The sequence below is a fragment of the Roseovarius maritimus genome (assembly GCF_043355895.2).
Classification (GTDB): Bacteria; Pseudomonadota; Alphaproteobacteria; order Rhodobacterales; family Rhodobacteraceae; genus Roseovarius; species Roseovarius maritimus.
The window spans coordinates 673,777-728,495 of record NZ_JBHFPF020000001.1; the positions used below are offsets into that span (position 1 = coordinate 673,777).

Here is a 54,719-nt window from a genome sequence, read left to right on the forward strand (position 1 = left end):
ACGGCGTGGCCCTGCCCGCCGACTGGATGCCGGGCAAGGATGTGATCATCCCGCCCTCGATCAGCGATGCGGATGCCAAGGGGTTGTTTCCGCAGGGATGGACCACCCACAAGCCGTATCTGCGCACCACCCAGCTTAAAAAAGAATAAGCACCAGCCTTTCTGCCACAGACAGGGTCGCCCTCCTTGGATGAGGGCGGCCCTTTTTCATGGGCGCTCCACTGGCCGTCCAATGCAAAAAGGCCCCGCATCTCTGCGGGGCCTTTCCACTGTCTCACACCCCGAGCTTACTCGGCGCCGGTATCCGACTCCGCAGCCTCGTCCGCCACCGGAGCGGCCAGAGCGGCGGCCGCTTCGGCCTCCTCGCGGCGCGCCTCGATCACCACGTTGTCGCGGCTTGCGGCGATCTTGCGCATCTCCTGGGTTGCGCCGCCGGTGCCCGCCGGGATCAGGCGGCCCACGATGACGTTCTCCTTGAGACCGACCAGCTTGTCCCGCTTGCCCTGTACCGAGGCTTCGGTCAGCACGCGCGTCGTCTCCTGGAACGACGCCGCCGAGATGAAGCTGCGGGTCTGCAGCGACGCCTTGGTGATGCCCAGAAGGATCGGCTCGCCCTGTGCGGGGCGCACGTTCTTGGCCAGTGCTTTCTCGTTGGCGGCGTCGAACTCGGCCTTGTCCACATGCTCGCCCTTCAGGAGGGTGGTCTGGCCACTATCCGTGATCTCCCACTTCTGCAGCATCTGGCGCACAATGACTTCGATGTGCTTGTCGTTGATCTTGACGCCCTGGAGGCGGTAGACGTCCTGCACCTCGTCGATCATGTAATCGGCCAGCGCCTCGACACCCAGAATGCTCAGGATGTCATGCGGCGCGGGGTTGCCGTCCATGATGTAGTCACCCTTCTGCACGAAGTCGCCTTCCTGCACCGGGATGTGCTTGCCCTTGGGGACCATGTATTCGACGGTCTCGAGCGTCTCATCCGCAGGCTCGATCGAGATACGGCGCTTGTTCTTGTAGTCCTTGCCGTAGCGCACATAGCCGTCGATTTCCGCAATGATGGCGTGATCCTTGGGGCGACGCGCCTCAAAGAGTTCGGCCACACGCGGCAGACCACCGGTGATGTCCTTGGTCTTGGCACCCTCGCGCGGGATACGCGCGACGACATCGCCCATCTTGACCTCATCGCCCTCTTCGACGCTGAGGATCGCATCCACCGACATCGCGTAGGTGACGGGGTTGCCCGCCTCGTTGCGCATCGGCTCGCCATCCTCGCCCACGATGAGGATCTCGGGCTTCAGCTCGTTGCCCTTGGGGGCTGCGCGCCAGTCCATCACGATCTTCTGGGTCATGCCGGTCGCATCGTCCGTTTCGTCGCGCACGGCGACGCCGGTCACGAGGTCGACGAATTTGGCCGTACCGGACTTCTCGGCGATGATCGGCAGGGTATAGGGGTCCCACTCGAACAGCTTGTCGCCGCGCGCGATGGTGTCGCCCGCCTTGACATGCAGCTTGGTGCCGTAGCCCAGCTTGTGGCTGGCCAGTTCGACATCGCCCTCACCGAGGACGAGCAGCTTCATGTTCCGGCCCATGACCAGCGTCTCGCCCGAGGAGTTCTCCAGCGTCTGCTCGCCGTCGAACGCGATCTTGCCCGACTGGCTGGCCTCAAGGAAGGATTGCTGGCCACCTTGCGCAACGCCGCCGATGTGGAAGGTCCGCATCGTCAGCTGCGTGCCGGGCTCCCCGATGGACTGCGCGGCGATGATGCCGACAGCCTCGCCCTGGTTCACCATCGTGCCGCGGGCAAGGTCGCGCCCATAGCACATGGCGCAGACGCCATCCTCGGCCTCGCAGGTCAGCGGGCTGCGGATGCGCGCGGTCTGCACCGCCGCCTCCTCGACCGCGTCTGCCGTCACCTCGTCGATCAGCTGGCCTTCCTTGACCAGAACCTCCTCGGTGCCGGGGCGCAGGATGTCCTCGGCAGCAACACGGCCCAAGAGGCGCTCGCCAATGGACGAGACGACCTCACCATCGTTGACGGCGGCCTCGGTGGTAATGGCGCGGTCAGTGCCGCAATCATGCTCGCGCACGATGCAGTCCTGCGCCACGTCCACCAGACGGCGTGTCAGGTAACCCGAGTTCGCAGTCTTCAGGGCGGTGTCGGACAGACCCTTGCGGGCGCCGTGGGTCGAGTTGAAGTATTCAAGAACGGTCAGACCTTCCTTGAAGTTCGAGATGATCGGCGTCTCGATGATGTCGCCATTCGGCTTGGCCATCAGGCCGCGCATGCCGCCCAGCTGCTTCATCTGCGTGACCGAGCCACGAGCGCCCGAATGGGCCATCATGTAGACCGAGTTCGGCTCCGCTTCGGCGCCATTCTCGTCGGTCTTGCCGGACGAGATGTTGTTCATCATCGCCTCGGTGACCTGATCGTTACACTTCGACCACGCGTCGACCACCTTGTTGTACTTCTCGCCCTGAGTGATCAGGCCGTCCATGTACTGCTGCTCGAAGCCTTTGACCTGATCGCGCGTCTCGCCGACGATGTCCCACTTGTTGTCAGGGATCACCATGTCGTCCTTGCCGAACGAGATGCCGGCACGGAACGCCTCGCGGAAGCCCATCGTCATGATCTGATCGCAGAAGATGACCGATTCCTTCTGGCCGCAATAGCGGTAGACGGTGTCGATGACCTGCTGCACTTCCTTCTTGCGCAGAAGGCGGTTGACCAGGCTGAAGGGCGCCTTGGCGTTCTTGGGCAGAAGCGAACCGAGACGCACGCGGCCCGGCGTCGTCTCGACCCGCTCGAATACTTCGTTGCCTTCGCTGTCGATCACCGGGATGCGCGCGGTGATGCGAGCGTGCAGATGCACCTCGCCGCTGTCAAGCGCATGCTGCACCTCGTCCATCGACGAGAACATCATGCCCTCACCCTTCATGCCCGCGCGTTCCAGCGTGGTGTAGTAAAGGCCCAGGATCATGTCCTGCGACGGAACGATGATCGGCGCGCCGTTGGCGGGCGACAGAACGTTGTTCGTCGACATCATCAGAACGCGCGCTTCCAGCTGGGCCTCAAGGCTCAAGGGCACGTGCACAGCCATCTGGTCACCGTCAAAGTCGGCGTTGAAGGCCGAGCAGACCAGCGGGTGCAGCTGGATCGCCTTGCCTTCGATCAGGATCGGCTCGAACGCCTGGATGCCCAGACGGTGCAAGGTGGGCGCGCGGTTCAGCATCACGGGATGCTCGCGGATCACCTCGTCGAGGATGTCCCAAACCTCGGGACGCTCTTTCTCGACCAGCTTCTTGGCCTGCTTGACGGTGCTGCTGAGACCCTTGGCCTCAAGCCGCGAGTAGATGAACGGCTTGAAAAGCTCGAGCGCCATCTTCTTTGGCAGACCGCACTGATGGAGCTTCAGCTCCGGTCCGGTCACGATGACCGAGCGGCCCGAGAAATCGACCCGTTTGCCCAGAAGGTTCTGGCGGAAGCGGCCCTGCTTGCCTTTCAGCATGTCCGAAAGCGATTTCAGCGGACGCTTGTTGGCGCCGGTGATGACGCGGCCACGGCGGCCGTTGTCGAAAAGCGCGTCAACGGATTCCTGCAACATCCGCTTCTCGTTACGCACGATGATATCGGGCGCGCGCAACTCGATCAGGCGCTTGAGGCGGTTGTTGCGGTTGATGACCCGGCGGTAGAGATCGTTGAGGTCGGACGTCGCGAAGCGGCCCCCATCCAGCGGCACCAGCGGGCGCAGCTCGGGCGGGATAACCGGAATGACCGTCATCACCATCCACTCGGGGCGGTTGCCGGATTCGAGGAAGCTCTCGACGACTTTCAGACGCTTGATGATCTTCTTGGGCTTCAACTCGCCGGTGGCCTCGGCAAGGTCCGCGCGCAGGTTCTCTGCCTCGGATTCGAGGTCGATCTGGGCCAGCATGTCGCGGATCGCCTCGGCGCCGATATTGGCGGTGAAGGCGTCGATGCCGTAAGCATCCTGCGCGTCCATGAATTCCTCTTCCGACAGCATCTGGCCGTAAGTGAGGTCCGTCAGGCCCGGCTCGATCACCACGTAATTTTCGAAATAGAGCACCCGCTCAAGATCGCGCAGCGTCATGTCCAGCATGAGACCGATGCGCGAGGGCAGCGATTTCAGGAACCAGATATGGGCGCAGGGCGCGGCCAGCTCGATATGGCCCATCCGCTCGCGGCGGACCTTCTGCAGGGTGACTTCAACACCGCATTTCTCGCAGACGACGCCGCGATATTTCATGCGCTTGTATTTGCCGCAGAGGCACTCGTAATCCTTGATCGGGCCAAAGATGCGCGCGCAGAACAGACCGTCCCGCTCGGGCTTGAACGTGCGGTAGTTGATGGTCTCGGGCTTCTTGATCTCGCCGTAGGACCAGCTGAGAATACGCTCGGGCGATGCCAGCGAGACTCTGATCTCGTCAAAGACTGCGGCGGGAGCGACAGGGTTGAACGGATTGTTTGTCAGTTCCTGGTTCATTTAGTTACCTCGAATATTGGGTAGGTCGGAAAGGGAACGGCCCCGATTTTCGCCAGAAAATCGGAGCACGAAAATTCGTGAGAATTTTCTATTCTTCCCCCTCCGAATCCAGGAGTTCCATGTTGAGGCCCAGACCCCGGACCTCCTTGACCAGCACGTTGAAGCTTTCTGGCACACCGGCCTCAAAGCTGTCCTCGCCCTTGACGATGCTCTCATAGACCTTTGTGCGGCCGGCCACGTCGTCCGACTTGACCGTCAGCATCTCCTGCAGGGTGTAGGCGGCGCCATAGGCTTCCAGTGCCCAGACCTCCATCTCACCAAAGCGCTGTCCACCGAACTGCGCCTTACCGCCAAGCGGCTGCTGCGTGACGAGGCTGTAGGGCCCGGTCGAGCGTGCGTGGATCTTGTCGTCGACAAGGTGATGCAGCTTCAGAAGGTACTTCATGCCGACCGTGACAGGGCGTGCAAACTGCTCGCCCGTGCGGCCATCAAAGAGAACCGACTGACCCGACGTGTCGAAACCTGCACGGCTCAACGCATCATTGACGTCATGCTCCTTGGCACCGTCGAAGACGGGCGTCGCGATCGGAACACCGTTCGTCACGTTGCCCGCAGCCTCGATCAGCTGCTGCTCGTCCATGCCTTCGATACCTTCGGCATAGACTTCGTCGCCATAGGCCAGCTGCATCGCATCCTTGACCGGGGTCAGGTCGCCGTCACGGCGATAGCCCTGAAGCGCCTCGTCGATCTTGATGCCGAAGCCGCGCGAGGCCCAGCCCATATGCGTCTCGAGGATCTGGCCCACGTTCATACGGGATGGAACGCCCAGCGGGTTGAGGCAGAAATCGACCGGCGTGCCATCCGCGAGGAACGGCATGTCCTCCATCGGGACCACCTTGGAAATCACACCCTTGTTGCCGTGACGACCGGCCATCTTGTCACCCGGCTGCAGCTTGCGCTTCACCGCGATGAACACCTTGACCATCTTCATCACGCCCGGGGGCAGATCGTCGCCGCGGCGGACCTTCTCGACCTTGTCCTCGAACCGCGCATCGAGGGCGCGCTTCTGCGCCTCGTATTGCGCGTTGAGCGCCTCCATGATCTGCGCGTCGGCCTCTTCCTTGAGCGCCAGCTGCCACCACTGACCCTTGGTCAGGGACGACAAGAGCTCCTCGGTGATCTCCGAGTTCGACTTGACGCCCTTGGGGCCTTTTACGGCGGTCTTGCCAAGGATCATGTCGTGCAGACGGGCATAGATGTTGCGATCGAGGATCGCCAGCTCGTCGTCACGGTCACGCGCCAGACGCTCGACCTCTTCGCGCTCGATCTGCAGCGCGCGCTCGTCCTTCTCCACGCCGTGGCGGTTGAAGACGCGCACTTCGACGACCGTGCCGAAATCACCCGGCTTGACGCGCAGGGACGTGTCGCGCACGTCGCTCGCCTTCTCGCCAAAGATCGCGCGCAGCAGCTTTTCTTCCGGTGTCATCGGGCTTTCGCCCTTGGGGGTGATCTTGCCCACCAGAATGTCGCCCGGCTCCACGTCGGCGCCGATATAGACGATGCCCGCCTCGTCGAGGTTGCGCAGCGCCTCCTCACCCACGTTGGGAATGTCGCGGGTGATCTCTTCCGGCCCCAGCTTGGTGTCACGCGCGGCGACTTCGAATTCCTCGATATGAATCGAGGTGAAGACGTCGTCGCGGCTGATGCGCTCAGAGATCAGGATCGAATCTTCGTAGTTGTAGCCGTTCCAGGGCATGAAGGCGACGATGACGTTCCGGCCGACGGCCAGCTCGCCCATATCGGTCGCGGGGCCATCCGCGATGACCTCATCCTTGCCGACAGTGTCACCCACCTTGACCAGCGGACGCTGGTTGATGCAGCTGTTCTGGTTCGAGCGCTGGAATTTGCGCAGGCGGTAGATATCGACGCCCGGGTCCCCGGGCTCCATGTCAGCCGTGGCACGCACAACGATACGCTGGGCATCGACCTGGTCGATGATGCCCGCACGTTTCGCCATGATGGCCGCACCCGAGTCGCGGGCAACGACGCCCTCGATACCGGTGCCGACCAGCGGCGCCTCTGCCTTGATCAGCGGCAGGGCCTGACGCATCATGTTCGAGCCCATGAGAGCACGGTTCGCGTCGTCATTCTCGAGGAACGGGATCAGCGATGCGGCGACCGAGACCAGCTGCTTGGGCGACACGTCGATAAGATCGACATGCTCGTTCGGGGCCAGCATGTAGTCGCCGGATTGGCGCGTGCTGACCAGATCGTTCACGAAGCGGCCATTCTCGTCGAGATTGGCGTTGGCCTGCGCGATGGTGTGGCGCTGCTCCTCGGTGGCGGACATGTAATGCACTTCGTCCGTGACCTGACTGTCCACGACCTTGCGGTAAGGCGTTTCGATGAAGCCATACTTGTTAACCCGCGCAAAGGTGGCGAGCGAGTTGATCAGACCAATGTTCGGGCCTTCCGGCGTCTCGATGGGGCACATCCGACCGTAGTGCGTCGGGTGCACGTCACGCACCTCAAAGCCTGCGCGCTCGCGGGTCAGGCCGCCCGGTCCAAGCGCCGAAAGGCGCCGCTTGTGCGTCACTTCGCTGAGCGGGTTGGTCTGGTCCATGAACTGCGACAGCTGGCTGGAGCCGAAGAATTCGCGCACTGCGGCAGCGGCTGGTTTCGCGTTGATCAGGTCCTGCGGCATGACGGTGTCGATCTCGACACTGCTCATACGCTCCTTGATCGCACGTTCCATCCGCAAAAGGCCGACGCGATACTGGTTCTCCATCAACTCGCCGACCGAGCGGACGCGGCGGTTGCCCAAGTGATCGATATCGTCGATATCGCCCTTGCCGTCGCGCAGCTCGACCAGTGCCTTGATGCAGGCGACGATGTCTTCGCGGCGCAGCGTACGCTGGGTGTCGTCCGCGTCGAGGTTTAGACGCATATTCATCTTGACGCGGCCCACGGCCGAGAGGTCATAGCGCTCGCTGTCAAAGAACAGCGTATCGAAAAGAGCCGATGCGGCCTCTTCGGTGGGGGGCTCGCCCGGACGCATGACGCGGTAGATGTCCATCAGCGCGGTTTCCCGGCTCATGTTCTTGTCCGCGGCCATCGTGTTGCGGATGTAGGGACCGACATTGATGTTGTCGATATCCAGCACCGGGATGTCCGTGATGCCTGCGTTGATCAGATCCTGCAGGGTGCCGCCCGTGATGTCGCCGTCCTTGTCGTATTCCAGCGTCAGCTCATCACCCGCCTCGACATAGATCGCGCCGGTTTCTTCGTTGATGATGTCCTTGGCCGCGAACTTGCCGACGATATGCTCGAAAGGCACCAGCAGGTCCTTGACGTTGCCCTCGTCGATCAGCTTTTTCACCGCGCGGGGCGTTACCTTCTTGCCGGCCTCGGCGATGACTTCGCCGGTCTTGGCGTCGACAAGATCATAGGTCGGACGGGTGCCGCGCACACGCTCGGGGAAAAACTTGGTGACCCAGCCCTTGTTTTTCTTCAGTTTGAACTGGATGGTGTCGTAATAGGCATCCATGATGCCTTCCTGGTCCAGACCCAGCGCATAAAGCAGGGTGGTCACAGGCAGCTTGCGGCGGCGGTCGATGCGCGCAAAGACGATGTCCTTGGCGTCGAACTCGAAGTCCAGCCATGAGCCGCGATAGGGAATGATGCGGCAGGCAAAGAGCAGCTTGCCCGAGCTGTGCGTCTTGCCCTTGTCGTGGTCAAAGAAAACGCCGGGGCTACGGTGCATCTGGGAAACGATCACGCGCTCGGTGCCGTTGACGACAAATGTGCCGTTGGGCGTCATCAGGGGCATGTCGCCCATGAACACGTCCTGCTCCTTGATATCCTTGACCGATTTCGCGCCGGTATCCTCGTCGATATCGAACACGATCAGGCGCAGCGTCACTTTCAGCGGAGCTGAATAGGTCATGTCGCGCTGCATGCACTCTTCGACGTCGTATTTCGGCTTTTCAAGATCGTAGCTGACGAACTCGATCACGCTGGTCTCGTTGAAATCCGAGATCGGGAAGACGGATTGAAAAACGCCCTTGATGCCTTCGCCGTCCATCGGCTGGGGCTGATCGCCCGAGCGCAGGAACAGATCATACGAGGATTTCTGAACCTCGATGAGGTTCGGCATTTCGAGGACTTCGCGGATTTTACCGAAGTATTTACGCAAACGCTTCTGGCCAAGGTAGGATTGAGCCATGTGTCTGGTCACCTTTCATTTCTCAACGATCGCGCGCGCTGTCGGGCCCCAGCCGCACGGCCATCAGAGAGAGCGGGGGTGCGATCCATTCATGGCCATCGTCCCAATGACGGCCTCCCGATCGCACGAACCTCGCCTGAGATAGGCCCCCTGCCCTGCGGCGCAACCAAAGGTGCCGGCTTCGTGAACCGCCGCCCTTGGCCATACTGGGGCCTGTCCAAGACAGGTTCGGCTGGACCCGGAAATTCCGGATCCAGCCACATGCAGGCGTTCCTTCAGGCGGCCTGCGCCCAAAGGACGCCGATCACTTCAGCTCGACTTCGGCGCCAGCTGCTTCCAGCTTGCCCTTGATGTCGTCTGCTTCGTCCTTGGAGACCTGCTCCTTGACGGCTTTGCCACCGGCTTCGACCAGTTCCTTGGCTTCTTTCAGGCCAAGACCGGTGATCGCGCGGACTTCCTTGATCACGTTGATCTTGGAGGCGCCAGCCGACTTCAGGATGACGTCGAACTCGGTCTGCTCTTCTGCAGCCGCGCCGGCGTCGCCGCCTGCGGGACCAGCCATCATCACTGCGCCGCCTGCTGCGGGCTCGATGCCATACTCGTCCTTCAGGATGGTTTTCAGTTCTTGTGCTTCGAGCAGCGTCAGACCAACGATCTCTTCTGCCAGTTTCTTCAGATCAGCCATTTTCTCATGCTTTCCGTTTTAGATGTGTTCCAACGACAGGGCGAATGCCCTTGCCGGACAGTCCAATTGCGTTCAGGCCGCTTCGGCCTTCTCTTCGATGGTCGAGAGGATGCTCGCGATGTTCGAAGCGGGCGCGCCAATCGCGCCGGCAATGTTCGATCCGGGTGCGCCGATGCAGCTTGCGATCTGAGCGATAAGCTCGTCGCGCGAGGGCATCTTCGACACGGCTTCGACGCCGGCACGGTCCAGAGCGTTCTCACCCATTGCCCCGCCGAGAATCTGATACTTCGGATTCCCTTTGGCGAAATCCTCGGACACCTTGGCCGCAGCCACGGGGTCTTCGGAATAGGTCAGAACGGTCATGCCCGTCAGGTAGCCTGCGATGGATTCGCAGGGCTTGCCGTCCAGGGCGATCTTGGCGAGCCTGTTCTTGGCAACGCGGACGGATGCGTCGGCCGCGCGTGCGCGCGCCCTCAGATCCTGCATTTCCGCAACTGTCAGACCGGTGTAGTGGGCAACCACTACGACGCCAGAGCTTTCGAAGATCTGGCCGAGCTCGTCGACCACTTTCTCTTTCTGGGCTCTATCCACAGTTTTACTCCAAATTTGGGGGGTGTCCCCCGGCTCAGTTCAGCCAGACAGAAGCGCCTGGCATTTGGTCCTGTAAACGGGGCATCGATAAAGCATCCGAGGCGTGCGCCTGGCTGATAATCTCAATTCCCGCCTCGGGCAGGATATTAAGGGCCAAAGGCCCACCCACCGTCTTGGACGAAATGCAAAACAGGCATGGAACGAATCCCGTGCCTGCCCTGCTTGGGTGCCTTTAGAGGGTTTGCGGCGGAATGCCAACCCCCCGAGGGCAGGATCGCGGGCCAACATGCAAATTTCTGCGCATCAGCTTCCGTCTCCAATGAAAAAGGAGCGGACCCAAGGCCCGCTCCCTTCCCATTTCATGTCAGCCTGAGATCACTCGGTCGCGGCGTCGGCCACGTCGATCGTCACGCCCGGCCCCATGGTCGAGGTCAGCGAGATGCGCTTCATGTACGATCCCTTGGCGCCGGCCGGTTTGGCCTTGGCCACGGCGTTGATGAAGGCGCGGACGTTCTCGACCAGCTTGGCTTGATCAAAGGACGCCTTGCCGACGCCTGCATGGACCACGCCGGCCTTCTCGGCCTTGAACTGCACCTGGCCGCCCTTGGCGTCCTTGACAGCTTGCGCGACATCCATCGTCACCGTCCCGATTTTCGGGTTCGGCATGAGGTTGCGGGGGCCAAGCACTTTGCCCAGACGGCCCACGACGGGCATCATGTCGGGCGTGGCGATGCAGCGATCAAAGTCGATCTTGCCGCCCTGAACGATCTCCATCAGATCTTCGGCACCGACGATATCTGCGCCTGCCTTCTCCGCCTCTTCGGCCTTGGGGCCGCGGGCAAAGACAGCGACGCGAACGTCCTTGCCGGTGCCGTTGGGCAGGCCGACGACGCCGCGGACCATCTGGTCGGCGTGGCGCGGGTCGACACCCAGGTTGACGGCGATCTCGATGGTCTCATCGAATTTCGCCTTGGCGTTGCCCTTGACCAGGGCGACGGCGTCTTCGACGCTGAGGTCCGACTTGCCGGCGAATGCCTCGCGGGCTGCGCGGGCGCGTTTTCCAAGCTTTGCCATCTTACTTCACCTCGATGCCCATGGACCGTGCGCTGCCCACGATGATCTTCATCGCGGCCTCGACGTCGTTTGCGTTCAGGTCCTTCCACTTGGCTTCCGCGATTTCGCGGACCTGCTTGACCGTGACGGAGCCAGCGGTGTCGCGGCCGGGCGTCTTGCCACCCGACGACAGCTTGGCCGCCTTCTTGAGATAGTAGGACGCCGGCGGCGTCTTGATGTCCATCTCGAAGGACTTGTCCTGGTAGTAGGTGATCACGGTCGGGCACGGGGCGCCCGGCTCCATGTCCTGCGTCTTGGCATTGAACGCCTTGCAGAATTCCATGATGTTGATGCCGCGCTGACCCAGTGCGGGGCCGACGGGCGGGCTGGGGTTGGCTTGCCCGGCTTTCACCTGCAGCTTCATCTTCCCGGCGAGTTTCTTGGCCATGAGGCCTCTCCTTCCATTTCCAACAGGTCCCGGGCGCGCCCGCGAACCACTCAGGTTGTGTGGTCCGGTCCGAGGGCCGCGGCCCCCTCGCCTTCCACATGAGGCCCGGATCGCACCGGGCCGCAGCACCTATGCAAGGCACTGCATCTCGCAAGTCCCTATTGCTTGGTAACTTGCGTGAATTCCAGCTCGACCGGGGTTTCCCGGCCAAAGATCGAGACCGACACCTTGAGGCGCTGGTGCTCTTCATCGACATTCTCGACCGATCCATCGAAGCCCTCGAACGGGCCGTCGTTGACCTTGACCTTCTCGCCGATGTCGAAATGGATCAGGGTGCGCGGGCTTTCCTCGCCTTCCTGAACGCGGCCAAGGATGGCCTGCACTTCGGCATCGCGCATCGGCATCGGGCGGCCCTGCGGGCCCAGAAAGCCGGTGACGCGGTTGATCGAGTTGATCATGTGATAGCCCTTATCGGACATCTCCATGCGCACCAGCACATAGCCGGGCATGAAGCGGCGCTCGGCGGTCACTTTCTTGCCGCGGCGCACCTCGATGACCTCTTCGGTCGGGACCAGCACCTCGTCGATATCGTCTTCAAGACCGTTCTCGACGATCGACGTTCTGATCTGCTCGGCGATCTTCTTTTCGAAATTCGACAGAACGCTCACCGAATACCACCGCTTTGCCATGCTGAGCCTGTCTCCGTCTCGTCCGGCGCGCGGGCCGGAATTACCTAAATGTCCAGGATGCCGCAAAGGCGCGTCACCGGACGTTTTCCAAACAAAATCGGCGCGGGGCTCGAATCGCCGCGCGCCACATTTCAGAATTGCCTCGCCGGATACCCTGCCTCGTCCATGGATTCAAGTGGCGGTTGCCAGTTTACCCGCACAGCGCCCGCCGTGGCGGCGCGCCGTTTAGCCGACCAGCGAGAAAATGCCCTGCAAACCGCTGCGAATACCCAGATCGACCAGCGCAAAGAAGACGGCGGTCAAAGCTGCCATGATGAAAACCATGACCGTGGTCAACAGCACCTCGCGGCGCGTCGGCCAGACGACCTTGCTGACTTCCGAGCGGACCTGCTGAACGAATTGAAGCGGATTGGTGCGTGCCATGCGCTGCCTTCTTTTGCTGAATGCGGCCCCGTGCAAATATGGGACGCTGCGCCGCCACATACGCGCCGGCGCGCATGAATTCAAGTGCGCAAACGGTAGCGAATGGAATGTGGGACGCTGCGCCTCAGAGGCTGGCCGCCTCGGCGCGCAGTTTATCGAACGGGTCCGGCGCATCGTCGCCGACCTCATCCGGCCGTAATGCCTCACGGCTGAAATCCGCCATGTAGAGGCCTGTCGTCCAGCCTTCCGGCAGCCGGTCCAGCACCTCGTCCACGCGCATGGCAAGGCGGTCCAAGCGGGCGCGCATCCGTTCGGCGCCCACCGGGTTGCGCACAAGGCGGCGATGGTAAAGCCAGATCAATGCGCTCGAAGTGGTGTCAGAGCCCAGCGCAAGAATGCCGGCAACGCACAGCACCGCTGCAACCAGAATGGCCGTCGGTACGGCCCAGGGCCACACCCACGTTGCGCCCAGCAAGAGCGCCGCCACGACGGCGCGGCGCGGCCATTTAGTCGAAAGAAATCCGAAGCGCGCCCCCAGACGCAGCCCTTGCCGCGGCGGCGTCAGATCTTCGACCGGAGCGAGACGCGGCGCTGTCTTGACGTCACCGTCCGGCTGCCGAGTCGTCCCATGCTTGGCGCGCGAGGCCTCCAACCGCGCCTCGGCTTGGCGTCGCTCGCGTGCAGCACGCCGCGAAAGGCGCCCCGCCGTGCCGGCCAACTCCTCTTGGCTGGCAATCGCCGGCAAGGCCGCGCGCGCCTGAAGCTGACGCTCTTCGGCCAATGTGTGTGCGATTACATCGTCGATTTCTTCGTCCGAAAGACTGGCGCCGCGCGATTGCAGCGGCTTCAGGCGCAGGCCCGGTCTCAATGCTTCGAACGGAATGCGTGATCCCGTCAGATCGTCAGAATACGCCATAGCAACATTACCCCACTTCGCGCCCCCACGCGAATCCGGCAAACCACGAACAACAACCGCGCGGAATCAGCCGAATGAGAACGGTATAGGGCGCGATTTGGGCAAAATTGTGGCAAGCGTGACGAAATCATGTCAAAGCGTACAACATGTGCTCGCCCCTCAGACGCGAGGGCCGACGGTGCCCGGAATTCGGCCAAGGCAACACAATAAGTCTGTATCTTGAGAAAATTGGCAGGGGCAGCAGGGTTCGAACCCGCGACCTACGGTTTTGGAGACCGTCGCTCTACCAGCTGAGCTATACCCCTAAGGCCGATCGACCGATTACGCGAGGCGGGCGCGGGAATCAAGACATCAATCGTCGATATCTTGCCGAAATCCGTCTGCGATCAGCTATCGGTTTCCGCCGTCGCCGCCACAGGCGCTGCGGTCGCAACCGCAGTTGCCTTGGCCCGTGCGGCTGTCTTCCGATCGGCAGCCGTGCCGCCGAACCAATCCTCCTGGTGCTTCTGGCGGACCAGCCAGTTCTGAATCAGCTTGGCCGCGTTGCGACTGAGATTGGTCATCTGAACCTCTTTCGACTGCGTCAGGCCCGATCCGAGCACTGTCTCACCCGAGAATGATTCGATCACTGTGATCTGCTCGGGCTTCTCGTTCAGCTTCTTGCCGGCGGCATCGTCCCAAACCGTGGCGTTGAGGATCAGGGCCGATTTGGGCGAGGCGACCACCGGGACGCCCGGCATGGCCAGCACATAGCCCTCGATCGAAACGCCGATATGATAGAGCTTGTCGCCACCATAGCGGCTGAACCGCTCATCCACGGCCTGTTTCATCGACGCGGTCCACTCCTCCTTCGAGGCGTCGCGCGAAAGCGGCCCTTTCGTGATGTTCGGCGCGACGACAACGTTATGGCCCAGCGCAAAATCGCCCAGGGGTACCGGCGCCTTGTCCAGATCGTTTGGGTTGGTGCAGGCGGCGACTGAAATCGTAAGGCAAAGCAGGGCAAAACAGCGAAGCATGGACGGCAATCCTCAGGTCGTGAAACAAAAAGCGGCCCGTTTGCGATAGCGCAGACCGCCTCACTGCGCAACGAATTGCGGCGATGCGCGATTGCCCGGGGCGCGGGGGCCGCTACATTATAGGCATGAGTGATACAGCATCCCCTGCCCCCGCCCTTCCCGTGCGTGTCCCGCTGGTGACCGAACCCATGGGGATTCTTGCCAGCCTTGGTGCCGCGCGGCGGAACGTTCTCAGCATCATTCCCGATCTCGCCACGCGCCAGCCGATGGTATCGGGCCGGACGGGCAAGCGATGGCACATGGTGATGGATCCCGGCGCGCTGCGCCGTGTCCTGCTGGAGAAGGTCGAGAACTACCCCAAGTCGCTGGTCACCAAGAACCTGCTGCGCCCCGCCATCGGCCAAAGCATGTTCATCGCAGAGGGCGCCGAATGGCGCTGGCAGCGGCGCGCCGCAGCGCCCGTCTTTTCGCATCGCAACGTGATGAACCTGGCTCCGATCATGACCGCCGCCGCCCAGCGCAGTGCCGAGCGGATCGCCAGCGCCGGGCCGCGTGCCGTGGACGTGGCCGAGGACATGGTGCGCACGACTTTTGACGTCATTGCCGATGTCACCTTCTCGGGCGACGGTAGTTTCGATGCCAATGGCGTGCACAACGCCATCGACGCCTATATCGCCGAGGCTGGCAAGATCTCTCTTTTCGATATCCTCGGCCTGCCCGATTGGGTGCCGCGTCCGGGGCGCGTCATGTCAGGCTCGGCCCTGCGCGACATGAAGCGCGTGGCGGACGATGCCGTCGAGGCGCGGCGCAAGCGCGGACCGCAAGGCGTGCCGGACCTTCTGGACCTGCTGCTGGAGGCCGAGGATCCCGAAACCAAGCGCAGCATGAATACGGCCGAGCTGCGTGACAACCTGCTGACCTTCATCGTCGCCGGGCACGAGACGACGGCGCTGACGCTGGCCTGGTCGCTCTATCTTTGCGCCTTTGACGCGCGCGTGCAGGACAAGGCGCGAGAAGAGGTGCGCCGCGTCTGCGGCGACGGGCCGGTAACCGGTGCACATGTAGCGGATCTGCCCTATGTCCGCATGGTCGCGGACGAGGCGCTGCGTCTTTACCCGCCTGCCGCGATGGTGTCGCGCAGCGCGCTGGCGGATGACACGCTCTGCGGGCGGCAGATCCGGCGGGGCGATACCGTTATCATCCCGATCTACGCACTGCACCGTCATCATCAGCTGTGGGACGCGCCCGACACCTTCCGCCCCGAGCGGTTCGAGGCCCGCAAGGAGATGGAGCGCTATGCCTACCTGCCTTTTGGTGACGGCCCGCGCATCTGCATCGGGGCGAGTTTCGCCCTGCAGGAGGCGGTGATCATCCTTGCCACGCTCTTGGGGCGGTTCCGCTTCTCCCCGGTCAAGGGACGTGATCCCGCGCCGGTGATGATCCTGACCTTGCGCCCCGAGGGGGGCGTCTGGCTGACCGCCGAGCCGGTCTAGCCCGGCGGCGGTTTTACGCCTGCGGGGGAGGCAGGGCGGGCGCTGCGCCATTGATATGGCCACCGTTCCGCTATCTGATCCGGAACGTCCACCACAAGAGGAGACTGCCATGACCCTTTCCATGATGACACGAAGCGCCCTTGCCGCGGCGATCGCGCTTGGCGCCGCCAGCACGGGCGCGCTGGCCCAGTCCAGCCCCGATGAGCTGCGAGAAGCGCTGGTTGGCAATACGTTCCAGGGCGATATGGGCGGCGGCGGCTATGCCAGCTATTTCGGCGAGGATGGCCGCTACGAAGATGCCACGGGCGGTGGCACATATGAGATCACCGATGAGGGCGTCTGCTATCCCGGCACGGATTTCGGCTGCTACATGGCCGAGGTGGATGGCAACCAGCTGGAGTGGTTTCAGGACGGCGAAAGCGCCGGAACCGGCGTGATCAAAAAGGGCAACACGCTGGAATGAGTCGCAGCCACACATGATACGGAAAAGTCCCACCTGAGAGACCCGGCGGGACTTTTTCTTGGGTGCCGCCTCAGTCGCAGATGGCCTTCAAATCCTGCCACTCATCCGCGCTGAGAATGGGCATGGTCACGCCCTGCGTCTCAGCATGGGTTTGCGCGCGGGCCGCACGCTCGACACTGACCGGGTGGGTTGCCAGATATTCCGGCAGGCCAGCCACGCCGTCGCCCTCCGCTTCCGCCAGTTTTTCAAAGAATCCAGCCATCCCGGCGCTACTGATGTCAGCGCCGCTCAGCATTTGCAGGGCAAAGGCATCCGCCTGCTTCTCGGCCTCGCGCGTATAGCTGGCTTGCAGCACGCGCTCGCCCAGAAAAACGGCGGCGGCGCCCCCGGTCACGTCGCCCATCACCATTGAAAGAAGACCAGCCGACCCGGCGGCGCGCAGGGCATGGCGCGTTGCATCGCGCGCCTCGACATGGCCAATCTCATGCGCCAGTACGGCGGCCACTGCATCGGGACCCTTCGCATCGTCCAGAAGGCCGCGCATGATCACGACATGGCCACCGGGTGCGGCAAAGGCATTGACCATCTCGTGATCCAGCACTGCCACGTCCAGCTCGTAAGACAGTTCGGCCCCGGTGCCCAGCCGGGCGATCATGCTGTCCAGCGCCACGCGCCCGGCAGGCACGTCGCAGGTCAGCGCGCCCAGCCGCGAGGCGCCCAGCGCCGTTTCGATCTGGCCGACCACGGCGCGGCCAAAGGCAATTTCTCGGTCGATCGGCAGAAGGGCTGCCAGCGTATCCGCCATGCGCGGCAGGATCACGAAGAGCATCAGCGCCACTGCGGCCACGGCGAGGCTACCCCGCCGAAGCAGGCGGCCCGTCGCACGGGGCCTGCGCTCCGTGCGCATCAGGCGGGGGCAGCGGGCGCGCAGCGCCGTGATCAGATTGGAATCGCGTAGCACCAGCCGCGCCGGCGACAGGGGCGCCGCATCGGCAGTGTTCTGGGGCTGGTAAAGCGTCAGCACAAGCTGCCCGCGCATGGTCTTGCCGCGCGCCGCCTGCCCCGGTGCACGGCGTAGCAGACTGAGGGGCCACTCCTCGCGCGTGGCGTCCGGTCCGCCAAGGATGATCAGCGCCCCGCCATCTTCGGCCAGCAGGACACGCACATCGCGCCGCGCCGCGCTGAGGCCGTCGTAATAGCGTGCGGGCACCGGCAGCATCAGAACGTCCCCCCAATATCCAGTGCATCGGCAAAGCCCTCGGCATCCGTGCCCGTATCGGCGCCGCGCTGACGGATATTGTCCAGCGCGCCCGGTCCCTCAAGCCGGCAGCGTGTGACCAGATGGCGTAAAACCGGTTGCGCCACGCAGGTCATCCAGAGCGCAGACGAGATTGCCATGGCAAGCAGATAGGCCAGAACCAGCGGCACCACCATCACCGCCAGCGGCAGCACATCCATCGCAAGGAGCGTCGCGGGCACCAGCCCCAGCACCCCGAACGCCAAGCCCGAGCCGAGCGAGACCAGCAGCGCGCCGCCGACGATCTGCCACAGGATCGCCCATGTTTCGGGCGCGGCCCCGAAGGCGATGGGCGCATCGCCAAGGGTCAGATTATCGGCCAGATAGGCAAAGCTGCTGACTCGGTAGGAAAGCATGCCGACCACGGTCCAGACCATGCCCAGCGCGCCCCAAAGACCGCCCATCACCCAGACCTCGGCCCAGAAAAAAGCACCCGACAGCGCGATCAGGCCGAGCCCGACGAAAAGATGCTTCATTGCCGGGTAAAGCTCTTGCCAGCGGCCCCCCTGATGGAATGCCGCGTCCCCGTACCAGCTGCGATCCGCCTTGTATTTCTCTAGGTAGAACGTCATCCGCGGCCACAAAAGGCCCAGCGAGGCGAGCGTCACCGCCCAATGCGCCATCGCCCGCCAGACATAGCCCCACGCGCCCGGCAGCACGCCAAAGCGCACGCCGCGCCAGCGGGTGCGCGCCATCTTGTAGCGGCGCGCGCGATACTGCGCGAAAAAGACCAGCGGCAGGACCGCCAGCGACGTGATGCCCAACGCACCGAATTGCAAAAAAGCCTGCGCAGGCGTCTCGGCCGCGCCAAACAGCGTCAAGCCGAAATAGAACAGGATCATCTGCACCACGCCCAGATAGAGCGCCAGCACGACGATCGCGGCCAGAAAGCCGAGGAATTTCTCCATCCCCGTGCCGGTATATTCGAACATGTCGCCATCGGCCCCGATCGCGGCCCAGACATGCCGCCGGATCCGTGTCTTGGCCCAGAACCGATAGACGCCCAGCGTCAGCGCGGTCAGCATCGCGGTGCGCACCGCCAGCCAGAAAAGCGGCGCTGCTGTGCCGAGATACTCGCCTTTCAGCGCCCCGCTCATATCTCCGCCTTTCCGCTGCCCGGCCTGCCGCCGGGCATTATCCCGAGCGCGGAACACCTGTCCAGTCCGCGCAGTCATCCGTTTGCCCATCCTGCGCAGCTTTGGCAAGGTCGACACATAGAGAGGCAGCCCTAGGGCTTGGACCTGCTGAAGATCGTGGCGCCCTCAGGAAATCACCTGATTTACTGCACGGCTAGAGAGGCTTGAGTATCAAAACTCAGGTAAACTTGTTGTCGCGCGGGAAACCGCGCGGCGCCATGCGGCCACTACCCGCGCGCTTGCCCGTCCACTCGTCCAGCGCGGCTTCAGTGCGAGTACGCCCCGCCGGATCTAGCCAGCTCAGTCCCGCCTCAAGATCAAACGTAGCGGCGTCGCTTAGCCCACCATCCTTATACTTTTGCAACCTGACACCTTTGCCTCTCCCCATTTCGGGCAGTTCGGACGTTGCAAAAACCAACATTTTGCGATTTTCACCAACAACAGCGACATGGTCGCCCGTCACCGGCTTGCACACCGTTGCGCGGGCGGGCGCGCGGACGTTCAGCACCTGCTTGCCACCGCGCGTCTGGGCCAGAACATCGTCCTCGGGCACGACGAACCCGTCGCCCGCAGACGAAGCGACGAGCAGCTTGCGCCCCGGCTGATGTATCAAAATGTCAATGATGTCGGCCTCGTTCGGCAGATCCACCATCAGGCGCAGAGGCTCGCCCATGCCGCGCCCGCCGGGCAGGTTGGCGGCAGGCACCGTGTAGAAGCGCCCGTTACTGGCAAAGACCAGCAGGCGGTCGGTGGTCTCGGCATGGAAGAGGAAGCGCGGTCCGTCGCCATCCTTGAATTTCAGCTCGCGGGTCAGGTCGATATGGCCCGTCATGGCGCGGATCCAGCCCATCTGGCTGCAGACCACGGTAATCGGTTCGCGATCGATCATTGCCTCAAGCGGGACATCCTCGACCTCGCCCGCCACGGCAAACTGCGTGCGGCGCGCCCCGCCTTCATAGCTTTTGCCGAACGCTTTCTTGACCTCGCGCAACTGGTCCGCAATCGCGTCCCATTGCAACTCGGGGTGCTCCAGTAGGTCTTCAAGACCTGCGCGCTCTTCCATCAGGGCACTTTGCTCTTTCAGCAGCTCGATCTCTTCCAGCCGGCGCAGACTGCGCAGGCGCATGTTGAGGATGGATTCGGCTTGCAGATCGGTCAGACCGTCCTCGCCCCCCTCGGCGGGCGAGACGTAGTCCGACTCGTCCGTCGCGCGGGTGAATTCCCTGCCCCAGTCCTCGCGCATGAGCGCCGCCTTGGGCGCCTCGTCGTAGCGGATGATGTCGATCACACGGTCGAGGTTAAGAAACGCGACGATCAGGCCTTCCAACACCTCCAGCCGGTGGTCGATCTTCTCCATCCGGTGCAGCGAGCGGCGTTGAAGCACCTCGCGGCGGAAGTCGAGAAAGGCGCGCAGCACCTCCTTCATCGAGCAGACTTTTGGAGTAACTCCGTCGATCAAGACGTTCATATTGAGAGAAAATCTGACTTCCAAGTCCGAGTTGCGATACATCATGCCCATGAGCACCTCAGGCGCGACATTCTTGCTGCGCGGCTCAAGGACAAGCCGCACGTCATCTGCGCTCTCGTCGCGTACATCAGCAAGGATCGGGATCTTCTTGAGCTGAATGACCTCCGCGATCTTCTCGATCAGCTTGGATTTCTGTACCTGGTACGGGATCTCGGTCACGACGATCTGCCACTGGCCGCGGCCCAGATCCTCGACCTCCCACTTGCAGCGCAGACGGAAAGCGCCGCGCCCGGTGCGATAAGCCTGCGCGATGTTCTCGGGCGGCTCCACGATCACGCCGCCCGTCGGGAAGTCGGGACCGGGCACGTAGTTCAGCAGCGTATCGTCGCGCGCATCGGGCACCTTGATCAGATGCAGGCAGGCGTCGATCAGCTCGGCAATGTTGTGGGGCGGGATGTTGGTGGCCATGCCCACAGCGATCCCCGACGAGCCGTTGGCCAAAAGGTTCGGAAAGCTGGCGGGCAGCACGACCGGCTCGGTCAGGGTGCCATCGTAATTGTCCCTGAAATCAACGGCGTTTTCGCTCAGGCCCTCCAGCAGCGCCTCGGCCACGGCGGTCATGCGCGCCTCGGTGTAACGCGAGGCGGCGGGGTTATCGCCGTCGATATTGCCGAAGTTGCCCTGCCCGTCGACCAGCGGATAGCGCACCGCGAAGTCCTGAGCGAGGCGCGCCATCGCATCGTAGATCGCGGCGTCGCCATGCGGGTGGTAGTTACCCATCACGTCGCCCGAGATCTTGGCCGACTTTCGGAAGCCCCCGGTGGAACTAAGCCGCAGCTCGCGCATTGCATAGAGGATCCGGCGATGAACGGGCTTGAGCCCGTCGCGTGCATCGGGAAGCGCGCGGTGCATGATCGTGCTCAGCGCATACGTAAGGTAGCGCTCGCCGATCGCGCGGCGCAGCGGCTCGGACAGCTGGGGTGGCACGTCGCCACCCGGCGCGTCGGGATCTTTGATGTCATCGCTCATATGCGCGGTGATAGCCGTGGCGTCTTTGCACGTAAAGCGCCTCTCGCGAGCGATTCGATACTTTTGCCGTTCTGGCAGGTGGCGAATCGTGTAAAGTGAATAATTAGAGATCGGCGGCTGCCTGCCGATCTGCAAGGGCCGAATGTTCAGGCCTGCAGGTGCGCGGTGACGCGCACAGATGTGCAATGGGGGTTGCAAAGTAATGTGGCGTTTTATTCTGGTCAGTTTCGCGTTTCTTGGCCTCGCATTCTATGAGGCAAGTGGCGGCGCCGACTACGCCCCAGCGCCCACTTCGCTGCAAGTAGCGATGAAGGGAAAGCCGCTTTTTGCCGTTCCTCGCGAAGCTCCGACGGCGCTTGCCGAGGCCGAAACGGCACCGGAGCCGAAGCTGGCGAAGTCCGCTGCGCAGAAGTCCGTGTTTCCAAAGCCGGTAACCATTGAAGAGCGCACGCAGAAGATGTTCGCCGGCCTCTCCGGCATCCCCGAAGATCAACGCGGCGGATTTGATATCACCCTGGCGTCCGCATCGCAGCCCCTGAATGGCGGTGATGCTATAGAGCCACGCGCCATCGACGCGGTCGGCACGTTCAATGTCGAAAGCCTCGTGTCCGACGTGCGCTCAATCCCGATAGACCAAGCTGTTGTATCGACCCGTGGCAGTGCGGATGTTCGCAGTGTCGCTGGTGACATCGCCAACATGCGCAGCGGGCCTGGCACGAACTTCGACAAGGTCGATCAGTTGACCCGCGGCACCGATGTCGAGGTGCTGGGACGACGCGGCGCGTGGGTCGAGTTGCGCGATCTGGATACCGGCCGGACCGGATGGATGGCCGATTGGCTGGTCACGGCGGCAAACTGATTTGACCTCCGGCACAGTTGGCGCGGCGCGCACGATCCTCATCACCGGATGCTCCTCCGGTATCGGTTACGACGCGGCTCATGGGCTGAAATCGCGCGGTTGGACCGTTTTCGCAGCCTGCCGCAAGGCCGAAGACTGCGCACGCCTGCAAAGCGAAGGCCTGCACAGTCCGCTTATTGACTACGCGGATGAAAGCACCATCGCCGCGGGGCTGGCCGAGGTTCTGCATGCCTCGCACGGGCGGCTGGACGCTCTGTTCAACAACGGCGCCTTCGCCTGCCCCGGCCTTGTCGAGGATCTGCCCACCGGCGCGCTGCGCGAGATATTCGAGACCAACCTCTTTGGCTGGCATGACCTGACGCGCCGCGTGATCCCGGTGATGCGCGCCCAGGGCGCAGGGCGGATCGTGCAATGCTCCTCTGTGCTGGGCCTTGTCACGCTGCCTTGGCGGGGCGCGTATAACGCGACGAAATTCGCGGTGGAGGGCCTGACCGACACGATGCGGATCGAGCTGCGCGGAACGGGCATCAGCGTCAGCCTGATCGAGCCGGGTCCGGTCACCTCCCTCATTCGCCAGAACTCGATCCCGCATTTCGAGCGTTGGATCGACTGGGAGAACTCCGCGCGTGAGGCTGACTATCGCGCGGGCCTGCAAAAGCGGCTTTATACCTCGAACGGGCCCGACACGTTCGAATTGCCGCCCTCTGCCGTGACGAAAAAACTGGTGCATGCGGTCGAGGCACGCCGGCCCCGCGCGCGTTATCCCGTCACGGTGCCGACCCATGCGATGGGCGTGGCGCGCCGTATCCTGCCCACCCGCGCGCTCGACTGGATTTTGTCGCGCGCCTGACAGGGCATTGCGCGCGCATGGCCTCCACGTCTGAATTTCCCCTTCGCCTTTGGGCTCATAAGGTCTACATCCGGGCCAGACCCATCTTCGGAGGCTCCCATGCTCAAAGATCCGCTCTTCCTGCTTGTCGCCGCTGCCTGCATCGGCGTTGCGATCATCCTCGCCATGGGGATCAGCACATTCGGCAAGGAGGGCGCGGATAATGGCAAACGGGCAAACAAGTTCATGCGCTGGCGCATCATCGCGCAATTTGTTGCAGTGCTGGTGATTCTCGCCTTCGTGACCCTTCACAAGCAATTCGGAGGCCAGTGACCATGGTCGTTCTCAACAAGATCTATACTCGCACCGGCGACAAGGGCGACACCGCCCTCGGCGATGGCAGCCGCGTGGCCAAACATTCGGCGCGACCCGCCGCCTATGGCACGGTGGACGAGGTCAACGCGACGCTCGGCATGGCGCGTCTGCACGCTACCGGCGAGACGGATGACGCGCTGGCGCGTATCCAGAACGACCTGTTCGATCTGGGCGCGGATCTGTGCCGCCCCGGCATGGAAAAGGACGAAGAGGCCGAGTATCCGCCCCTGCGCATCGCCCAAAGCCAGGTGGACCGGCTCGAAGCGGAAATCGACGTGATGAACGAGGTTCTCGAGCCTTTGCGCAGCTTCATCCTGCCGGGCGGCTCCAACCTTGCGGCCTATCTGCACCTTTGCCGCACCGTCTGCCGCCGCGCCGAGCGCCTGGCAACCGAGCTTGCCGAGGTCGAGACGGTGAACCCTGCGGCGGTCAAGTATCTCAACCGCCTCAGTGACTGGCTCTTTGTCGCCGGCCGCATGGCCAACGATGGCGGCAAGAGCGACGTGCTCTGGGTTCCGGGCGCGAACCGCTGAATGCGTCTGGCAGGGTTGCCGGGGATGTGGCAAGCTCGCAACGCTCCGGCGTGCCGGACGACATGACCAGAACGGAGCCCGGCCCATGACACTTCCCACCATTGCCATGTTCTGGGAGGGACCGCCCCCCGGCTTTGTCGAGCGGCTCTGCATGACGTCGTTCCGGGATGCGGGGCACCGCGTGGTGGTCTTTTCCTACGGCGGCCTCGAAGGTCTTCCCGATGGCGTGGAGCAGGCCTCGGCCAACGATGTACTGCCCCAACCAGGGACCATCGTGCGCCACGAGCGCACCGGTAGCCCCGCGGTTCACTCGGACAAGTTCCGCTATCACCTTCTGGCCGGGAATGATGGCATCATATGGTCCGATACCGATGCCTATTGCCTGCGTCCGTTCGAGCCGACGCAGGGCTATTTCTTCGGCCGCGAGACCGACAAGATCGTGGCGAGCGGAGTTATGGCGCTTCCGGCCGGGTCCCCCACGCTGCGGTCCCTCATCGAGTTTTGCGAGGATGAATATGCCATTCCGCCTTGGATGATGCCGCGCCACCGCCGCGAGATGAAGGAACGCGCCGCAAACGGCGATCCGATGCATGTGTCCGAGATGCCTTGGGGCGCCTGGGGGCCAAAGGCGCTGTCCCATTTCCTGCGCGAACATGACGAGTTTCGCTTCGCGCTGGAGCCGCATGTTCTCTATCCCGTCCCGTTCGAGGACCGGCGGGATTATTTCCGTGATGCCGCCAAGACGTGGAAGCGCGTACGCGATGACACCGTATCGATCCATTTCTACGGGCGGCGCGTGCGCGCACGTCTGCACAATCGGTTCGCAGGCACCCCGCCCGAGGGCTCGATCCTGGCTGAATTGGCGCAAAAACACGGCGTCAGTCCCTGACGGCGCCGCCACGACACTGCGCAAAACCGCCGGCTACCCCCAAAAGAAGGCGCGCCCGACCCCGCGTGTGACGCTTTTTCCCTGTTTTCCGTATTGCCGTTTCTATATCAACGCCGAGGAGAGCGTTTCTGGAGAGTCGCCACGCGACTCTTCGCCAATCTGAGGAGATTATGCCAATGAAGGTGATCGTGCCTGTCAAACGCGTGATCGACTACAACGTGAAGGTCCGCGTCAAGGCGGACGGGAGCGGTGTCGATCTTGCCAACGTCAAAATGTCGATGAACCCGTTCGACGAAATCGCCGTCGAGCAGGCCATCCGCCTCAAGGAGGCCGGCAAGGCAGAGGAAGTCATCGCCGTTTCCATCGGCGTGAAACAGGCGCAGGAAACGCTGCGCACGGCCTTGGCGATGGGCGCGGATCGCGCCATCCTCGTCGTCGCCTCCGAAGACGTGAACACCGATATCGAGCCGCTGGCCGTCGCCAAGATCCTCAAGGCGATCATCGACGAAGAGCAGCCCGGCCTCGTCATCGCGGGCAAGCAGGCGATCGACAACGACATGAACGCCACCGGCCAGATGCTGTCGGCGCTGCTGGGCTGGAGCCAGGGCACCTTTGCCAGCGGCCTTGACATCGAAGGCGATCACGCGCTGGTCACCCGCGAGGTGGATGGCGGCCTGCAAACGATCAAGGTCACCATGCCCTCGATCATCACCGTCGATCTGCGCCTGAACGAGCCGCGCTACGCGTCGCTTCCGAATATCATGAAGGCCAAGAAGAAGCCCTTGGACGAGAAAACCGCCGGGGATTACGGCGTCGACGTCACGCCCCGCCTGCAAGTCACCGGCACCGCCGAGCCCGAGGCGCGCAAGGCTGGTGAAATGGTCGGCTCGGTGGACGAGCTGGTAGCGAAACTCAAAGAAGCGGGGGCTGTGTAATGGCTGTTCTTCTCCTTGCCGAAGTGACCGATGGCGAACTGGCGATGGATGCCACCGCCAAGGCCGTGACCGCGGCGGCCAATCTGGGTGACGTGACCGCACTCTGCTGCGGCGCGTCCGCCGCCGCCGCTGGCGAAGCGGCCTCCAAGATCAAGGGCATCGCGAAGGTGCTCGTGGCCGAAGACGCCTCGCTGGGTCACCGCCTGGCCGAGCCGACTGCGGCGCTGATCGTCAGCCTCGCGGGCGATTACGAGCATATCGTTGCGCCGGCCACGACGGACGCCAAGAACGTCCTTCCCCGCGTTGCGGCGCTTCTGGACGTGATGGTCATCTCGGACGTGTCCGGCATTGTCTCGGGCGACACGTTCGAGCGTCCCATCTATGCGGGCAACGCCATTCAGACGGTCAAATCAACCGATGGCAAGAAGGTCATCAGCTTTCGCACCTCGACCTTCGATGCTGCCGAAGAGGGCGGCTCGGCCCCGGTCGAGACCATCTCTGCGACGGACAATCCCGGCCTTTCGGAATGGGTCGAGGACAAGGTCGCCGCATCTGACCGCCCCGAGCTGACCTCGGCGGGTGTCGTCGTCTCTGGCGGCCGCGGTGTCGGCAGCAAGGACGATTTCGCCATGATCGAGAAGCTCGCCGATGCCCTTGGCGCCGCTGTCGGCGCCAGCCGCGCGGCGGTCGATTCGGGCTATGCGCCCAATGACTGGCAGGTTGGCCAGACCGGCAAGGTCGTGGCGCCGGACCTGTATGTCGCGGTCGGCATCTCGGGTGCGATCCAGCATCTGGCCGGGATGAAAGACTCGAAGATCATCGTTGCGATCAACAAGGACGAAGAGGCGCCAATCTTTCAGGTCGCCGATTACGGCCTTGTCGCGGATCTCTTCGACGCCGTGCCAGAGTTGACTTCGAAATTGGGCTAAGCCGCCTGCGCTACTGTCATTTTTGAAAGGCCCGCCTGTGAGATTGAAGGCGGGCCTTTTTGCATCACGAGAGGTAAGCGCGCAGCGAGGGAAGAACGGCCTTGGCGACGTCCCTATGCGCGGCTGGGCCGGGCAATTCTGCGGCGGCGCTCGCCTCAAACTGCGAGAAGGCCATGCCGCGCGTGCCCTTGGCAACCGCCGCCGCGCTATAGGGCGCCTCGACCAGCTCCACATTGGACCCGAGAACCGTGCGCAGCATTGCGCGGGTAACGAAGGCAGGATCATCTGCCAGATCGGGATCGTCGGCGCGGGCCTGTGGCGGATGCGCGGACATCCATAGCAGGATGACCGGACCATCGATTCGGCTCAGTAGCAGCTTCATCCGCGCGCTCCACGCATCCTGCAACTCTCGCCGCACCGCCGCGAACCTGCCCGGCGCCAGCTGCGCGAGGCATCCAAGCATGTGCCGCGTGAAGTGGAACTCGGTAAAGTCCACCTCTGGGAAGATCCCTCGCAAGAGCGTCGAGGCCTGCACAAACCGGTCATTGCGGCGCGGATGCACGGTGTAATACCGATTGGACATGTTTTGCGCACCAAGGACCTGAAGCACAGTCACCTCGGCCCGCGAGGCGGCGCTGATGACATCCCCGTCATGCAAGAGAACGTCTAACCCCGCGTTCGGCCAACCTAAATTGACGCAAGGAACGCCCAGCTTGGCTTCGATCAGCGCGGAATAAGGCCGTGGCACGAATTTACCATAGGTCTCCGTCCCCCCCAGAAAGGCGACATAGCGCCCCGTCAGGTCCCGCTTGGGTCCGCGAAAAAGAAGTTTCGATGCGCCGTAGCGGCACGGCATGTAATCGAGAGGCGTTGCCCCGAGCTTTTCATAAGCCATTTTTCCCACCAATAAAGTTCACCCGAGGAGGAGAATCGCCCTAATCCCTTTAGAAATGGCTAAAGCGTTAATTCGTCTAAAGATGTGAAGGAATGTCAGCGCCGCGCAGCCCTTGCGGCGCCCCTGCCCGAGGGCCTATTGTGCAGCAAACGGCAAGCGGGGCAGCATTATGGACATCCAGACTATCGGCGTCGTCGGCGCAGGGCAGATGGGCAATGGCATCGCGCATGTCATGGCTTTGGCGGGCTACGAGGTGCTGATGACGGATGTCAGCCAGGACGCGCTGGATTCCGCGATGGAAACCATGCGCCGCAACCTGGAACGTCAGGTCAGCCGTGAGAAGATCGCACAGGCGGAAATGGATGGCGCGCTGGGGCGGATCGGCACCACGCTGACATTGACCGATCTCGGGCAGACCGACCTGATCATCGAAGCCGCCACCGAACGCGAGACCGTCAAACAGGCGATCTTCGAGGATCTGGTGCCGCATCTGAAACCCGATACGATCCTGACCTCCAACACCTCGTCCATCTCGATCACGCGCCTTGCCAGCCGCACGGACCGGCCCGAGAAATTCATGGGTTTTCACTTCATGAATCCGGTCCCGGTAATGAGCTTGGTCGAGCTGATCCGCGGCATCGCCACCGACAAGGCAACCTACGATACCTGCCTCAAGGTCGTCGAAAACCTTGGCAAAACCGCCGCCTCCGCCGAGGATTTTCCCGGATTCATCGTGAACCGCATCCTCATGCCGATGATTAACGAGGCTGTCTATACCCTCTACGAGGGGGTCGGGAATGTCCGTTCGATTGACCAGTCGATGAAGCTGGGCGCGAATCACCCGATGGGCCCGCTGGAACTGGCCGACTTCATCGGCCTCGACACCTGCCTCGCCATCATGAACGTGCTGCATGACGGGCTGGCCGATACGAAATACCGCCCCTGCCCGCTGCTGACGAAATATGTCGAGGCCGGATGGCTGGGCCGCAAGGCCGGGCGCGGTTTTTACGACTATCGCGGGGATGCGCCTGTACCCACCCGCTGATCTTGCGCGGCCTGCGACCCTCCGCAATGGGTATTTGCCACCAGGAAAAAGCCGGGACATATGCAGCCGGCTTCTTCCGTCACGCGATTAACCAGCCTGTAAGCCTTCGAAACAAGCCCTGGAAGTCGGCCGCCGCCTCAATCCTTCTCGTCCATGCCAAAGCCCAGATGCCTGGCCACGGTGAAGATGTCTTTGTCACCGCGCCCGCACATGTTCATGATGATCAGGTGATCCTTGGGCAGGTCGGGCGCGATCTTCATCACATGGGCCAAGGCATGGCTCGGCTCGAGCGCGGGAATGATACCCTCCTGGGCACAGCTCAACTGGAACGCTTCCAGTGCCTCCTTGTCTGTAATCGAGACGTATTGGGCGCGGCCGATATCGTGCAGCCAGCTATGCTCGGGTCCGATGCCAGGATAGTCGAGCCCCGCCGAGATCGAGTAGCCTTCGAGGATCTGGCCGTCATCATCCTGCAACAGGTAGGTGCGGTTGCCATGCAGCACTCCGGGACGTCCTCCGGTCAGCGAGGCGCAATGCTCCATCTTGGCATTCACGCCCTTACCGCCGGCCTCGACGCCGATGATGTTCACTTCCTTGTCGTCGAGAAACGGATAAAAGAGGCCCATCGCGTTCGACCCACCACCGATCGCGGCGATGATCGTATCGGGCAGGCGGCCCTCGGCGGCCTGCATCTGCTCCTTGGCTTCCTTGCCGATGATGCTCTGGAAATCGCGGACCATGGCCGGATAGGGATGCGGGCCGGCAACGGTGCCGATGCAGTAGAAAGTGTCGCGCACATTGGTCACCCAGTCGCGCAGCGCGTCATTCATCGCGTCCTTGAGCGTGCCGCGGCCCGAGGTCACGGGGATCACCTCGGCGCCCAGCAAACGCATGCGAAAAACGTTGGGTTTCTGCCGCTCGACGTCATGCGCGCCCATGTAGACCACGCATTTCAGGCCGAACTTGGCGCAGACGGTGGCGGTGGCGACGCCGTGCTGGCCCGCGCCCGTCTCGGCGATGATGCGGCTCTTGCCCATACGGCGGGCGAGGATGATCTGGCCCAGCACGTTGTTGATCTTGTGCGCGCCGGTGTGGTTCAACTCGTCCCGCTTGAGATAGACCTTGGCGCCGCCCAGATGCTGCGTCAGACGCTCGGCATAGTAGAGCGGGCTGGGGCGGCCGACATAATGGGTCCAGAGGTCATGCATCTCGGCCCAGAAGCTCTCGTCCGTCTTGGCGTGCTCGTATTGTTCTTCCAACTCCAGGATCAGCGGCATCAGCGTTTCGCTGACAAAGCGTCCACCGTAATCACCGAAACGGCCCTTTTCATTAGGTCCGGTCATGAAGCTGTTGAAGAGGTCATTCATTTGGCAAGCCTTTCTCACGCGCGCTGGCCCGATGGATATGGGAGGCGCGCCGGGTTTTCCAGCGAAAATCGGTCAGGCGCGCGCCGCCGCGGCAAACGCTCGCATCAGCGCCGCGTCCTTGACACCCGGTGCGCTTTCGATCCCCGAGCTGACGTCGAGTTGCTGCGCGCCTGTCCGCTCGATCGCGAGGGAGACATTTTCGGGCGTCAGGCCTCCCGCCAGCATCCATGGCAGACTCCAGCGGCGTCCGGCGATCAGCGACCAGTCGAAGGCAAGCGCATTGCCGCCGGGCAGCGCACAGCCCTTGGGCGGTTTGGCGTCGATCAGCAACTGGTCGGCCACTTGGCTATAGGCATCGATCTGCGGCAGGTCGGTCGCCTCTGCGATGCCCACGGCCTTCATCACCGGCAGACCGTAGCGCGCCTTGATCTCGCTCACCCGCCCCGGCGTCTCGCCGCCATGCAACTGCAGCATATCCAGCGGCACCGTCTCCGTCAGCGCGTCCAGTTCCGCATCACTGGCATCGACCACCAGCGCGACCTTGGCGATCCCGTCAGGCGTGGCAATCGCAAGGGCAGTAGCCTCCGCCGCTGTCACACATCTTGGCGAGCGCGGAAAAAAGACGAAGCCGACATATTGCGCGCCTGACAGTGCGGCCGCAGCGATATCATCCAAGGTACGCAGCCCGCACATCTTGATCCGGACATCGCGCGGCACCTTGCGATCAGCGGCCATTGTCCAGAAGGGCCAGCACCTCGTCCTTGCCCTCGTGCTTTTCGGCCTTGAGACGTTTGATCTCGGCACGCAGGCGCTGCATCTCGCGCGCTTGCCGCGCCGCAGCTGCCCTCTCGCCCGCCTCGCGGATCCACTCCCAGATGAAGCCAAGGATGAGGCCGGCCGCGATACCACCGAAAATGATGACGTAGAGGGGCACCTCGGTAGCCGGATCAAGGGCGGTCATGCCAGACAGATTCTCGGGCACGACACGAATAGGCACCATCACCCGGTTGGCCAATGCAATGAGGATCAGGGCCAGCGCGAAGATGGCGATTGAAGCGTAGCGAATGTAGCGCATGTATTACTTTCCGTTCAGCCGATCCCGCAAGAGCTTGCCGGTCTTGAAGAAGGGCACATGTTTCTCTTCGACAGGAACAGATTCGCCGGTGCGTGGGTTCCGGCCCATGCGCGCATCGCGCTTCTTGACCGAAAAGGCGCCAAAGCCACGCAGCTCGACCCGATTGCCTGCTGCCATCGCATCGGTGATTTCGTTGAACACCGTGTTCACGATCCGCTCCACATCCCGTTGGTATAGATGCGGATTTTCATCGGCGATCTTCTGAATCAGTTCCGATCGGATCATTGGTGCAGTCCCCAGGTCGCTTGTACTTTGCCCTTATCGGCCTGCGGGTGAGTATAAGTAGAAACCCGGAAAACAAAAATAGAAAGCAGCAATTTTCATCTGAAACCCGTCAAATAGGCAGTCCCGCCCCTGTTTGCCGGCCATCGATACGGGTCGGAGGCCACTAAATTCTGCCTTGGCACGGCGCGGCGTGCGGGTGGTGGGCGATTCGATTCGCGCTACACCAACATCAGCCCGCGCCGAAGCAGGTTCAGCCCGGCGATCAGCAGGATCCAGAGGGTCAAACGCTTGAAGAGCGGCTGGTCAATCCGGTCGTGAATCTGAAAGCCCGTCCAGATCCCCAATATTGCCGGCGGCACCAGCGCTAGAGACAGCGGCAAGGTCTGTGCGTTCAGAACACCCGAACCGATATGCGCACCGGTCAGCGCGACCGCGCCGAGGCCGTAGATCACTCCCTGGATGCGCACCTGTTCGCGCTTTTCGGTCTCCATCGCGGTCAGCATCGCCACCGTGATCGGCCCCCAGACGCCCGAGAGGCCGCCGATGATCCCCGCGGCCCCGCCCATCCAGGCCTCGACAGCGCGCCCCGGACGGGGCGGCAGACGAAGCGGGCGCCCGGCCAGAGATGTCGCGGCATAAATCACAAGTGGCACCGCGATGATCAACAGCAGGACGGCGGCATGCAGAACCGGCACCAGTTGCGCGCTCACGATCAGCGTTGCGCCCCCGACCAGCAGGAACAGCCGGAACCGCCGGATAGACTCAAGAGCTGCGCGCCAGCCTTGCCTGAGCGCCTGCCAGGCATTGGTCAGAAGCGTCGGCAAGATCAGACAGGCCAGCGCCAGATCCGGCGCGACAAAGCTGCTGAGGCCCGACAGCAGCATCAGCGGCATTGCAAAGCCGACGACGCCCTTGATGACCCCTGCCCCAAAGGCGATCACATAGGCAAGCAGCCAAAGTTCAGGCGGACCAAAGGCGGCGAAAAGCTCCATGCGCTTTGCATACGCGCGAACAGGCGCAGTTGGAATGGGAGGAAACATGGTACGAGGTCAAAAACTGCGCGCAAATGACGCGCAAGATAAGAACAAAAACAATTCTTCATTTGTCTTATAGTTGCGCTGCACCTGCGAAGGGATTAGGAAGAGCGCAGATATGAGAGGAACGCGATATGGCGCATGATGGACAAATCGACATGGCGGCTCAGACCGTCCTTCTGGACGACCTGACCGAGCTGACCCGCGCCGCGCTGGCGCCCGTGGATGGCATCGTGGCGGCGGCAAAAACAGCGCTGCGCGAGGAAGTGACCGCCGAGGGCCGTGTCTCTGGCGCGCTTGTCGACCGCAATCAATGCGCCGCGCATGGCCTCGCCTGGCTTGCCACCTATGCCGAGGCCTTGCGCCAGATGCAGGCCTGGGCCGACCGCCTGACCGAGGCCGGCACTTTCGGCGAGGTCGAGGCGCTGATCCACCAGATCGCGTTTGGCGAATATCTCAACCAGATCATCGGCGGCATCCCGATGAGCCAGGGCGAAATCCTGCGCCTCAGCGATCTGGGCCTTAGGCCCGATGCAACCGAGCCTCTGAGCGCAGAGCCCATCCAAACCCTGACCCGCCACGGCAACAGCCAGGCCGCGCGAACGCGCCTCGTGCAACTCATGCAGGACCGCTCGGCCGAGATCACCGTTGGCCGCACCGGCCTCGACGACGAGCTTGAGATGATCCGCGAGCAGTTCCGCCGCTACGCCGTCGAAAAGGTGGAGCCCTACGCCCATGAATGGCACCTCAAAGACGAGCTGATCCCGATGGCAATCATCGAAGAGCTGGCTGAGATGGGCGTCTTCGGCCTGACCATTCCCGATGAATTCGGCGGCCTCGGCCTCTCCAAAGCGTCCATGGTCGTCGTCTCCGAAGAGCTCAGCCGCGGCTATATCGGCGTCGGCAGCCTTGGCACCCGCAGCGAAATCGCCGCCGAGTTGATCATCTGCGGCGGTACCGACGCGCAGAAGGCGCATTGGCTGCCGAAAATTGCCAGCGCCGAGATCCTGCCCACGGCCGTCTTTACCGAGCCGAATACCGGCTCCGATCTCGGCAGCCTGCGCACCCGCGCGGCAAAGGACGGCGATGATTACCGCATCACCGGCAACAAGACCTGGATCACCCACGCCGCCCGCACCCATGTGATGACCCTGCTCGCGCGGACCGACCCCGAGAGCACCGATCACAAGGGCCTCAGCATGTTCCTTGCCGAGAAAACCCCCGGCACGGATGAGGCCCCCTTCCCCACCGAGGGCATGTCCGGCGGCGAGATCGAGGTGCTGGGCTATCGCGGGATGAAGGAATACGAGATCGCCTTCGACGTCTTTCACGTCAAGGGCGAGAACCTGCTGGGCGGCGAAGAGGGCCGCGGCTTCAAGCAACTGATGGAAACCTTCGAGTCTGCCCGCATCCAGACCGCCGCCCGCGCCATCGGCGTCGCTCAATCGGCGCTCGACGTGTCCATGCAATATGCCCAGGACCGCAAGCAATTCGGCGGCGCACTGATCGAGTTTCCGCGCGTCTCGGGCAAGCTGGCCATGATGGCGGTCGAAATCATGATCGCCCGCCAGCTGACCTATTTCTCAGCCTGGGAAAAGGATCAGGGGCGCCGCTGCGACGTGGAGGCCGGCATGGCCAAGCTGCTGGGCGCGCGCGTCGCATGGGCCGCCGCCGATAACGGGCTGCAAATCCACGGCGGCAATGGCTTCGCGCTGGAATACAAGATCAGCCGCATCCTCTGCGACGCGCGCATCCTCAACATCTTCGAGGGCGCTGCCGAAATCCAGGCTCAGGTCATCGCACGCCGCCTCCTGAGCCAAAGCAACTGAACCAAAAACGGCGCTCCTCCTTCGGGGCGCCGTCCTGCAGGTTCATCTTGGCAAAAGTACTCATAACCGGCCCGCAGACAGGCACGGCGACGATCTACTTTGCGATCGTCAGCGTGATCGGCTCCAACCCGTCGACCCTACCGCTCAGGGCGCTGCCCGGCACCACCGGACCAACCCCCGCAGGTGTTCCGGTGTAGATCAGATCACCGGGCGCAAGGCGGTAGTAGCGCGACAGATGCGCGATGATTTCCGGAACGCTCCAGACCATGTCCGACAGTTTAGCCTCCTGAACGCGCTTGCCATCGAGATCGAGCGTGATCGACTGATCGTTCGGCGCGCCGAACGTCTCGGCGGGTGTAATAGCACCCATGAGCGCCGAATTCTCAAAATCCTTACCCAGATCCCACGGCTTGCGCCCTTCCTTGGCCTGCCCCTGCAGATCGCGCCGTGTCAGGTCAATGCCGCAGGCATAGCCATAAACGGCATCCATCGCGTCCGCCTCGCTGACCTCATGGGCCTCGGCGCCGATGGCAATGACGAATTCCATCTCGTAATGGCAATCGCGCGTGCCTGCGGGATAGGCAATTTCGCTACCCGATGGGATCACCGCATGAGCCGACTTGGTGAAGTAGAAGGGCGCGGCGCGGTCGACCTCGTTGCCCATCTCGGCAGCATGGGCGGCGTAGTTGCGGCCCACGCAAAAGACTCGGCGCACGGGGAACAGGCGGTCACTCCCGGCAATGGCGACGGAGGGGGCGGGCGGAACATCAAAAAGGGGAGCGGCGGTCATTCGGGATCAGTCTCCATTTGGATTCCCACTCTTTATGCGGCGCGGCTTGCGGGCTGTCAAAGTGTGACCTGCGCCTTGAAGCGCTCGACAAAGCGCGCGCGTGCCTCGGGCAGCGGCTTCGAACCCAGCTCGGGCGCCAGCCGATTGTGAAGGAAATGTCCCGTCACATCAAAGCCCTGCGCGATCTCGTCATCGGGCGCGCCACCATGCCCAAGAAGACAGGGCGGCAAGGGTAGCAGCCGGTCGGCCCACTCGCCCGCGCCTGCACGCGACACCGCCCGGCCCGTGCGCGGCGAGACATAGCTGAGATCATTGGCCCGTGTGCCAAGGGCGGCGCAGGCACTGAGGTCGAGGCCGAAGCCCATCTCCTCCAGCAGCGCCAGTTCCCATTGCAGATAAGCCAGCGGCCAGACGTCCCGCTCGCCCATAAGATCGAGCAGCGCCTCGGTCCGCGCGTAGAGCGCCAGATGCGCCTCGCGCTCGGGCAGGCAAAAAAGCAGCAAGGACGTGACCGCATTGAGACCAGCCAGCGCAAGGCGGTCGTTCATCACATGGCTGGCGCGGCTGCGCACCGGCTCGACCGTGAAGGTGCCGATGTGATCCTCGAGCCGCGCGCGCCATGCAAGGTCGAGCTGCGCTCCGGGCTGCAGGATGGGGGCCAGCTTGCGCGACGCGCCCCCACGCACAACGCCCGCATGGCGCCCGCGCGAGGGCGTCAGCACCTCGATGATTGCGGCGCTTTCGCCGTGCCGACGCACTGACAAGAGTATCCCCTGATCGCGCCACTCCATTACCACGCCCCCTCTGCTCTGCCATCAGGCACACGCAACGCGGCCATGGCAAGCGCCTCAATCGGCAAGGCCGGGCTGGTCCAGCAGGTGCCGCCCCGCGCGGTCCTCGACCTCGATCACCCAAAGATCGGGGTCAAAGCCGCGCTGGCGGGTGATGGCGGCGTCCACCTCGGCCTCGGGGCCTTGGGTGAGCGTGTCCCATTTGCGCGCGCCTGACATCAGATCAAAACTGCGCTGATAGGCGGCGGCATTGCCGTCGAGCGTGTTGAGCTTGACCAGAACGGCGCCCGAGGTGTCATCGCCATGGGCGGTCACGAAGGCTGGGATATCGAGCCCGCGCAGGCGTGCGAGATAGGCATGCACCCAGAAATCCGCGGTTAGGCGCGTCATTTCAGGCGCCGGATCTGAGTATTTTCAGAACAGTGAAGGGCGGCCATGGCATCAGTTACCATCCTTGAAGTCGAGGCCCATCTCGGAATAGCGCTCGGCCTCTTCCAGCCAGTTGGGACGCACTTTGATCTGCAGGAAAAGATGCACGCGGCGGCCAAGGAACTCCTCTAACTCTGCGCGGGCGGCGGCGCCGACTTGCTTGATCGTCTCGCCCTTGCGGCCCAGCACGATGCCCTTGTGTCCGTCGCGCATGACATAGATCAGCTGATCGATGCGGGCCGAGCCGTCATCGCGCTCTTCCCAGTTTTCCGTCTCGACGGTCAGTTGGTAAGGCAGTTCCTGATGCAGGCGCAGTGTCAGCTTCTCACGGGTGATCTCAGCGGCGATCATACGCATCGGCAGGTCCGCGATCTGGTCTTCGGGGTAGAGCCATGGGCCCTCGGGCATCTCGCCTGCCAGCCACTGACGCAGGGCATCGACGCCGTGGCCCTTTTCGGCCGAGATCATGAATGTCTCGTCAAAGGCGAAGCGTTCGTTCATCTGCTTGGTCAGAGACAGCAGCTTGGTCGATTCGACGCGGTCGATCTTGTTGATGGCAAGCGCGACCTTGCGGCCCTTAGTGACGTTGGGCAGGTTTTCGAGGATGCGCTCCACGCCCTCGGTGATGCCGCGATGCGCTTCGATCAGCAGGACGACCACATCGGCATCCGAGGCCCCGCCCCAGGCGGCGGCGACCATCGCGCGGTCGAGGCGGCGGCGCGGCTGGAAAAGGCCGGGGGTGTCGACAAAGATAAGCTGTGTCTCGCCCTCAAGCGCCACGCCGCGGATACGCGCGCGGGTCGTCTGCACCTTGTGCGTGACGATCGAGACCTTGGCACCGACCATGCGGTTCAGCAGGGTCGATTTGCCTGCGTTCGGCTCACCGATCAGGGCTACGAATCCGGCGCGTGTGCTCATGGGGGACATATCCATTGGTTGCGAGCCACTCCCCTACCCGATCGGCGCGCGATTGCCCAGAGGCCGCGCCATGTCCGGTGGATAACCTGCGGCACCCGGTCGCATGGGAGGCTGCCAAGAGCCGCCTATTTCACCAGTACGTAGCAACGAGGAGGAGCTGAATGTTCAAGGGTCTTGCACTGTCTATCGCACTCATCACGGCGGGTATGCTTGGGTTGCCCGCGATCATGGCCGCCGCGCTCTAAACGCGCATCCATATGGCCATGCAGCGCCCCCGCGAGGAAACCTCCGGGGGCGTTTTCGCGCCAAATTACGGCTTGGCGCCGGACTCGAGCCGCGCCAGCAGGACCTGCGCCGCCGCCTGCTCGGCCTGACGTTTCGAGCCGGCCGAGGCCGCCTCGGACGCGCCGTTTTCGAGCTGGGCGGTGATGGTGAATTGGGGCGCATGGTCCGGGCCCGAGCGCGAAGTCTGGACATAGCGCGGCGGGGCCATGCCGCGCGCCTGGGCCCATTCCTGCAGCGCCGTCTTGGCATCGCGCGCATCCTCGGCCACCGCATCGATACGCCCGGCCCAGAGGCGCGTGATCACGTCACGCGCCGCATCGAAACCGGCATCGAGATAGACAGCAGCGATCACCGCTTCCATCGCGTCGCCCAGCAGAGCTTCCTTGCGGCGCCCGCCCGAGAGCATCTCGGAGCGGCCGAGTTTCAGCACCTTGCCAAGGTCAATCTGCCGCGCGACATCGGCGCAGGCCTCCTTGCGCACCAGCGCGTTGAAACGAGGGGCCAGCTGGCCCTCGGCAGCGTCCGGATCATGCGCCAACAGCGCCTCGGCCATGACGAGGCCCAGAACGCGGTCGCCCAGAAATTCCAACCTCTGGTTGTCGGCGCGCGAGGGCGAGGACATCGAGGGATGCGTCACCGCCTCGATCAGCAACTCGGGCCGGGCAAACTTATGCCCCAGCCGCGCCGCGAACTCGGTCAGATCGCCCGAGAGTTTCAATCGAGCCTCTTGAAGAAGCGGTCGCCCCGCCATGTCCAGAAATAGAGCATGGAGCTGCCTGCCGATGAGAAAATGACACGGCCCGCGCGCCCGATGAGGTTTTCATAGGGAACGAAGCCAACGCCGCCAACGGTCTGGGGATAGCGGCTGTCGGTGGAATTGTCGCGGTTATCCCCGAGGAAGAAGTAATGCCCCTCGGGCACGGTAAAGACGCCGGTATCGTCCGAGCGTTGGTCGTCGATGTTCAGAACCCCGTAGGAGCGACCGTTCGGCAGCGTCTCGATCTGGCGCGATTTCGAGCAGGTCGCGCCCTCGCCCACCACGCCATTTTCGCAGCGTGGGCGGCTGTTCATCGAGCCTTGCGGTGCGTAAATCTCATTAAACGTGCCGCCATCCTCACGCGGGACCGCCTCGCCGTTGAGAAACAGCACGCCGTCCTTCATCTGGACGGTGTCGCCGGGCAGGCCAATCAGACGTTTGATGAAATCCTTGTGGTTGACCGGGTGGCGAAAGACGATGATGTCACCGCGCTCGGGTTCGTCCCCCCAAAGGCGGGTGTTGTCGCCGTCGAGAAAGCCGCAGATATCCTCGGCATCGATGTCGATTCCCAGCGCGCCGATGCGCACCGACGGGCAAGAGGCGTAGGAATAGCCGTAGGCCATCTTGTTCACGAAGAGGAAATCGCCGATCAGCAGCGTATCCTTCATCGACCCCGAGGGGATCCAGAACGGCTGAAAGAACAGCGTGCGAAAGACGCCCGCGATCAGCAGCGCGAAAACCACCGTCTTGATCGTCTCGACGATGGGATTGCCTGTCTTGGCATCTTTGGCCATGCGCGGTCTCCGCCTGTTCAAATGGATGGGTCCAGTCGAGACGCTTCATGGGCGTGGGGGCGGGGCAAGTCAACCCGCGGCACGGCGCGAGGCAGGATGCCGCGGGGCCGATCTCATTTAAGGGGCCGCGCTTCGATAACGACGAAAGCCTGCGCCCAGGGGTGATCGTCCGTCAGGGTGACGTGGATGAGGGCGGTATGGCCAGGCGGGGTCATCTCGGCCAGCCTGTCCGCGGCCCAGCCAGTGACATCCATTACCGGCTGGCCGGTATGCAGATTGCTGACAGCCATGTCCTTCCACGCGATGCCCATGCGCAGGCCGGTGCCCAGCGCCTTGGAACAAGCCTCCTTGGCGGCCCAGCGCTTGGCATAGGTGCCGGGCGTGTCAGCGCGGCGTTCTGCCTTTCGCTGCTCGACCTCGGTAAAGACGCGGTTGCGGAACCGGTCGCCAAAGCGGTCAAGCGTGCGGGCGATACGATCTATATTGGCCAGATCGGTGCCGATGCCGAGGATCATGTGCAGCCAGGCCGCATCAGGAGGCATCCGGCTTGTCGCGGCGCGTCACCTCGTTGCGCGCGCCTAGGCCAAGGAAAAAGCGGTTGGAAAGCAGGTAGATCACCGCCGAGATGCCCAGCATGATCCAGAAGGGCCGCGTGCCCACTGGTGCGATGCTCTGCGCCGAGCCTGCGGGGATTACATAGGTCGCGCCAAAGCTGAGGATGATATTCAGCGAGATGGCCAACGCCGTGGCCAGAAGCGCAAAGTTCCACGCCTCGGACGAATTCGGCATGCGCTCCTCATCCCGAACGAAGGATCGCCCTTCGAGCAGGGCAGCGATCATCGCGGGCGCCAGAAGCTGCCCGGAAGAGCCGAGGCCGGCATCCGCCCAAGTGTTCAGCGCGAAAACGATCAGTGCCGACAGGATGGCGACGGCGACGAAAATGCCGCCGTAGCGCAGATAGTTCATCGCGCCGCCTCCATCAGGGCGCGCATTCGGACAATCGCCGCTTCAAGCCCGATGAAGACGGCCTCGCCGATCAGGAAATGGCCGATATTCAGCTCGGCGACCTCGGGCAGCGCGGCGATGGGCGCGACGGTATCGAAGGTCAGGCCGTGGCCGGCATGCACTTCAAGGCCCAGCGAATGGGCATAGGTTGCCATGTCGCGCAGATCGGCCAATTCGCGGTCACGCTCGTCGAAACGGCCCTCGGCATGGGCATCGCAATAGGCGCCGGTATGCAGCTCGATCACCTCGGCGCCGGTGCGGGCGGCGGCCGCGATCTGATCCGCGTCGGCGCCGATAAAGATCGATACCCGGCTGCCTGCCTCGCGCAGCGGCGCGATGTAGCGCGTCAGCTTGGCTTCGTCTCGCGCTACGTCCAGCCCGCCCTCGGTCGTGCGCTCTTCGCGCTTCTCGGGGACGAGGCAGACGGCGTGCGGTTTGTGTCTGAGTGCGATCTGCGCCATCTCTTCCGTCGCGGCCATCTCGAAGTTCAGCGGCACGCTCAGTTGCGCCATCAGCGCGTCGATATCACTGTCGATGATATGCCGACGGTCCTCGCGCAGATGCGCGGTGATGCCGTCGGCCCCGGCCGTCTCGGCCAGAAGCGCCGCGCGCACCGGGTCGGGCACGGCGCCGCCGCGCGCGTTTCGCAAGGTTGCGACATGGTCGATGTTCACGCCGAGGCGTAGCTTGGATGTATCAGGCATGGTCCCCCCAAGGGCCAAGGGACCGGCAACGCGCCCGGTCCCGAACTCCTTACACAAGAAAGGCCGCAGTACCGTCCCGTCAAGCCGTCTAGCGCGGCGTGGTACCGGAGTGTGACGCTTTCGCATCTTCTACCGCCGCCTTTTGCTTGAGCGCGATCCATTTTGCCTTCAGCTTGGCCTGCCGACGCTTCTGGTAAACCATGAGTATCGGCAGCGAGGTGTAATAGGCCACCAGCCCCGCGATCAGCCCGGTGACGATGCCGCCGATCATGTAGGGCAGGAAGACATCCTGATAGAACACGATCAGCTTGCTCCAATGCGCCTGCTCGGTGGTGAAGATGGCGAGGATGTTGTGCTGCAGGTCCGCCGCCGCGCCGCCGAATTTCTCGGCCAGGGTGCGGTCGCCCGCGGGATGCTGCCCGGCATTGCCCAAAAGGAAATGCCCGGTCTGAAGCGAGCTGGCCGCAATGGCCAGAAAGGTCAGCGGATTGCCAACGAAAGTGGCCAGAAGCGAGGCAACGATATTGCCACGCAGGATCTTGGCGATCAGCGCGGCCAACAGGAAATGCAGACCGAAGAACGGCGAGAACGTGACCAGCACGCCCGCAAATATGCCCCGCGCGATCCGGTGGGGCGGATCGGGCAGACGGGTGACGCGGTGCTGCACATACTTGGCCGCGCGCGTCCATCCGCCCTTGGGCCAGAAGAAACCTGCGGTGGCCCTCCAGACGGATCTTCTGTCTCGTCGCTTGAAGACCAAGAGAAGCCCTCTTCCTAGTTCAGGTTGCGCCCTTGCCGGAGGCATGGGCAACGTCGCGGCGACGCTCGATCTGGGCCACGTCGCTATCGGCGTCCAGAACACTCATGAGGCTGTGCAACTGCTCGGCGTCGCGCAGCTCGACCTCGACCAGGATACGAAAATAATCGGGCTTGCGGTCAAGGAACGTCAGATCGGAGATATTGGCGTTGCACTCGCCAATCAAGGTGCAAATACGGCCCAGCACACCGGCGTCGTTGCTCATGGTGATTTCAAGCGACACGCTGTAGGCCGCCGCATGCGTTCCCGAGTGCCAGGCCAAGTCGATCCAGCGCTCGGGCTGGTCCTCGTAATTCTGCAGCATGTCGCAATCGATGGCGTGAACCGTCACGCCCTGCCCGCGAAAGGTGATGCCCACGATCCGCTCGCCCGGAAGCGGCTCGCAGCATTTCGCCCGCTCGAAGCGCTGGCCGGGTTCGAGACCGATCACCGCGCGGTCGCGGCCCACCTCCTCGCCATCCTGCGGGGCGAGGTCGGGATAGACGGCGCTGACCACATCGCGGGCGGTCAGCTCGGCACTGCCCAGGCGCGCCAGCAAGGCGCCGGTATCGGTCAGGCGCAGGTTGCGCGCCGCTGCGGTCAGTGCCTTGTCGGTCGCGCGCTTGCCCACATGCTCGAACGCGGCGCGGGCCAACTCGCGGCCCAGCTTGATATAGCGGCCCCGATCCTGCTCGCGCAGGGCGCGGCGGATGGCGGATTTGGCCTTGCCGGTGGTGGCGATGTCCAGCCAGCTGGATTGCGGCGTCTGGCCGTCGGCGATGATCACCTCGACCGACTGGCCGTTCTTGATCCGGGTCCAGAGGGGCACGCGCATCCCATCGATTTTGGCCCCGACCACCGCGTTCCCGATGCGGGTGTGGATCGCGTAGGCAAAGTCGATCGGCGTCGCGCCGCGCGGCAGCTTGATGACATCGCCCTTGGGCGTAAAGCAGAAGACCTGGTCCGAATACATCTCCAGCTTGACCGCCTCGAGGAAATCCTCGTGATCCTCGTCGCTGCCCAGCTGATCGGTCAGGGTGCTGATCCATTTGGCCGGATCGACGGCAAAGGGGTTCTCGCTGCGCACGCCGTCGCGGTAGGACCAATGGGCTGCCACGCCCGATTCGGCCACGTCATGCATCTGGCGCGTGCGAATCTGCACTTCGACCCGTTTGCCGTCGCGGCCTGAAACGGTGGTGTGGATCGAGCGGTAGCCGTTCGATTTGGGCTGGCTGATGTAGTCCTTGAACCGGCCCGGCACCGCGCGCCAGCGTTGGTGGATCGCACCGAGGATGGCATAGCAATCGCTCTCGCTCTCGCAGATGATACGAAATCCGTAGATGTCCGACAGACGCGAAAAGGCCAGATCCTTTTCCTGCATCTTGCGCCAGATCGAATAGGGCTTCTTGGCGCGTCCCAGCACCTCGGCCTCGATGCCGACCTTGGCCAACTCCTTGCGGATATCGCCGGTAATGCGCGTGATCACGTCGCCCGATTCGCGCTGCAGCGTGATGAAGCGGCGCATGATCGAGGCGCGCGCCTCGGGATTGATCACGCGAAAGGCCAGATCCTCAAGCTCTTCGCGCATCCATTGCATGCCCATGCGCCCCGCGAGGGGCGCATAGATATCCATCGTCTCGCGCGCCTTTTGCACCTGCTTGTCCGGGCGCATCGCCTTGATCGTGCGCATGTTGTGCAGACGGTCGGCCAGCTTGACCAGAATCACGCGCAGGTCCTTGGACATCGCGATCAGCAGCTTGCGAAAATTCTCGGCCTGCTTGGTCTCGGACGAACTGAGCTGGAGATTGGTCAGCTTGGTGACGCCATCGACCAGATCGGCGATCTCGGTGCCGAACATCTCGGCCACGGCGGTGTAGGAGGCGCGCGTGTCCTCGATCGTATCATGCAGAAGGGCCGTCACCAGCGTCGCATCGCCCAGCCGCTGCTGGGCGAGGATGGCCGCGACGGCGATGGGGTGCGAGAAGTAGGGCTCGCCTGAATGACGGGTCTGCCCCTCATGCATCCGCAGGCCGTATTCGTAGGCCCGCCGCAAAAGGCCCTCGTCGCAGCGTGGATTATAAGTGCGGACCAGCGCGATGAGGTCGTCGGCGGTAATCATCACATTCACCCACCGCGCGGCGCGGCATACTCACAAGGCGTGCGGGGGTCAGCCCTGCCCTTGCGCCCTCATTAATTCGCGCAGCAGGCGCTCTTCTGACATATCGTCTTCGGCGGGCTTGTCGGCCTCGCCGCCCATCAGAAGCGCCATCTGGTCCTCTTCGGGCTCATCGACTTCGATCTCGGTCTGGTTCGACTCGATCATGCGCTCGCGCAGGTCGGCGGCGCTCTGCGTCTCCTCGGCGATCTCGCGCAGGGCGACGACGGGGTTCTTGTCATTGTCACGGTCGACGGTCAGCGGCGCCCCGGCCGATATTTCGCGGGCGCGGTGTGCGGCAAGCAGCACCAGATCGAAACGGTTGGGAACCTTGTCGACGCAGTCTTCGGTCGTTACGCGGGCCATGAGACCTCCGGAATAAGTAGGATCGGGGTGTAAACCTGCTCTCTACGCGGCAGCGCGGCAAGGTGCAAGCGCGTTATGGCTGGCGCACGACCTCACGGGTGCGCTCGGGCGACAGTTCTGCCAACATCTGCGCCACCGTTCGGCCCGTCACCGGATGCCGCCAGTCCGGTGCCACATCCGCCAGCGGAACCAGCACGAAGCCGCGCTCTTGCATCCGCGGATGCGGCAGGATCAGACGATCCGGGGCGCGCTGCATCTGCGCCTCAAGGTCAAGCGCCACCCATGCACCATGTGCCTGCCGGTCCGGCAGCACCTGCGCGCCATAAGCGATCAGATCCAGATCCAGCGTGCGCTGACCCCAGCGCCGCGTGCGGGTGCGGCCAAACTGCTCCTCAACTTGGTGCAATAGCGCCAGAACCTCTTCTGGCCCGGCATCCATGGCCAGCTTGGCCGCAGCGTTCACAAAATCCGGCCCCGCCCCCGCCGGAAAGCAAGGCGTCGCATAGAATGGGCTGACGGCTTTGATGGTCGCGCCCCCCTCTTGCAGCGCTTCCAGCGCCGCACGCATCGTATCGGCCGGCCCGCCAGCCTCAGATGGCGTATTTCCGCCCATAGCGATCAAAATATCGGCATAATCCTCGTCAGGTGTCGTCGCGTCACCCATCTAAATCTGGACCTCCCCGCACTTGTTCAGCGTTACAATGGGAATTACGTCCTCGCCTTGTCATGCGGGACTCCCCCCTTTTCCGGCAGATGCGGACCACTTTTTACTATCCTTTTTGCGCCGCGGGGAACAGCCGCCAGAAAGATTGAGGACCAAACCATGTTTTACAAGGACGAGCGCCTGGCGCTATTTATAGACGGATCCAATCTCTACGCTGCGGGCAAAGCGCTGGGATTTGACATCGACTACAAGTTGCTGCGCGCCGAATTCATGCGGCGGGGGAAACTTCTGCGCGCATTCTATTATACCGCACTTCTGGAAAGTGACGAGTATTCCCCCATTCGCCCGCTGGTCGACTGGCTGAATTACAACGGCTTCTCCATGGTGACAAAACCGGCCAAGGAATACACCGACAGTCAGGGCCGCCGCAAAGTCAAGGGCAACATGGATATCGAGCTGGCGGTCGATGCGATGGAGCTGGCCCCGCGCGTGGATCATATCGTGCTGTTCTCCGGCGATGGCGATTTCCGCCCGCTGGTCGAATCGCTGCAGCGCCAAGGCGTGCGCGTTTCGGTCGTATCGACCATCCGCAGCCAGCCGCCCATGATCTCTGACGAATTACGCCGACAGGCCGACAATTTCATCGAGCTTGACGATCTCAAGGATGTGATCGGGCGCCCGCCCCGCGACACGCATGCCGAGCGCGCGGGCGCGTTCGAGGCGCAGGACTGACATCAGCACGGCGCGGGCCACACGGGCCTGCGCCAAATCCGCCTTCCCCTCTGGACGCAGGGCGCGCTGTCGCATACCTCTGTCCACAAGGAGCGCGACATGACCCAATCCCCCCTCACCCTCTATCTTGCCGCCCCGCGCGGTTTTTGCGCGGGCGTCGATCGCGCGATCAAGATCGTCGAGATGGCGCTGGCCAAATGGGGGGCGCCCGTCTATGTGCGGCACGAGATCGTGCACAACAAATACGTGGTGGATGATTTGCGTGCCAAGGGCGCGATCTTCGTCGAAGAGCTGGACGAATGCCCCGATGATCGCCCGGTGATCTTTTCCGCCCATGGCGTTCCCAAATCGGTGCCCGCCGAGGCCGACAAGCGGCAGATGATCTATGTCGATGCCACCTGCCCGCTCGTCTCCAAGGTGCATATCGAGGCCGAGCGCCACCATGAGGCGGGCCTTCAGATCATCATGATCGGCCATGAGGGCCACCCGGAGACCATCGGCACGATGGGCCAGCTGCCCCCCGGCGCGGTCCTTCTGGTCGAGACCGAAGAAGACGTGGCCAAGCTGGACGTGCGCGATGAGAGCGCATTGGCCTATGTCACGCAAACCACGCTCAGCGTCGATGACACGATCGGCATCGTGGCCGCGCTGAATGCCCGCTTCCCGGCGATTCAGGGGCCGCACAAGGAAGATATCTGCTACGCCACCACCAACCGCCAGGCGGCGGTCAAGGCAATGGCCGCCGAATGCGAGGCGATGCTGGTCGTCGGCGCGCCCAATTCCTCGAACTCCCGCCGCCTTGTCGAGGTCGGCGCGCGCGCCGGCTGCGGCTATGCCCAGCTGGTCCAGCGGGCGGCGAATATCGACTGGCGCGCGTTGGAAGGCATTCGCACCATCGGCGTCACCGCCGGCGCCTCGGCCCCCGAAGTGCTGGTCAATGAGGTGATCGAAGCGTTGCAGGCGCGCTATGACGTCACCATCAAGCAGGTGGAGACGGCTGTTGAAAACGTGGAGTTCAAGGTGCCCCGCGTGCTGAGGACGCCCGCATGACGGCGATTCCGCGCTCGGCCCTGCTGCTCGGCCTGGCCGGGCTGATCCCATTTGTCTGGGGCGCCGTGACGGTGCTGAACCCCGGTCTTGCCGAGTGGACGACACGTAGTATCGGCCCGCGCTTCGCCGGGCCCTATGTCATGCTCTTCTACGGCGCGATCATCCTGTCCTTCATGTCTGGCGTCCTCTGGGGCTTTGCCACCAAACTGGACGGCGCGCAGGCGGCAACCGGGTATGGCCTGTCGGTGATCCCTGCGCTCTGGGCCTTTTTCACCACGGGCGGCGGGCCATCGAGCGCGGGCATTTCGCTGATGGCGGGTTTCATCGGGCTTCTTGCGCTCGACTGGTTTTTCTGGCGCTACGGCCTCGCGCCTGCATGGTGGATGCAGCTGCGGGTCCTTCTGACCATCATTGTGCTGGCCTGCCTTGCCATCGGTGTTTTCGCATGAGCGTCGATCCCGAAACACTGGCCGTCTACGGCGCGCAGGCGCAGGCCTATGACGACATGACGGCGGATCTGGAGGGGGACAGGCATCTTGCCACCTTCCTCAAAGCCATGCCATCAAACGCCCGGGTGCTGGATCTCGGCTGCGGTCCGGGGCGAGCCGCCGGGCAGATGGCCAAAGCCGGATTGCGAGTGGATGCGACCGACGCCGTGCCCGAGATGGTCGCAATGGCCGCATCTCGCCCCGGCGTGACCGCGTGGCAGGCCGCTTTCGCTGACATCTCCGGTCATGACATCTACGATGGCATTTGGGCCAATTTCAGCCTTCTTCACGCCGCGCGCGCCGATCTGCCGCGCCACCTCACGGCACTGAAAACGGCGCTGAAACGCGGCGGACTTTTTCATATCGGCATGAAAACCGGAACGGGCGAGGAGCGCGACACCATCGGACGCCTCTATACCTACTACACCGAGGAAGAGCTGCGCGCGCTGCTGCGAAATGCCGGCTTCACCCCCGAGGCCAGCTGGACGGGCCGCGACAAGGGACTTTCAGGCGAGATGTCCGACTGGGTTGTGATCCACGCGCATGGCTGACCTCTACGCCTATACCGACGGAGCCTGTTCCGGCAATCCCGGCCCCGGTGGCTGGGGCGCCCTCTTGCGCGCGATGGACGGCGAAAGGATCGTCAAGGAGCGCTGCCTCAGTGGCGGCGAGGCCAATACCACCAACAACCGGATGGAACTTTTGGCGGCTATCAACGCACTCGAAACATTAGCGAAGCCGTCGAAGCTGACCATCGTCACCGACAGCCAATACGTCAAGAACGGCGTGACCGGCTGGATCCACGGCTGGAAGCGCAACGGCTGGAAGACCGCCGCTAAGAAGCCGGTCAAGAATGCCGAACTGTGGCAGCGCCTCGACGAAGCGCAGGCGCGCCACGACGTGACTTGGGAATGGGTCAAGGGCCATGCCGGCCACCCCGAGAACGAGCGCGCCGACGAGCTGGCGCGTGAGGGCATGGTCCCTTTCAGGAAACCAGCCAAATGAGCGCGCCGGTCCTTCTGGACTACGCCTCGGTCCTCATCTTCGCGCTCACCGGCGCGTTGGTGGCCAGTCGCGCGCAGCTCGACATTGTCGGCTTTGCCTTCATTGCCTGCCTCACTGCCGTGGGCGGCGGTACGCTGCGCGACGTGATGCTGGACCGCAACCCGATCTTCTGGATGGGCGATCCGACCTATATCCTCATCGCCTCCTCGGCCGCCGCCCTCATCTTTTTCACTGCCCATCTGGTCGAGAGCCGCTATCGCTGGCTCCTTTGGCTCGATGCTTTCGCGCTGGCGGTCGCGGTTCCGGCGGGCGTCTCGGTCGCCATGCTGATGGCGCAGCCCGCGCCGATCATCGTGCTGATGGGCATGGTTACCGGCTGCATGGGCGGTTTGATGCGCGACGTGGTCATCGGCGAGGTGCCCTTGGTCCTGAAACAAGGTGAGCTCTATGTGAGCGCCGCCTTCGCGGGCGCACTCGCCGCCGTTCTGCTGCGCGAGGTCACCGCCGAGCCGCTCATCGTGCTTGGTGGCTGCGCCGTAGTCACCTGGGCGCTGCGCGCAGGCTCGCTCACTTTCGGCTGGTCCCTGCCGGTGTACAAGGCGCGCCCGCCGCGGCAGTAGCACAGCCCTGCTTCATTCTGCCGGACCTCTCAAATCTCGCGGCCTGCGCCTAGCGCCGTCCGCGCCAATGGGTCGGCACGATGATCAGCGCTCCGACCGACGAGGCAATGGCGTTCAGCCCGGGCGAGCCAAAGCCGACGCCGAACATGAGCCGCAGGAAATAGGCGAGAAACGCACCGCCGATGCAGATGATGATCGATTGAACGATGCCGTTATGGGTAAAGCCGGATTTTTCGGATAGATATCCGACAATACCCGCAATTACGACCGTGCCCATGATGGTTGGAAACATATGCCTGCCTTATAGCCGCGTGCCCACCGGCACGGCCATGCCGCGCAGGAACTCCCCTGCATCCTGCGCCCCGCGCCCGGCCCGCTGCAAGCGCAAAAGCCGAATGGCACCATGCCCGCAGGCCACGATCACGCCGCCTGGGCCAGCCTCCAGCACCTCGCCCGGCGCACCTGAGCCGCTCGCAAGGGTCGAGGCCAGCATCTTGACACGCTGGCCCGCCATTTCGCACCACGCCCCCGGAAAGGGCGAAAGGCCCCGGATCTGGCGGTCAATCTGCGCGGCATCACGGCTCCAGTCGATGCGCGCCTCGGCCTTGTCGATCTTGGCAGCATACGTCACGCCGTCCTCGGGCTGCACCTCGGGCGTCAGATCATCCAGCTTCTCCAGCGCCTCAGTGATCAGCGCGGCACCCATCGCGCTCAACCGATCATGCAGCGCGCCGGTTGTCTCGAAGGGGCCAATGGGTGTCGCCTGCCGCATCAGAACCGGCCCTGTATCCAGGCCCGCCTCCATCTGCATGATGCAGATGCCTGTCTCGGCATCACCGGCCATGATCGCGCGATGGATCGGTGCCGCCCCACGCCAGCGCGGCAACAACGAGGCGTGGATATTGAGGCACCCGCGCACCGGCGCATCCAGCACCGCCTGCGGCAGGATGAGCCCATAGGCCACGACCACCGCCACATCCACGCCCAGCGCAGCAAACTCCGCCTGCTCGGCCTCGTCCTTGAGCGACATCGGGTGGCGCACGTCCAGCCCAAGCTCGGCGGCGCGTGCATGGACGGGCGTGGGACGGTCCTTCTTGCCGCGTCCGGCAGGGCGTGGCGGCTGGCAATAAACGGCCGCGATATCGTGCCCGGCACCCACCAGCGCCTCAAGAACCGGAACGGAAAAATCAGGCGTTCCCATGAAGATAACGCGCATATCTAACCCATCACTTTACGTGCGCGGCGCAGAAACATGTCGCGGCGAAGTTTGGTCAGGCGATCATAATACATGCGCCCGTTCAAATGGTCGATCTGGTGCTGCACCGACGTGGCCCAGAGATGGACAAAGTCTCGCTCTTCCATCTCGCCCGCAGCATTCAGGAACCGCACCGTGACTGCGCGGGGCCGCGCGACCAGCGCCGAGAGACCGGGCAGATTGGGGCTTGCCTCTTCATGCGGGCGCATCTGCGCGCTGGCGTGCAGCACCTCGGGATTGGCCATGCGAACCCCTTGCCCGCGCGCCTCGCTTGCGTCCACCACGGCAAGGCGCAGCATCACCCCGATCTGCGGCGCGGCCAGCCCAACGCCCGGCATTGCCTCCATCGTGTCGATCATGTCGTCCCAATGCGCCCGGATCTCGTCCGTGATCGCCTCGACCGGCGTGGCGGGCGTACGCAGCCGCTTGTCCGGCCAGAGAATACAGCGGCGCACGGGCATCTCAGCCCCGCGCCTGTTCGCGTTTCAGCTTCTGCATCCGGCGCGTGATCAGCTGCCGCTTCATCGGGCCGATATAGTCTATGAATAGCTTGCCGTTCAGATGGTCGATCTCGTGCTGCACGCAAGTAGCCCAGAGGCCATCCATCCCGGCGGTCTGCTCCTTGCCATCCATGTCGATCCAGCGGACCTCCACCTCGGCGGGGCGTGTGACCTCGGCGAACTGGTCGGGAATCGAGAGGCAGCCCTCCTCATAGGTGTTAAGCGCCTCAGAGCTGGCCGTCACCTCGGGGTTGAACATCACCATGGGCTGGGCCGGCTCGCCCTCTTCCTTGACGCAATCCATCACAATGAGGCGGCTGAGAATGCCCACCTGCGGCGCGGCAAGGCCGATTCCCGGCGCGTGATACATGGTTTCCAGCATGTCCTCGGCCAGCGTGCGCATCTCGCCCGTCACGTCTTCGATGGGCGCGCAGACCTTCTTCAGGCGGGGATCGGGGTGGATCAGGATCGGCATTTTCATGCAGGGCATGTAGGACAAGCACCGCGCCAGTGCAACGGCCCTTGCGCTTGCCGCCCTACCCGTTAGCGTGCCGGTCAGCCTGAAATTGCGCGGCAACAAGGAGACCCGCATGAACTTCGACGAAATTATCGGCCGCGTCGGCACCCATTCGAGCAAGTGGGACATGATGGAGCCGCTCTATGGCGTCAGTCCCAAGGACGGGATCGCCATGTGGGTCGCAGACATGGATTTCCGGCCGCCCACTTGCGTATCGGACGCGGTCGCGGCGATGCAAGATCTGGGCATCTATGGCTATTACGGCGATGAAGGGGCCTACCGCACCGCCATCCAATGGTGGATGAAAGAGCGTCACGGCTGGACCGTCGACAAGGACGCGATTTTCACGACCAACGGTCTCGTCAACGGAACGGCGATGTGCATTGACGCCTTTACCGACCCGGGGGACGGCGTGGTCCTCTTCACGCCCGTCTACCATGCCTTTGCGCGCGTGATCAAAGCGGCGGGGCGCGAGGTGGTGGAATGCCCGCTGGCGATGCACGACGGCAAATATATCATGGATTTCGAGCGGTACGACGCCCAAATGACGGGCCGCGAGACGATGCTGATCCTCTGTTCGCCGCATAATCCCGGTGGGCGCGTCTGGACCGAGACCGAACTGAACCAGGTCGCCGATTTTGCCCAGCGGCACAATCTGATCGTCGTCTCGGACGAAATTCATCACGACCTGGTCATGCCGGGGCATCGTCATGTCCCGATGGCCCGGATCGATGGGGTGGAGGATCGGTTGGTCATGATGTCAGCCGCAACCAAGACGTTCAACATCGCGGGTTCGCATACGGGTAACGTCATCGTTCACGATCCGGCGTTGCGCAAGCGGTTCGCGGCGCGGATGGCGGCCATGGGCATCTCGGCCAACTCCCTTGGCCTCTACATGACCGAGGCGGCCTATTCCCCCGAAGGCGCGGCGTGGCTGGATGCGCTCTGCGCCTATATCGACGGTAATCGCAAGGTGTTCGACGAGGGTATCAGCGCCATTCCCGGCGCGCGCTCCATGCCGCTGGAAGCAACCTACCTGGCTTGGGTCGATTTCTCGGGCACTGGTATGCGCCCTGCGGAAACCACCGATCGCGTCGAGAAGACAGCACGCATTGCGGCCAGCCACGGTGCGACCTTCGGAAGTGGCGGCGAAGACTTCCTGCGCTTCAACCTCGCCACTCCGCGCGCCCGCATCATCGAGGCCGTCAAGCGCCTGCAAGAGGCCTTCTCGGACCTCCAGTAGCCGAATTGCGGGCTCGGCCAAGGGCCGGGCCCGAGGCGGCCTAGCCGCCACCGCGTCGCGCAGGCGCTTCCAGAAGTGCGGACGGAGCATCCGCGGCGCGCACGAAATCGGCAGGTTGCTCACCACTGGCCTCGGTCATCAGCTTGTAGTCGAAAATGCGCTCGCCCCCCTCTTCTGACGCGGCGACGATCAGGCAATGCGACAGGTGCCGACTGCCGTCATAAAGATCCACAAGGCCGCGCAGATGCGGCGCATCGTCGGCGTCCACCGCGAAACCGCCCGGCCAGGCCCGGAGCACACGGTAGGACGTATCGCCCACTTCGACCCTCAACCGATGGCTCTTCAACTGCGCCGCACGTCTTGCTGCATCCAGCCCGTCCTGCACATCGCGCGGCAAATGCATATCCATCTCTTTCCCTCCCTGGCAGGCCCCTCGAAATAACGATGCCGCGAATCCTGATGCAATCAAGTTAAGAATTTACGAAACTTTTGTGCGTCACCGATTTGCCAAGGCCGCAAGCGGCGCCTCTTGCACTGCAGCGACGGTTCAGATCAAACGCACCAAGCCCTGTGCCGCCAGCCTTCAAGGACATATCGATGACCATCGCCGCAATAGTCACCCTGGCCATGCTGATGGACGCCGCGATGGGCGAGCCGCGCTGGATCTGGTCGCGGTTGCCGCATCCAGCCGTGCTGATGGGCCGCGCAATAGAGATGCTGGAACGGCGGTTGAACCACGGGCGCGTGCGCCGGGCCAAGGGGGTCGTGGCGCTTCTGGTTCTCTGTTTTGGCGCAGGGGGTGCGGCGCTTTTTACGGCGCAACTGGGCGGCGTCATCACAGTCATCGCCGCGGCCATCCTGCTTGCCCAGCGATCACTTGTCGACCACGTGACCGCCGTCGCCACCGCCCTGCGCCACTCGACCGAGGCGGGTCGCAAATCCGTCGCGATGATTGTTGGCCGCGATACCAGCGTGATGGAGCCGCCGGACATCACCCGTGCGGCCATCGAATCGGCGGCCGAGAATTTCAGCGACGGGGTCATCGCCCCCTTATTCTGGCTCGCGCTGGCTGGCCTGCCCGGCCTAGCGATCTACAAGGCGGTCAATACGGCGGACAGCATGATCGGTCACCGCACGCCACGGTTCCAGGCCTTTGGCTGGGCCTCAGCACACCTCGATGACCTGCTGAACTTTATCCCTGCGCGCCTGAGCGCCGCGCTGATCGTCTTGCTGACCCATCCGCGCCCCTCCTGGGCGGATATCAAGCGCGAGGCGCGCCAGCACCGCTCGCCCAATGGTGGCTGGCCCGAAGCCGCGATGGCGCGCAGCATCTGCGTGGCCCTGTCGGGGCCGCGCAGATATGATGGGCAGATGCAGGACTATCCATTCGTCAATCCGAATGGCCTGCGAGCTGGCGGTCCAGCGCAGATCGAAGCGGCGGTCCGTGTGCTCTGGCGTGCGTGGAGCACCGTGTTGGTCGGTGCATGTGGGGTCGCCCTCCTCACGTGATCTCCGGGATCATACGGGCGCAATCCTTGACTTGCGGTTTCAGACCACCTTGAAATGCTGGACTGGATCGACGGCATCCTGAGCGCCGGGGCGCGCGCGGCGGTTCAGGATGCGCACGGAAACTGGGCTTGCCCGCAGATGCCTGACCTGCGCAGACATCGCTGGATCGCCTCTGATCAGGCGACCATCGCCTCGGCCTTTTTCAGATCGACCGAAACCAGTTGCGATACGCCCTGCTCGGCCATCGTGACGCCAAAAAGCCGGTCCATCCGGCTCATTGTCACCGCATTATGCGTGATGATGAGAAAGCGGGTTTCAGTGCGGCGGCACATCTCGTCCAGAAGATCGCAAAAGCGCGCCACATTGGCGTCATCCAGCGGCGCATCCACCTCGTCCAGCACGCAGATCGGCGCCGGATTGGCCAGAAAGACGCCAAAAATCAGAGCAAGCGCGGTCAGGGTCTGCTCACCGCCGGATAGCAGGCTGAGAACGCTCAACTTCTTGCCGGGCGGCTGGCACATGATCTCAAGGCCGGCCTCAAGCGGGTCGTCCGACTCGACCAGCACCAGATTGGCCTCGCCCCCGCCAAAGAGGTGCTTGAAGAGCATGGCGAAGTTGGAATTCACCTGCTCGAAAGCGGTCAGCAGCCGCTCGCGCCCCTCCCGGTTGAGGCTTGCGATCCCGCTACGCAAGGCCTTGATCGCCTCTTCGAGGTCGGTCTTTTCCGCGATCAGCGTGCCGTGCTCTTCCTCGATCTCCTTTGCGTCCTCCTCGGCGCGCAAGTTGACGGCGCCCAGCGCATCGCGCTGACGTTTCAGGCGGTTCACCTCGGCCTCGATCGTCTCCGATCCGGGCATCTTGTCGACATCGGCCTCCAGCGATTCAAGCAATGCCTCTGGCGACGTCTCAAGGTCGTCGGCGATGCGCTGATGTGCGGCGCGGCGGGCCTCTGCGGCGGCATCGGTGCGCGCCTCGCTGCGTGCGCGGGCCTCGCGGGCTTCGCCGGCGGCGCGCTCAGCGGCGCGTTCGGCCTC

The 54,719-nt window shown here is 63.3% G+C and carries 58 protein-coding genes and 1 tRNA gene (2 of these 59 only partly in view); 20 read left to right on the plus strand and 39 right to left on the minus strand.

Going from position 1 to position 54,719, the window contains the following annotated elements:
• Positions 1-149, plus strand: the 3' end of a protein-coding gene (locus ACEWPM_RS03355; RefSeq protein WP_393961747.1) for a peroxiredoxin. 487 nt of this gene lie to the left of the window's left edge; the window shows 149 of its 636 coding nt (coding positions 488-636); the start codon falls outside the window, past its left edge; the stop codon is at positions 147-149.
• 137 nt (positions 150-286) lie between these two features.
• Here the strand turns inward: ACEWPM_RS03355 and rpoC are convergent, their stop codons facing one another.
• From rpoC to ACEWPM_RS03410, 11 genes are all read right to left on the minus strand, one after another.
• Entirely contained in the window at positions 287-4,501 is a 4,215-nt protein-coding gene (gene rpoC / locus ACEWPM_RS03360; RefSeq protein WP_393961748.1) for a DNA-directed RNA polymerase subunit beta', read from the minus strand.
• Between the two features lie 88 nt (positions 4,502-4,589).
• The gene (gene rpoB, locus ACEWPM_RS03365; protein WP_393961749.1) at positions 4,590-8,726 is read right to left on the minus strand and encodes a DNA-directed RNA polymerase subunit beta; all 4,137 of its coding nucleotides are present in this window, start codon (positions 8,724-8,726) and stop codon (positions 4,590-4,592) included.
• Between the two features lie 304 nt (positions 8,727-9,030).
• On the minus strand, positions 9,031-9,411 hold the full coding sequence (rplL, locus tag ACEWPM_RS03370; RefSeq protein ID WP_393935226.1) for a 50S ribosomal protein L7/L12: 381 nt from the start codon (positions 9,409-9,411) through the stop codon (positions 9,031-9,033).
• Positions 9,412-9,483: 72 nt separating this feature from the next.
• Positions 9,484-10,002: a 50S ribosomal protein L10 gene (gene rplJ, locus ACEWPM_RS03375; protein ID WP_393961750.1), complete on the minus strand. Its 519-nt coding sequence runs from the start codon at positions 10,000-10,002 to the stop codon at positions 9,484-9,486.
• A gap of 375 nt (positions 10,003-10,377) precedes the next feature.
• Positions 10,378-11,076, minus strand: a complete 699-nt coding sequence (gene rplA / locus ACEWPM_RS03380; protein ID WP_393961751.1) for a 50S ribosomal protein L1 — start codon at positions 11,074-11,076, stop codon at positions 10,378-10,380.
• 1 nt (position 11,077) lies between these two features.
• Complete coding sequence (gene rplK / locus ACEWPM_RS03385) at positions 11,078-11,503, minus strand: 50S ribosomal protein L11 (protein WP_393961752.1); 426 nt, start codon at positions 11,501-11,503, stop codon at positions 11,078-11,080.
• A gap of 158 nt (positions 11,504-11,661) precedes the next feature.
• Positions 11,662-12,192, minus strand: coding sequence for a transcription termination/antitermination protein NusG (gene nusG / locus ACEWPM_RS03390; RefSeq protein WP_393935233.1), 531 nt, complete (start codon positions 12,190-12,192; stop codon positions 11,662-11,664).
• 225 nt (positions 12,193-12,417) lie between these two features.
• The gene (gene secE, locus ACEWPM_RS03395; protein ID WP_393961753.1) at positions 12,418-12,615 is read right to left on the minus strand and encodes a preprotein translocase subunit SecE; all 198 of its coding nucleotides are present in this window, start codon (positions 12,613-12,615) and stop codon (positions 12,418-12,420) included.
• Between the two features lie 124 nt (positions 12,616-12,739).
• The gene (locus ACEWPM_RS03400; RefSeq protein ID WP_393961754.1) at positions 12,740-13,531 is read right to left on the minus strand and encodes a hypothetical protein; all 792 of its coding nucleotides are present in this window, start codon (positions 13,529-13,531) and stop codon (positions 12,740-12,742) included.
• A gap of 229 nt (positions 13,532-13,760) precedes the next feature.
• Positions 13,761-13,836, minus strand: a tRNA-Trp gene (locus ACEWPM_RS03405).
• Between the two features lie 81 nt (positions 13,837-13,917).
• The gene (locus ACEWPM_RS03410) at positions 13,918-14,547 is read right to left on the minus strand and encodes a hypothetical protein (RefSeq protein WP_393961755.1); all 630 of its coding nucleotides are present in this window, start codon (positions 14,545-14,547) and stop codon (positions 13,918-13,920) included.
• 125 nt (positions 14,548-14,672) lie between these two features.
• Between ACEWPM_RS03410 and ACEWPM_RS03415 the strand changes: the two genes are divergently transcribed.
• Both ACEWPM_RS03415 and ACEWPM_RS03420 read left to right on the plus strand, forming a co-directional pair.
• Entirely contained in the window at positions 14,673-16,040 is a 1,368-nt protein-coding gene (locus ACEWPM_RS03415; RefSeq protein WP_393961756.1) for a cytochrome P450, read from the plus strand.
• Positions 16,041-16,149: 109 nt separating this feature from the next.
• Positions 16,150-16,503: a hypothetical protein gene (locus tag ACEWPM_RS03420; protein WP_393961757.1), complete on the plus strand. Its 354-nt coding sequence runs from the start codon at positions 16,150-16,152 to the stop codon at positions 16,501-16,503.
• A 70-nt stretch (positions 16,504-16,573) separates the two neighbouring features.
• Here ACEWPM_RS03420 and ACEWPM_RS03425 read toward each other — a convergent pair whose 3' ends face one another.
• The 3 genes from ACEWPM_RS03425 to parC form a co-directional block, all read right to left on the minus strand.
• On the minus strand, positions 16,574-17,722 hold the full coding sequence (locus tag ACEWPM_RS03425) for a M48 family metallopeptidase (protein WP_393961758.1): 1,149 nt from the start codon (positions 17,720-17,722) through the stop codon (positions 16,574-16,576).
• Positions 17,722-18,897, minus strand: a complete 1,176-nt coding sequence (locus ACEWPM_RS03430; protein WP_393961759.1) for a DUF898 family protein — start codon at positions 18,895-18,897, stop codon at positions 17,722-17,724. The genes ACEWPM_RS03425 and ACEWPM_RS03430 overlap by 1 nt, the downstream gene beginning before the upstream one ends.
• A gap of 217 nt (positions 18,898-19,114) precedes the next feature.
• Entirely contained in the window at positions 19,115-21,433 is a 2,319-nt protein-coding gene (parC, locus tag ACEWPM_RS03435; RefSeq protein ID WP_393961761.1) for a DNA topoisomerase IV subunit A, read from the minus strand.
• Positions 21,434-21,635: 202 nt separating this feature from the next.
• Here parC and ACEWPM_RS03440 point away from each other — a divergent pair, with 202 nt between their 5' ends.
• The 7 genes from ACEWPM_RS03440 (at position 21,636) to ACEWPM_RS03470 (ending at position 26,782) form a co-directional block, all read left to right on the plus strand.
• Positions 21,636-22,292: an SH3 domain-containing protein gene (locus ACEWPM_RS03440; RefSeq protein WP_393961762.1), complete on the plus strand. Its 657-nt coding sequence runs from the start codon at positions 21,636-21,638 to the stop codon at positions 22,290-22,292.
• Position 22,293: 1 nt separating this feature from the next.
• Positions 22,294-23,142 carry an SDR family NAD(P)-dependent oxidoreductase gene (locus ACEWPM_RS03445; RefSeq protein ID WP_393961764.1) on the plus strand — a complete coding sequence of 283 codons (849 nt, stop codon included), beginning with the start codon at positions 22,294-22,296 and terminating at the stop codon, positions 23,140-23,142.
• Positions 23,143-23,241: 99 nt separating this feature from the next.
• Positions 23,242-23,454 carry a twin transmembrane helix small protein gene (locus ACEWPM_RS03450; protein WP_393961766.1) on the plus strand — a complete coding sequence of 71 codons (213 nt, stop codon included), beginning with the start codon at positions 23,242-23,244 and terminating at the stop codon, positions 23,452-23,454.
• A gap of 2 nt (positions 23,455-23,456) precedes the next feature.
• Positions 23,457-24,029, plus strand: a complete 573-nt coding sequence (locus tag ACEWPM_RS03455) for a cob(I)yrinic acid a,c-diamide adenosyltransferase (RefSeq protein ID WP_393961767.1) — start codon at positions 23,457-23,459, stop codon at positions 24,027-24,029.
• 85 nt (positions 24,030-24,114) lie between these two features.
• A complete protein-coding gene (locus ACEWPM_RS03460; protein ID WP_393961768.1) occupies positions 24,115-24,918 on the plus strand; it encodes a hypothetical protein in 804 nt (267 codons plus the stop codon).
• A 176-nt stretch (positions 24,919-25,094) separates the two neighbouring features.
• Positions 25,095-25,853 (plus strand): electron transfer flavoprotein subunit beta/FixA family protein, encoded by a 759-nt coding sequence (locus ACEWPM_RS03465; RefSeq protein ID WP_393961769.1) that lies wholly within the window; start codon positions 25,095-25,097, stop codon positions 25,851-25,853.
• Positions 25,853-26,782: an electron transfer flavoprotein subunit alpha/FixB family protein gene (locus ACEWPM_RS03470; RefSeq protein WP_393961770.1), complete on the plus strand. Its 930-nt coding sequence runs from the start codon at positions 25,853-25,855 to the stop codon at positions 26,780-26,782. Before ACEWPM_RS03465 ends, ACEWPM_RS03470 begins: the two co-directional genes overlap by 1 nt.
• A 64-nt stretch (positions 26,783-26,846) precedes the next feature.
• On the opposite strand, the gene ACEWPM_RS03475 is transcribed toward ACEWPM_RS03470, so the two are convergent.
• Positions 26,847-27,677 carry a DUF6473 family protein gene (locus tag ACEWPM_RS03475; RefSeq protein ID WP_393961772.1) on the minus strand — a complete coding sequence of 277 codons (831 nt, stop codon included), beginning with the start codon at positions 27,675-27,677 and terminating at the stop codon, positions 26,847-26,849.
• A gap of 169 nt (positions 27,678-27,846) precedes the next feature.
• Here ACEWPM_RS03475 and ACEWPM_RS03480 point away from each other — a divergent pair, with 169 nt between their 5' ends.
• Positions 27,847-28,722 carry a 3-hydroxybutyryl-CoA dehydrogenase gene (locus tag ACEWPM_RS03480; protein WP_393961774.1) on the plus strand — a complete coding sequence of 292 codons (876 nt, stop codon included), beginning with the start codon at positions 27,847-27,849 and terminating at the stop codon, positions 28,720-28,722.
• A 137-nt stretch (positions 28,723-28,859) separates the two neighbouring features.
• On the opposite strand, the gene trpB is transcribed toward ACEWPM_RS03480, so the two are convergent.
• From trpB to ACEWPM_RS03505, 5 genes are all read right to left on the minus strand, one after another.
• Positions 28,860-30,089 carry a tryptophan synthase subunit beta gene (gene trpB, locus ACEWPM_RS03485; RefSeq protein ID WP_393961776.1) on the minus strand — a complete coding sequence of 410 codons (1,230 nt, stop codon included), beginning with the start codon at positions 30,087-30,089 and terminating at the stop codon, positions 28,860-28,862.
• A gap of 72 nt (positions 30,090-30,161) precedes the next feature.
• Positions 30,162-30,824, minus strand: coding sequence for a phosphoribosylanthranilate isomerase (locus tag ACEWPM_RS03490; RefSeq protein ID WP_393961778.1), 663 nt, complete (start codon positions 30,822-30,824; stop codon positions 30,162-30,164).
• Positions 30,814-31,164 carry a lipopolysaccharide assembly protein LapA domain-containing protein gene (locus tag ACEWPM_RS03495; RefSeq protein ID WP_393961780.1) on the minus strand — a complete coding sequence of 117 codons (351 nt, stop codon included), beginning with the start codon at positions 31,162-31,164 and terminating at the stop codon, positions 30,814-30,816. The genes ACEWPM_RS03490 and ACEWPM_RS03495 overlap by 11 nt, the downstream gene beginning before the upstream one ends.
• Positions 31,165-31,167: 3 nt before the next feature.
• Positions 31,168-31,449: an integration host factor subunit beta gene (gene ihfB / locus ACEWPM_RS03500; protein WP_393961782.1), complete on the minus strand. Its 282-nt coding sequence runs from the start codon at positions 31,447-31,449 to the stop codon at positions 31,168-31,170.
• Positions 31,450-31,667: 218 nt separating this feature from the next.
• Positions 31,668-32,441, minus strand: coding sequence for a sulfite exporter TauE/SafE family protein (locus tag ACEWPM_RS03505; RefSeq protein WP_393961784.1), 774 nt, complete (start codon positions 32,439-32,441; stop codon positions 31,668-31,670).
• Positions 32,442-32,617: 176 nt separating this feature from the next.
• Between ACEWPM_RS03505 and ACEWPM_RS03510 the strand changes: the two genes are divergently transcribed.
• Complete coding sequence (locus tag ACEWPM_RS03510) at positions 32,618-34,312, plus strand: acyl-CoA dehydrogenase family protein (RefSeq protein ID WP_393961786.1); 1,695 nt, start codon at positions 32,618-32,620, stop codon at positions 34,310-34,312.
• A gap of 94 nt (positions 34,313-34,406) precedes the next feature.
• Here ACEWPM_RS03510 and ACEWPM_RS03515 read toward each other — a convergent pair whose 3' ends face one another.
• The 13 genes from ACEWPM_RS03515 to folK all read right to left on the minus strand — a co-directional run bounded on the left by ACEWPM_RS03515 (position 34,407) and on the right by folK (position 44,766).
• The gene (locus ACEWPM_RS03515; RefSeq protein WP_393961788.1) at positions 34,407-35,102 is read right to left on the minus strand and encodes a fumarylacetoacetate hydrolase family protein; all 696 of its coding nucleotides are present in this window, start codon (positions 35,100-35,102) and stop codon (positions 34,407-34,409) included.
• Positions 35,103-35,158: 56 nt separating this feature from the next.
• Entirely contained in the window at positions 35,159-35,893 is a 735-nt protein-coding gene (gene recO / locus ACEWPM_RS03520; RefSeq protein ID WP_393961790.1) for a DNA repair protein RecO, read from the minus strand.
• 57 nt (positions 35,894-35,950) lie between these two features.
• Complete coding sequence (locus tag ACEWPM_RS03525) at positions 35,951-36,283, minus strand: DUF1491 family protein (RefSeq protein ID WP_393961792.1); 333 nt, start codon at positions 36,281-36,283, stop codon at positions 35,951-35,953.
• A gap of 51 nt (positions 36,284-36,334) precedes the next feature.
• A complete protein-coding gene (era, locus tag ACEWPM_RS03530) occupies positions 36,335-37,240 on the minus strand; it encodes a GTPase Era (RefSeq protein WP_393961794.1) in 906 nt (301 codons plus the stop codon).
• A 310-nt stretch (positions 37,241-37,550) separates the two neighbouring features.
• A complete protein-coding gene (gene rnc / locus ACEWPM_RS03535) occupies positions 37,551-38,243 on the minus strand; it encodes a ribonuclease III (protein WP_393961796.1) in 693 nt (230 codons plus the stop codon).
• Complete coding sequence (gene lepB / locus ACEWPM_RS03540; RefSeq protein WP_393961798.1) at positions 38,240-39,076, minus strand: signal peptidase I; 837 nt, start codon at positions 39,074-39,076, stop codon at positions 38,240-38,242. The genes rnc and lepB overlap by 4 nt, the downstream gene beginning before the upstream one ends.
• Positions 39,077-39,189: 113 nt before the next feature.
• Positions 39,190-39,591: a holo-ACP synthase gene (gene acpS, locus ACEWPM_RS03545; protein WP_393961989.1), complete on the minus strand. Its 402-nt coding sequence runs from the start codon at positions 39,589-39,591 to the stop codon at positions 39,190-39,192.
• Between the two features lie 16 nt (positions 39,592-39,607).
• On the minus strand, positions 39,608-40,042 hold the full coding sequence (locus tag ACEWPM_RS03550; RefSeq protein ID WP_393961800.1) for an ABZJ_00895 family protein: 435 nt from the start codon (positions 40,040-40,042) through the stop codon (positions 39,608-39,610).
• Positions 40,039-40,785 carry a pyridoxine 5'-phosphate synthase gene (locus tag ACEWPM_RS03555; protein WP_393961802.1) on the minus strand — a complete coding sequence of 249 codons (747 nt, stop codon included), beginning with the start codon at positions 40,783-40,785 and terminating at the stop codon, positions 40,039-40,041. Before ACEWPM_RS03555 ends, ACEWPM_RS03550 begins: the two co-directional genes overlap by 4 nt.
• Before the next feature lie 88 nt (positions 40,786-40,873).
• On the minus strand, positions 40,874-41,545 hold the full coding sequence (locus ACEWPM_RS03560; protein ID WP_393961804.1) for a DUF2062 domain-containing protein: 672 nt from the start codon (positions 41,543-41,545) through the stop codon (positions 40,874-40,876).
• 19 nt (positions 41,546-41,564) lie between these two features.
• The gene (locus ACEWPM_RS03565; protein WP_393961806.1) at positions 41,565-43,700 is read right to left on the minus strand and encodes a RelA/SpoT family protein; all 2,136 of its coding nucleotides are present in this window, start codon (positions 43,698-43,700) and stop codon (positions 41,565-41,567) included.
• Between the two features lie 48 nt (positions 43,701-43,748).
• Entirely contained in the window at positions 43,749-44,102 is a 354-nt protein-coding gene (rpoZ, locus tag ACEWPM_RS03570; RefSeq protein WP_393961808.1) for a DNA-directed RNA polymerase subunit omega, read from the minus strand.
• 73 nt (positions 44,103-44,175) lie between these two features.
• Positions 44,176-44,766: a 2-amino-4-hydroxy-6-hydroxymethyldihydropteridine diphosphokinase gene (gene folK / locus ACEWPM_RS03575; RefSeq protein ID WP_393961810.1), complete on the minus strand. Its 591-nt coding sequence runs from the start codon at positions 44,764-44,766 to the stop codon at positions 44,176-44,178.
• A gap of 159 nt (positions 44,767-44,925) precedes the next feature.
• On the opposite strand from folK, the gene ACEWPM_RS03580 reads away from it, so the two are divergent.
• The 6 genes from ACEWPM_RS03580 (at position 44,926) to ACEWPM_RS03605 (ending at position 48,661) form a co-directional block, all read left to right on the plus strand.
• Complete coding sequence (locus ACEWPM_RS03580) at positions 44,926-45,498, plus strand: LabA-like NYN domain-containing protein (RefSeq protein ID WP_393961812.1); 573 nt, start codon at positions 44,926-44,928, stop codon at positions 45,496-45,498.
• A 99-nt stretch (positions 45,499-45,597) separates the two neighbouring features.
• Entirely contained in the window at positions 45,598-46,548 is a 951-nt protein-coding gene (ispH, locus tag ACEWPM_RS03585; RefSeq protein ID WP_393961814.1) for a 4-hydroxy-3-methylbut-2-enyl diphosphate reductase, read from the plus strand.
• A complete protein-coding gene (locus tag ACEWPM_RS03590) occupies positions 46,545-46,997 on the plus strand; it encodes a DUF3429 domain-containing protein (protein ID WP_393961816.1) in 453 nt (150 codons plus the stop codon). Before ispH ends, ACEWPM_RS03590 begins: the two co-directional genes overlap by 4 nt.
• The gene (locus tag ACEWPM_RS03595; RefSeq protein WP_393961818.1) at positions 46,994-47,587 is read left to right on the plus strand and encodes a class I SAM-dependent DNA methyltransferase; all 594 of its coding nucleotides are present in this window, start codon (positions 46,994-46,996) and stop codon (positions 47,585-47,587) included. The genes ACEWPM_RS03590 and ACEWPM_RS03595 overlap by 4 nt, the downstream gene beginning before the upstream one ends.
• Entirely contained in the window at positions 47,580-48,041 is a 462-nt protein-coding gene (gene rnhA, locus ACEWPM_RS03600) for a ribonuclease HI (protein WP_393961820.1), read from the plus strand. The genes ACEWPM_RS03595 and rnhA overlap by 8 nt, the downstream gene beginning before the upstream one ends.
• Positions 48,038-48,661 carry a trimeric intracellular cation channel family protein gene (locus ACEWPM_RS03605; protein ID WP_393961821.1) on the plus strand — a complete coding sequence of 208 codons (624 nt, stop codon included), beginning with the start codon at positions 48,038-48,040 and terminating at the stop codon, positions 48,659-48,661. The genes rnhA and ACEWPM_RS03605 overlap by 4 nt, the downstream gene beginning before the upstream one ends.
• Before the next feature lie 49 nt (positions 48,662-48,710).
• On the opposite strand, the gene ACEWPM_RS03610 is transcribed toward ACEWPM_RS03605, so the two are convergent.
• The 4 genes from ACEWPM_RS03610 to def (ACEWPM_RS03625) are packed head-to-tail and all read right to left on the minus strand — an operon-like array spanning position 48,711 to position 50,897.
• Entirely contained in the window at positions 48,711-48,953 is a 243-nt protein-coding gene (locus ACEWPM_RS03610) for a hypothetical protein (protein ID WP_393961823.1), read from the minus strand.
• A gap of 9 nt (positions 48,954-48,962) precedes the next feature.
• Entirely contained in the window at positions 48,963-49,877 is a 915-nt protein-coding gene (gene fmt, locus ACEWPM_RS03615) for a methionyl-tRNA formyltransferase (RefSeq protein ID WP_393961825.1), read from the minus strand.
• A gap of 2 nt (positions 49,878-49,879) precedes the next feature.
• Entirely contained in the window at positions 49,880-50,377 is a 498-nt protein-coding gene (def, locus tag ACEWPM_RS03620; protein ID WP_393961827.1) for a peptide deformylase, read from the minus strand.
• Position 50,378: 1 nt separating this feature from the next.
• Positions 50,379-50,897 carry a peptide deformylase gene (def, locus tag ACEWPM_RS03625; RefSeq protein ID WP_393961829.1) on the minus strand — a complete coding sequence of 173 codons (519 nt, stop codon included), beginning with the start codon at positions 50,895-50,897 and terminating at the stop codon, positions 50,379-50,381.
• Positions 50,898-51,006: 109 nt separating this feature from the next.
• On the opposite strand from def (ACEWPM_RS03625), the gene ACEWPM_RS03630 reads away from it, so the two are divergent.
• Positions 51,007-52,176 carry a MalY/PatB family protein gene (locus tag ACEWPM_RS03630; RefSeq protein WP_393961831.1) on the plus strand — a complete coding sequence of 390 codons (1,170 nt, stop codon included), beginning with the start codon at positions 51,007-51,009 and terminating at the stop codon, positions 52,174-52,176.
• Positions 52,177-52,216: 40 nt separating this feature from the next.
• Here ACEWPM_RS03630 and ACEWPM_RS03635 read toward each other — a convergent pair whose 3' ends face one another.
• A complete protein-coding gene (locus ACEWPM_RS03635) occupies positions 52,217-52,585 on the minus strand; it encodes a hypothetical protein (protein WP_393961833.1) in 369 nt (122 codons plus the stop codon).
• 188 nt (positions 52,586-52,773) lie between these two features.
• On the opposite strand from ACEWPM_RS03635, the gene cbiB reads away from it, so the two are divergent.
• On the plus strand, positions 52,774-53,685 hold the full coding sequence (gene cbiB / locus ACEWPM_RS03640) for an adenosylcobinamide-phosphate synthase CbiB (RefSeq protein ID WP_393961835.1): 912 nt from the start codon (positions 52,774-52,776) through the stop codon (positions 53,683-53,685).
• Between the two features lie 176 nt (positions 53,686-53,861).
• On the opposite strand, the gene ACEWPM_RS03645 is transcribed toward cbiB, so the two are convergent.
• Positions 53,862-54,719: the 3' end of a chromosome segregation SMC family protein gene (locus ACEWPM_RS03645; RefSeq protein ID WP_393961837.1), read on the minus strand. It continues 2,598 nt past the right edge of the window; 858 of the gene's 3,456 nt are visible here — the last part of the coding sequence; the start codon falls outside the window, past its right edge — the gene reads right to left on this strand; it ends in the stop codon at positions 53,862-53,864.

Excerpts from the sequence above, each read along its gene's own strand:
- rpoC (WP_393961748.1), bottom strand. The coding sequence starts at position 4,501 with ATGAACCAGGAACTGACAAACAATCCGTTCAACCCTGTCGCTCCCGCC.
- rpoB (WP_393961749.1), bottom strand. The coding sequence starts at position 8,726 with ATGGCTCAATCCTACCTTGGCCAGAAGCGTTTGCGTAAATACTTCGGT.
- rplL (WP_393935226.1), bottom strand. The coding sequence starts at position 9,411 with ATGGCTGATCTGAAGAAACTGGCAGAAGAGATCGTTGGTCTGACGCTG.
- rplA (WP_393961751.1), bottom strand. The coding sequence starts at position 11,076 with ATGGCAAAGCTTGGAAAACGCGCCCGCGCAGCCCGCGAGGCATTCGCC.
- rplK (WP_393961752.1), bottom strand. The coding sequence starts at position 11,503 with ATGGCCAAGAAACTCGCCGGGAAGATGAAGCTGCAGGTGAAAGCCGGG.
- nusG (WP_393935233.1), bottom strand. The coding sequence starts at position 12,192 with ATGGCAAAGCGGTGGTATTCGGTGAGCGTTCTGTCGAATTTCGAAAAG.
- secE (WP_393961753.1), bottom strand. The coding sequence starts at position 12,615 with ATGGCACGCACCAATCCGCTTCAATTCGTTCAGCAGGTCCGCTCGGAA.
- ACEWPM_RS03400 (WP_393961754.1), bottom strand. The coding sequence starts at position 13,531 with ATGGCGTATTCTGACGATCTGACGGGATCACGCATTCCGTTCGAAGCA.
- ACEWPM_RS03410 (WP_393961755.1), bottom strand. The coding sequence starts at position 14,547 with ATGCTTCGCTGTTTTGCCCTGCTTTGCCTTACGATTTCAGTCGCCGCC.
- ACEWPM_RS03415 (WP_393961756.1), top strand. The coding sequence starts at position 14,673 with ATGAGTGATACAGCATCCCCTGCCCCCGCCCTTCCCGTGCGTGTCCCG.
- ACEWPM_RS03420 (WP_393961757.1), top strand. The coding sequence starts at position 16,150 with ATGACCCTTTCCATGATGACACGAAGCGCCCTTGCCGCGGCGATCGCG.
- ACEWPM_RS03425 (WP_393961758.1), bottom strand. The coding sequence starts at position 17,722 with ATGCTGCCGGTGCCCGCACGCTATTACGACGGCCTCAGCGCGGCGCGG.
- ACEWPM_RS03430 (WP_393961759.1), bottom strand. The coding sequence starts at position 18,897 with ATGAGCGGGGCGCTGAAAGGCGAGTATCTCGGCACAGCAGCGCCGCTT.
- parC (WP_393961761.1), bottom strand. The coding sequence starts at position 21,433 with ATGAGCGATGACATCAAAGATCCCGACGCGCCGGGTGGCGACGTGCCA.
- ACEWPM_RS03440 (WP_393961762.1), top strand. The coding sequence starts at position 21,636 with ATGTGGCGTTTTATTCTGGTCAGTTTCGCGTTTCTTGGCCTCGCATTC.
- ACEWPM_RS03450 (WP_393961766.1), top strand. The coding sequence starts at position 23,242 with ATGCTCAAAGATCCGCTCTTCCTGCTTGTCGCCGCTGCCTGCATCGGC.
- ACEWPM_RS03455 (WP_393961767.1), top strand. The coding sequence starts at position 23,457 with ATGGTCGTTCTCAACAAGATCTATACTCGCACCGGCGACAAGGGCGAC.
- ACEWPM_RS03460 (WP_393961768.1), top strand. The coding sequence starts at position 24,115 with ATGACACTTCCCACCATTGCCATGTTCTGGGAGGGACCGCCCCCCGGC.
- ACEWPM_RS03465 (WP_393961769.1), top strand. The coding sequence starts at position 25,095 with ATGAAGGTGATCGTGCCTGTCAAACGCGTGATCGACTACAACGTGAAG.
- ACEWPM_RS03470 (WP_393961770.1), top strand. The coding sequence starts at position 25,853 with ATGGCTGTTCTTCTCCTTGCCGAAGTGACCGATGGCGAACTGGCGATG.
- ACEWPM_RS03475 (WP_393961772.1), bottom strand. The coding sequence starts at position 27,677 with ATGGCTTATGAAAAGCTCGGGGCAACGCCTCTCGATTACATGCCGTGC.
- ACEWPM_RS03480 (WP_393961774.1), top strand. The coding sequence starts at position 27,847 with ATGGACATCCAGACTATCGGCGTCGTCGGCGCAGGGCAGATGGGCAAT.
- trpB (WP_393961776.1), bottom strand. The coding sequence starts at position 30,089 with ATGAATGACCTCTTCAACAGCTTCATGACCGGACCTAATGAAAAGGGC.
- ACEWPM_RS03490 (WP_393961778.1), bottom strand. The coding sequence starts at position 30,824 with ATGGCCGCTGATCGCAAGGTGCCGCGCGATGTCCGGATCAAGATGTGC.
- ACEWPM_RS03495 (WP_393961780.1), bottom strand. The coding sequence starts at position 31,164 with ATGCGCTACATTCGCTACGCTTCAATCGCCATCTTCGCGCTGGCCCTG.
- ihfB (WP_393961782.1), bottom strand. The coding sequence starts at position 31,449 with ATGATCCGATCGGAACTGATTCAGAAGATCGCCGATGAAAATCCGCAT.
- ACEWPM_RS03505 (WP_393961784.1), bottom strand. The coding sequence starts at position 32,441 with ATGGAGCTTTTCGCCGCCTTTGGTCCGCCTGAACTTTGGCTGCTTGCC.
- ACEWPM_RS03510 (WP_393961786.1), top strand. The coding sequence starts at position 32,618 with ATGGCGCATGATGGACAAATCGACATGGCGGCTCAGACCGTCCTTCTG.
- ACEWPM_RS03515 (WP_393961788.1), bottom strand. The coding sequence starts at position 35,102 with ATGACCGCCGCTCCCCTTTTTGATGTTCCGCCCGCCCCCTCCGTCGCC.
- recO (WP_393961790.1), bottom strand. The coding sequence starts at position 35,893 with ATGGAGTGGCGCGATCAGGGGATACTCTTGTCAGTGCGTCGGCACGGC.
- ACEWPM_RS03525 (WP_393961792.1), bottom strand. The coding sequence starts at position 36,283 with ATGACGCGCCTAACCGCGGATTTCTGGGTGCATGCCTATCTCGCACGC.
- era (WP_393961794.1), bottom strand. The coding sequence starts at position 37,240 with ATGAGCACACGCGCCGGATTCGTAGCCCTGATCGGTGAGCCGAACGCA.
- lepB (WP_393961798.1), bottom strand. The coding sequence starts at position 39,076 with ATGGCCAAAGATGCCAAGACAGGCAATCCCATCGTCGAGACGATCAAG.
- acpS (WP_393961989.1), bottom strand. The coding sequence starts at position 39,591 with ATGATCCTCGGCATCGGCACCGATCTGGCCAATATAGATCGTATCGCC.
- ACEWPM_RS03550 (WP_393961800.1), bottom strand. The coding sequence starts at position 40,042 with ATGAACTATCTGCGCTACGGCGGCATTTTCGTCGCCGTCGCCATCCTG.
- ACEWPM_RS03555 (WP_393961802.1), bottom strand. The coding sequence starts at position 40,785 with ATGCCTGATACATCCAAGCTACGCCTCGGCGTGAACATCGACCATGTC.
- ACEWPM_RS03565 (WP_393961806.1), bottom strand. The coding sequence starts at position 43,700 with ATGATTACCGCCGACGACCTCATCGCGCTGGTCCGCACTTATAATCCA.
- rpoZ (WP_393961808.1), bottom strand. The coding sequence starts at position 44,102 with ATGGCCCGCGTAACGACCGAAGACTGCGTCGACAAGGTTCCCAACCGT.
- folK (WP_393961810.1), bottom strand. The coding sequence starts at position 44,766 with ATGGGTGACGCGACGACACCTGACGAGGATTATGCCGATATTTTGATC.
- ACEWPM_RS03580 (WP_393961812.1), top strand. The coding sequence starts at position 44,926 with ATGTTTTACAAGGACGAGCGCCTGGCGCTATTTATAGACGGATCCAAT.
- ispH (WP_393961814.1), top strand. The coding sequence starts at position 45,598 with ATGACCCAATCCCCCCTCACCCTCTATCTTGCCGCCCCGCGCGGTTTT.
- ACEWPM_RS03590 (WP_393961816.1), top strand. The coding sequence starts at position 46,545 with ATGACGGCGATTCCGCGCTCGGCCCTGCTGCTCGGCCTGGCCGGGCTG.
- ACEWPM_RS03595 (WP_393961818.1), top strand. The coding sequence starts at position 46,994 with ATGAGCGTCGATCCCGAAACACTGGCCGTCTACGGCGCGCAGGCGCAG.
- rnhA (WP_393961820.1), top strand. The coding sequence starts at position 47,580 with ATGGCTGACCTCTACGCCTATACCGACGGAGCCTGTTCCGGCAATCCC.
- ACEWPM_RS03605 (WP_393961821.1), top strand. The coding sequence starts at position 48,038 with ATGAGCGCGCCGGTCCTTCTGGACTACGCCTCGGTCCTCATCTTCGCG.
- ACEWPM_RS03610 (WP_393961823.1), bottom strand. The coding sequence starts at position 48,953 with ATGTTTCCAACCATCATGGGCACGGTCGTAATTGCGGGTATTGTCGGA.
- fmt (WP_393961825.1), bottom strand. The coding sequence starts at position 49,877 with ATGCGCGTTATCTTCATGGGAACGCCTGATTTTTCCGTTCCGGTTCTT.
- def (WP_393961827.1), bottom strand. The coding sequence starts at position 50,377 with ATGCCCGTGCGCCGCTGTATTCTCTGGCCGGACAAGCGGCTGCGTACG.
- def (WP_393961829.1), bottom strand. The coding sequence starts at position 50,897 with ATGAAAATGCCGATCCTGATCCACCCCGATCCCCGCCTGAAGAAGGTC.
- ACEWPM_RS03630 (WP_393961831.1), top strand. The coding sequence starts at position 51,007 with ATGAACTTCGACGAAATTATCGGCCGCGTCGGCACCCATTCGAGCAAG.
- ACEWPM_RS03635 (WP_393961833.1), bottom strand. The coding sequence starts at position 52,585 with ATGGATATGCATTTGCCGCGCGATGTGCAGGACGGGCTGGATGCAGCA.
- cbiB (WP_393961835.1), top strand. The coding sequence starts at position 52,774 with ATGACCATCGCCGCAATAGTCACCCTGGCCATGCTGATGGACGCCGCG.